This is a genomic window from Nucisporomicrobium flavum (genome assembly GCF_016464385.1).
GTDB lineage: Bacteria > Actinomycetota > Actinomycetes > Mycobacteriales > Micromonosporaceae > Actinoplanes > Actinoplanes flavus_A.
The window spans coordinates 115,344-172,604 of record NZ_JADMLH010000011.1 but is presented as its reverse complement, the minus strand read 5'-3'; the positions used below and the strand labels follow the sequence as shown (position 1 = coordinate 172,604).

At 70.1% G+C, this 57,261-nt stretch carries 52 protein-coding genes and 1 pseudogene (1 of these 53 cut by a window edge); 24 read left to right on the top strand and 29 right to left on the bottom strand.

All coding sequences use genetic code 11. The features are described 5' to 3' along the window. The first annotated feature begins 611 nt into the window (after positions 1-611). Complete coding sequence (locus IT780_RS25575) at positions 612-1,484, top strand: hypothetical protein (protein ID WP_199514211.1); 873 nt, start codon at positions 612-614, stop codon at positions 1,482-1,484. Between the two features lie 97 nt (positions 1,485-1,581). Here the strand turns inward: IT780_RS25575 and yiaA are convergent, their stop codons facing one another. The 4 genes from yiaA to IT780_RS25555 form a co-directional block, all read right to left on the bottom strand. Then, complete coding sequence (yiaA, locus tag IT780_RS25570) at positions 1,582-2,061, bottom strand: inner membrane protein YiaA (RefSeq protein WP_199514210.1); 480 nt, start codon at positions 2,059-2,061, stop codon at positions 1,582-1,584. A gap of 658 nt (positions 2,062-2,719) precedes the next feature. Beyond that, positions 2,720-3,037: a hypothetical protein gene (locus IT780_RS25565; RefSeq protein WP_199514209.1), complete on the bottom strand. Its 318-nt coding sequence runs from the start codon at positions 3,035-3,037 to the stop codon at positions 2,720-2,722. 414 nt (positions 3,038-3,451) lie between these two features. Further along, a complete protein-coding gene (locus IT780_RS25560) occupies positions 3,452-5,065 on the bottom strand; it encodes a cellulose binding domain-containing protein (protein ID WP_199514208.1) in 1,614 nt (537 codons plus the stop codon). Positions 5,066-5,141: 76 nt separating this feature from the next. Beyond that, positions 5,142-5,309 (bottom strand): hypothetical protein, encoded by a 168-nt coding sequence (locus IT780_RS25555; protein WP_199514207.1) that lies wholly within the window; start codon positions 5,307-5,309, stop codon positions 5,142-5,144. 720 nt (positions 5,310-6,029) lie between these two features. Here IT780_RS25555 and IT780_RS25550 point away from each other — a divergent pair. Further along, the gene (locus tag IT780_RS25550; RefSeq protein ID WP_199514206.1) at positions 6,030-7,754 is read left to right on the top strand and encodes a sialidase family protein; all 1,725 of its coding nucleotides are present in this window, start codon (positions 6,030-6,032) and stop codon (positions 7,752-7,754) included. Positions 7,755-7,759: 5 nt separating this feature from the next. Then, positions 7,760-8,551, top strand: coding sequence for a PPC domain-containing protein (locus IT780_RS25545; protein ID WP_199514205.1), 792 nt, complete (start codon positions 7,760-7,762; stop codon positions 8,549-8,551). 367 nt (positions 8,552-8,918) lie between these two features. On the opposite strand, the gene IT780_RS25540 is transcribed toward IT780_RS25545, so the two are convergent. The 14 genes and pseudogenes from IT780_RS25540 to IT780_RS25475 all read right to left on the bottom strand — a co-directional run bounded on the left by IT780_RS25540 (position 8,919) and on the right by IT780_RS25475 (position 23,568). Then, complete coding sequence (locus IT780_RS25540; RefSeq protein ID WP_199514204.1) at positions 8,919-9,548, bottom strand: TetR family transcriptional regulator; 630 nt, start codon at positions 9,546-9,548, stop codon at positions 8,919-8,921. Between the two features lie 146 nt (positions 9,549-9,694). Then, positions 9,695-10,681 (bottom strand): annotated as a pseudogene (locus IT780_RS25535) (branched-chain amino acid ABC transporter permease); the annotation flags it as partial. Further along, positions 10,678-11,550: a branched-chain amino acid ABC transporter permease gene (locus tag IT780_RS25530; RefSeq protein ID WP_199514202.1), complete on the bottom strand. Its 873-nt coding sequence runs from the start codon at positions 11,548-11,550 to the stop codon at positions 10,678-10,680. The gene IT780_RS25530 and the pseudogene IT780_RS25535, both read right to left, overlap by 4 nt. Continuing rightward, a complete protein-coding gene (locus IT780_RS25525; RefSeq protein ID WP_199514201.1) occupies positions 11,547-12,797 on the bottom strand; it encodes an ABC transporter substrate-binding protein in 1,251 nt (416 codons plus the stop codon). Before IT780_RS25525 ends, IT780_RS25530 begins: the two co-directional genes overlap by 4 nt. An 18-nt stretch (positions 12,798-12,815) precedes the next feature. Continuing rightward, on the bottom strand, positions 12,816-13,508 hold the full coding sequence (locus IT780_RS25520) for an ABC transporter ATP-binding protein (protein ID WP_199514200.1): 693 nt from the start codon (positions 13,506-13,508) through the stop codon (positions 12,816-12,818). Beyond that, complete coding sequence (locus IT780_RS25515; RefSeq protein ID WP_372443793.1) at positions 13,501-14,265, bottom strand: ABC transporter ATP-binding protein; 765 nt, start codon at positions 14,263-14,265, stop codon at positions 13,501-13,503. Before IT780_RS25515 ends, IT780_RS25520 begins: the two co-directional genes overlap by 8 nt. Then, positions 14,262-15,893 carry a tannase/feruloyl esterase family alpha/beta hydrolase gene (locus tag IT780_RS25510; protein WP_199514198.1) on the bottom strand — a complete coding sequence of 544 codons (1,632 nt, stop codon included), beginning with the start codon at positions 15,891-15,893 and terminating at the stop codon, positions 14,262-14,264. Before IT780_RS25510 ends, IT780_RS25515 begins: the two co-directional genes overlap by 4 nt. Positions 15,894-16,029: 136 nt before the next feature. Next, on the bottom strand, positions 16,030-16,575 hold the full coding sequence (locus IT780_RS25505; protein WP_199514197.1) for a cupin domain-containing protein: 546 nt from the start codon (positions 16,573-16,575) through the stop codon (positions 16,030-16,032). A gap of 18 nt (positions 16,576-16,593) precedes the next feature. Next, entirely contained in the window at positions 16,594-18,216 is a 1,623-nt protein-coding gene (locus IT780_RS25500; RefSeq protein ID WP_199514196.1) for a long-chain fatty acid--CoA ligase, read from the bottom strand. Further along, positions 18,216-19,049 carry an SMP-30/gluconolactonase/LRE family protein gene (locus tag IT780_RS25495; RefSeq protein WP_199514195.1) on the bottom strand — a complete coding sequence of 278 codons (834 nt, stop codon included), beginning with the start codon at positions 19,047-19,049 and terminating at the stop codon, positions 18,216-18,218. The genes IT780_RS25500 and IT780_RS25495 overlap by 1 nt, the downstream gene beginning before the upstream one ends. After that, positions 19,042-20,049, bottom strand: a complete 1,008-nt coding sequence (locus IT780_RS25490; RefSeq protein ID WP_199514194.1) for an ABC transporter permease — start codon at positions 20,047-20,049, stop codon at positions 19,042-19,044. Before IT780_RS25490 ends, IT780_RS25495 begins: the two co-directional genes overlap by 8 nt. Next, a complete protein-coding gene (locus IT780_RS25485) occupies positions 20,046-21,005 on the bottom strand; it encodes an ABC transporter permease (protein ID WP_233413524.1) in 960 nt (319 codons plus the stop codon). The genes IT780_RS25490 and IT780_RS25485 overlap by 4 nt, the downstream gene beginning before the upstream one ends. Positions 21,006-21,010: 5 nt before the next feature. After that, entirely contained in the window at positions 21,011-22,537 is a 1,527-nt protein-coding gene (locus IT780_RS25480; protein ID WP_199514192.1) for a sugar ABC transporter ATP-binding protein, read from the bottom strand. Continuing rightward, the gene (locus tag IT780_RS25475; RefSeq protein ID WP_199514191.1) at positions 22,534-23,568 is read right to left on the bottom strand and encodes a sugar ABC transporter substrate-binding protein; all 1,035 of its coding nucleotides are present in this window, start codon (positions 23,566-23,568) and stop codon (positions 22,534-22,536) included. The genes IT780_RS25480 and IT780_RS25475 overlap by 4 nt, the downstream gene beginning before the upstream one ends. Positions 23,569-23,722: 154 nt before the next feature. Here IT780_RS25475 and IT780_RS25470 point away from each other — a divergent pair, with 154 nt between their 5' ends. Continuing rightward, on the top strand, positions 23,723-25,510 hold the full coding sequence (locus IT780_RS25470) for a helix-turn-helix domain-containing protein (protein WP_233413487.1): 1,788 nt from the start codon (positions 23,723-23,725) through the stop codon (positions 25,508-25,510). On the opposite strand, the gene IT780_RS25465 is transcribed toward IT780_RS25470, so the two are convergent. After that, positions 25,474-26,268, bottom strand: a complete 795-nt coding sequence (locus IT780_RS25465) for a recombinase family protein (protein ID WP_199514190.1) — start codon at positions 26,266-26,268, stop codon at positions 25,474-25,476. The genes IT780_RS25470 and IT780_RS25465 overlap by 37 nt on opposite strands. A gap of 183 nt (positions 26,269-26,451) precedes the next feature. Here IT780_RS25465 and IT780_RS25460 point away from each other — a divergent pair, with 183 nt between their 5' ends. Next, positions 26,452-26,964 (top strand): putative periplasmic lipoprotein, encoded by a 513-nt coding sequence (locus tag IT780_RS25460; RefSeq protein WP_199514189.1) that lies wholly within the window; start codon positions 26,452-26,454, stop codon positions 26,962-26,964. A gap of 118 nt (positions 26,965-27,082) precedes the next feature. On the opposite strand, the gene IT780_RS25455 is transcribed toward IT780_RS25460, so the two are convergent. Both IT780_RS25455 and IT780_RS25450 read right to left on the bottom strand, forming a co-directional pair. Beyond that, positions 27,083-27,289, bottom strand: a complete 207-nt coding sequence (locus tag IT780_RS25455; RefSeq protein WP_199514188.1) for a hypothetical protein — start codon at positions 27,287-27,289, stop codon at positions 27,083-27,085. A gap of 184 nt (positions 27,290-27,473) precedes the next feature. Further along, positions 27,474-29,042, bottom strand: a complete 1,569-nt coding sequence (locus IT780_RS25450) for a hypothetical protein (RefSeq protein ID WP_199514187.1) — start codon at positions 29,040-29,042, stop codon at positions 27,474-27,476. A gap of 716 nt (positions 29,043-29,758) precedes the next feature. Here IT780_RS25450 and IT780_RS25445 point away from each other — a divergent pair. The 3 genes from IT780_RS25445 (at position 29,759) to IT780_RS25435 (ending at position 34,513) form a co-directional block, all read left to right on the top strand. Continuing rightward, positions 29,759-31,534, top strand: a complete 1,776-nt coding sequence (locus IT780_RS25445) for a glycosyltransferase family 2 protein (RefSeq protein ID WP_307831367.1) — start codon at positions 29,759-29,761, stop codon at positions 31,532-31,534. Positions 31,535-31,733: 199 nt separating this feature from the next. Next, positions 31,734-32,378, top strand: coding sequence for an HlyD family secretion protein (locus IT780_RS25440; protein ID WP_199514186.1), 645 nt, complete (start codon positions 31,734-31,736; stop codon positions 32,376-32,378). A gap of 17 nt (positions 32,379-32,395) precedes the next feature. Further along, a complete protein-coding gene (locus tag IT780_RS25435; RefSeq protein ID WP_199514185.1) occupies positions 32,396-34,513 on the top strand; it encodes a glycosyl hydrolase in 2,118 nt (705 codons plus the stop codon). A 92-nt stretch (positions 34,514-34,605) separates the two neighbouring features. Here the strand turns inward: IT780_RS25435 and IT780_RS25430 are convergent, their stop codons facing one another. Both IT780_RS25430 and IT780_RS25425 read right to left on the bottom strand, forming a co-directional pair. Then, a complete protein-coding gene (locus tag IT780_RS25430; RefSeq protein ID WP_199514184.1) occupies positions 34,606-35,769 on the bottom strand; it encodes a hypothetical protein in 1,164 nt (387 codons plus the stop codon). Next, the gene (locus IT780_RS25425; protein ID WP_199514183.1) at positions 35,762-36,280 is read right to left on the bottom strand and encodes a SigE family RNA polymerase sigma factor; all 519 of its coding nucleotides are present in this window, start codon (positions 36,278-36,280) and stop codon (positions 35,762-35,764) included. Before IT780_RS25425 ends, IT780_RS25430 begins: the two co-directional genes overlap by 8 nt. A gap of 217 nt (positions 36,281-36,497) precedes the next feature. Between IT780_RS25425 and IT780_RS25420 the strand changes: the two genes are divergently transcribed. Further along, entirely contained in the window at positions 36,498-37,862 is a 1,365-nt protein-coding gene (locus IT780_RS25420) for a hypothetical protein (protein WP_199514182.1), read from the top strand. A 20-nt stretch (positions 37,863-37,882) separates the two neighbouring features. Here IT780_RS25420 and IT780_RS25415 read toward each other — a convergent pair whose 3' ends face one another. Both IT780_RS25415 and IT780_RS25410 read right to left on the bottom strand, forming a co-directional pair. Beyond that, entirely contained in the window at positions 37,883-38,263 is a 381-nt protein-coding gene (locus tag IT780_RS25415) for a hypothetical protein (protein WP_199514181.1), read from the bottom strand. Continuing rightward, positions 38,263-38,679, bottom strand: coding sequence for a hypothetical protein (locus tag IT780_RS25410; protein WP_199514180.1), 417 nt, complete (start codon positions 38,677-38,679; stop codon positions 38,263-38,265). The genes IT780_RS25415 and IT780_RS25410 overlap by 1 nt, the downstream gene beginning before the upstream one ends. A 240-nt stretch (positions 38,680-38,919) precedes the next feature. Between IT780_RS25410 and IT780_RS25405 the strand changes: the two genes are divergently transcribed. Next, positions 38,920-39,438: an RICIN domain-containing protein gene (locus IT780_RS25405; RefSeq protein WP_199514179.1), complete on the top strand. Its 519-nt coding sequence runs from the start codon at positions 38,920-38,922 to the stop codon at positions 39,436-39,438. Between the two features lie 101 nt (positions 39,439-39,539). On the opposite strand, the gene IT780_RS25400 is transcribed toward IT780_RS25405, so the two are convergent. Further along, positions 39,540-40,931, bottom strand: coding sequence for an alpha/beta hydrolase (locus IT780_RS25400; protein ID WP_199514178.1), 1,392 nt, complete (start codon positions 40,929-40,931; stop codon positions 39,540-39,542). Positions 40,932-41,065: 134 nt separating this feature from the next. Here IT780_RS25400 and IT780_RS25395 point away from each other — a divergent pair, with 134 nt between their 5' ends. The 5 genes from IT780_RS25395 (at position 41,066) to IT780_RS25375 (ending at position 48,083) form a co-directional block, all read left to right on the top strand. Beyond that, complete coding sequence (locus IT780_RS25395) at positions 41,066-41,977, top strand: ABC transporter ATP-binding protein (protein WP_199514177.1); 912 nt, start codon at positions 41,066-41,068, stop codon at positions 41,975-41,977. Then, positions 41,974-42,744: an ABC transporter permease gene (locus IT780_RS25390; protein WP_199514176.1), complete on the top strand. Its 771-nt coding sequence runs from the start codon at positions 41,974-41,976 to the stop codon at positions 42,742-42,744. The genes IT780_RS25395 and IT780_RS25390 overlap by 4 nt, the downstream gene beginning before the upstream one ends. 2 nt (positions 42,745-42,746) lie before the next feature. Further along, complete coding sequence (locus IT780_RS25385) at positions 42,747-43,928, top strand: sensor histidine kinase (protein WP_199514175.1); 1,182 nt, start codon at positions 42,747-42,749, stop codon at positions 43,926-43,928. After that, a complete protein-coding gene (locus IT780_RS25380; RefSeq protein WP_199514174.1) occupies positions 43,928-44,578 on the top strand; it encodes a response regulator in 651 nt (216 codons plus the stop codon). Before IT780_RS25385 ends, IT780_RS25380 begins: the two co-directional genes overlap by 1 nt. Positions 44,579-44,783: 205 nt before the next feature. Continuing rightward, a complete protein-coding gene (locus IT780_RS25375; protein ID WP_199514173.1) occupies positions 44,784-48,083 on the top strand; it encodes a glycoside hydrolase family 3 C-terminal domain-containing protein in 3,300 nt (1,099 codons plus the stop codon). Here the strand turns inward: IT780_RS25375 and IT780_RS25370 are convergent. Both IT780_RS25370 and IT780_RS25365 read right to left on the bottom strand, forming a co-directional pair. Then, positions 48,076-48,807 (bottom strand): ABC transporter permease, encoded by a 732-nt coding sequence (locus IT780_RS25370; RefSeq protein WP_199514172.1) that lies wholly within the window; start codon positions 48,805-48,807, stop codon positions 48,076-48,078. The genes IT780_RS25375 and IT780_RS25370 overlap by 8 nt on opposite strands. Further along, positions 48,804-49,523: an ABC transporter ATP-binding protein gene (locus IT780_RS25365; RefSeq protein WP_199514171.1), complete on the bottom strand. Its 720-nt coding sequence runs from the start codon at positions 49,521-49,523 to the stop codon at positions 48,804-48,806. The genes IT780_RS25370 and IT780_RS25365 overlap by 4 nt, the downstream gene beginning before the upstream one ends. A gap of 157 nt (positions 49,524-49,680) precedes the next feature. Between IT780_RS25365 and IT780_RS25360 the strand changes: the two genes are divergently transcribed. From IT780_RS25360 to IT780_RS25320, 9 genes are all read left to right on the top strand, one after another. Next, positions 49,681-50,841, top strand: a complete 1,161-nt coding sequence (locus tag IT780_RS25360) for a sensor histidine kinase (RefSeq protein ID WP_199514170.1) — start codon at positions 49,681-49,683, stop codon at positions 50,839-50,841. Beyond that, entirely contained in the window at positions 50,838-51,515 is a 678-nt protein-coding gene (locus IT780_RS25355; RefSeq protein WP_199514169.1) for a response regulator transcription factor, read from the top strand. The genes IT780_RS25360 and IT780_RS25355 overlap by 4 nt, the downstream gene beginning before the upstream one ends. 130 nt (positions 51,516-51,645) lie before the next feature. Beyond that, positions 51,646-52,044: a hypothetical protein gene (locus IT780_RS25350; RefSeq protein WP_199514168.1), complete on the top strand. Its 399-nt coding sequence runs from the start codon at positions 51,646-51,648 to the stop codon at positions 52,042-52,044. After that, positions 52,041-53,012, top strand: a complete 972-nt coding sequence (locus IT780_RS25345) for a DUF6073 family protein (RefSeq protein ID WP_199514167.1) — start codon at positions 52,041-52,043, stop codon at positions 53,010-53,012. The genes IT780_RS25350 and IT780_RS25345 overlap by 4 nt, the downstream gene beginning before the upstream one ends. Further along, positions 53,002-54,126 carry an ester cyclase gene (locus IT780_RS25340; protein WP_199514166.1) on the top strand — a complete coding sequence of 375 codons (1,125 nt, stop codon included), beginning with the start codon at positions 53,002-53,004 and terminating at the stop codon, positions 54,124-54,126. Before IT780_RS25345 ends, IT780_RS25340 begins: the two co-directional genes overlap by 11 nt. Next, positions 54,123-54,860 (top strand): hypothetical protein, encoded by a 738-nt coding sequence (locus IT780_RS25335; protein ID WP_199514165.1) that lies wholly within the window; start codon positions 54,123-54,125, stop codon positions 54,858-54,860. The genes IT780_RS25340 and IT780_RS25335 overlap by 4 nt, the downstream gene beginning before the upstream one ends. A 13-nt stretch (positions 54,861-54,873) precedes the next feature. Continuing rightward, positions 54,874-55,371, top strand: a complete 498-nt coding sequence (locus tag IT780_RS25330; protein ID WP_199514164.1) for an SRPBCC domain-containing protein — start codon at positions 54,874-54,876, stop codon at positions 55,369-55,371. After that, positions 55,371-55,994: a DUF1326 domain-containing protein gene (locus IT780_RS25325; RefSeq protein WP_199514163.1), complete on the top strand. Its 624-nt coding sequence runs from the start codon at positions 55,371-55,373 to the stop codon at positions 55,992-55,994. Before IT780_RS25330 ends, IT780_RS25325 begins: the two co-directional genes overlap by 1 nt. After that, on the top strand, positions 55,991-56,785 hold the full coding sequence (locus IT780_RS25320) for a DUF2182 domain-containing protein (protein ID WP_199514162.1): 795 nt from the start codon (positions 55,991-55,993) through the stop codon (positions 56,783-56,785). Before IT780_RS25325 ends, IT780_RS25320 begins: the two co-directional genes overlap by 4 nt. Here the strand turns inward: IT780_RS25320 and IT780_RS25315 are convergent. Continuing rightward, on the bottom strand, positions 56,769-57,261 hold the 3' portion of the coding sequence (locus IT780_RS25315; protein ID WP_199514161.1) for a CHAT domain-containing protein. The gene runs 212 nt beyond the window's last position; the window shows 493 of its 705 coding nt (coding positions 213-705); the start codon falls outside the window, past its right edge; its stop codon occupies positions 56,769-56,771. The two genes, IT780_RS25320 and IT780_RS25315, sit on opposite strands and share 17 nt — an antisense overlap.

Sequence of the window (57,261 nt, the reverse complement as noted above, 5' to 3'; positions counted from 1 at the left end):
TGGCGTCACCCCGCAGGAGCGATTGACGATGGCGCCAGGAATCGGTGAGGTCACCCCCCCCCGGGCGCTCTCGAACGTTGGCGCCGGGTCGGATGCTCCGATGGACGTCAAGCGGTGATCCGTCGCCCGGGATGAAGACGGTAGGCGCTGGAACCTCGGCTTGCTGAGTCTGGCGATCGCGGAGATGACTCTCGGCGCGGCTGTGCCCAGTGCCCCTCCGCTTGGCGCCCGCGCAACCCGCAAATGAACAGTCCGGTGAGCCGGTAGCGGTGGAGCCCGGTGAGCATCGGGACCCGCAGCGGGACCGCTGAGCCAGCGCAAGCCGTAGGCCGGCCTGCTCGTGCGGAGCAGCAGATCAATGAAGTGCTGCTCCGCACGGGACGCACTGGTGGCCGACGACTACCGGGTCTCAGATGCGGACTTTGCAGAAGATTCGTTCTTGTCTGTCCCGGTCGGTGACGATCTTGCTGGTGGCGTCGATCCACATGTTGGCGGGCCTCCGGTTTGTAGGCGGGCCACCTCGGCACGTCTCGCGCCGTGGTGTGGCTGTAACGGGCGAAGCCGGCCCTATGCAACTCTCTCAGTCACCACCCGGCCTGCCAGCGGTCCAGGTGACCCGTGACAGCACCTCCTGCACCGGCACGGTGGGTCCGTCCCGGCGAATCGATGCTGGTCCGACTGCGATAACGTCCCGGGCCTGCCGACCGGAAACGGGGGACATGGGAATGAAGATCGAGACGATCAAGCACGCCGGAGTCACGCTCGCGGCCACGGCCGCATTGCTGCTGACCGGCTGCCAGAGCAGCAACAACAACGGCGGCGTCTCGACGGCGCCGTCGCCGTCGGTGACGCCCTCGACGGCGACGGACAACGGCGTCGCGGCGCTGCCCGCAGACCAGATTCTGCGGCGCGCCCACACCGCCGTCAAAGGTGCAACCTCTTACCGCATCAACGGCGACATGAAAAGCGCAGGCCAGCGGGCGACGATCGAATTCCAGATCCGCGGTTCGGACCTGAGCGGGTCACTGGCGATGGGTGCCGCGAAGGCGGAACTGCTCGAGGTCGGTGGCCAGCAATACGTCCGGCCGAACGAGCAGTTCTGGTCGATGATCGGCGATCCGCGGAAGGCGAAGGAGCTCACCCGGTCGGTGGGTGGGAAATGGGCCAAGGTGCCCCCCGGCGACAAGAACCTCTCCGGGCTGTTCGGTGCCGCCAGCATTGCGGAGCTGCTGGACAACGAGGGCAAGGTCACGAAGGGACCGGCCAAGGAGATCGACGGTGTTCCCGCCATCGGTCTGGTCGACAACGGGCCGGAGGGCGGCACGCTCTACGTCGCGACGGTCGGCGAGCCGTACCCGCTGCGGATCGAGGCGCAGGTTCTTACCGACGGCCACATCAGTTTCACCGACTTTGGGGCGAGCATCCCCGCGTTCAAAGCTCCGGCGGACGCCGAGGTCGTCGACTACGGGCAGCTGACGAGGTAATCCGTCACCGTCGCTCGCGCGGCGACCGCGGTGACGCGGAGGCACGGCGCGAGTGGCGGCGCCGTGCTATTCCACGGCTAACCGAGCCGGTCCGGGGTCAGGCCGCGGACCCATCGCGCCGGCCGGCCCACTGCTGGACGTCCGGTAGCACGGCAACGGCGTGCGACGGCGCCCGGTCCCGCAGGGCGTCCCGGACATTCTTCTGCACGGCGACCGCGGCAAACAGCGCTAGGCCGAAGGCGAGACCGTAGAAGCCTTTCTCACTGAGGGTCATCCCGCTGTTCCACAGGCCGACGACCAGCATCAGGACCGCCAGGGCCAACACCGACCACGACAACCCGAGGTAGAGCGCCGAGACCGGCAGACCCTCGGCCCGGTCCCGCACCGCCTTCTGCAACGAGACAGCGGCGAACAGGCCGAGCACTAGAACGGCGGCGTAAAAGCCCTTTTCGCTCTTGATCATGGACGCGTTCCACAGCCCGACGGCAAACGTCACCACCCCAAGCAGAAGCGCGGCCCAGGAGGCGCCGACGAAGGCAGCAGTGGGTTTGATCGGGACGGAGGACTGACTGGTCACGGCGTGCTCCTGGCTCAAGGTTCGGCGGGGAGCATCAGCCTGCGGCACCCGCGGGCCCGGGCGCCTGAGTCGAGGTACTCAGCTCCCGGGTGCCTCAGGCAGTCGTGGCCGCGGCCTCCGGCGGCGACTGATGAGGGTGACGACCACCACCAGCCCGCCGACGATCAGCCCTGAGCAGAGCGCTGAAGGCCGTGTGACGAGCCAGCCGAGCGCGCCCGCAGCGTCGTGGGCGGCCTCCTCCGCGTGGTACGCCGCCCTGGATCTCACGCATCGCGTCGACGTCGCGCTGTAAAGCCGCTTCGTCACGTAGCCTGGCCCGGCCAACCGGCATCGCGCTGAAGGTGGCCGCGGTGATCCAGCCGGCGGCCGGTCGCGTGCTCGACGTCGACCGGGCGCGCGTCGAAGTACCCGGGCCCGCCTGTTCCAGGCCGAGCAGTCGGCGGGCAGCGAACTCGGCATCACCGGCGAGCCGCTCAATGTCCGGCGTTCAGGGTGCGGGCGATGGCCGCGGCGCTCCACCCGTCGAGGCGGCGGGCGAAGATCCACCGCACCTGGTCGGCCGTGGCGGGATCAGGCGGTGCAGTCGGTGCCCCTATGGGGGGTGCGCGGCGTTCGGGTGCGCCCGGCGTCGACAAGCTGGTAACCGCAGGGTGGACGGTCACCAAGGTGCCGGCACTGTGCCCTGGCCTGAACACGCATCGCGGCCGTGGTGGACCGGCAGCACATGAACTCGCACTCGGCCTGTGGTGGTCCAGCAGCATGGCAACGCCTGATGTGCCGGATCGCCTGGGTCGATCAGAACGCCGGCCTCCGGCAACCACACCTGCACATGATGCGCAAGCAGCAACGGCAGGAGGCGCTCGAGTTGGTTGCCGCAGAAGGCTCGCTCGTCCTCACCGTTCGCGATCGCATCGGACGCCCGATCCGGCCGCATGATGGCCGCCAGCAGCGCCGTTGCCGGCGGTCGGACGATCACCCATCACCATGCACTCGCCAGAGCCTTCGCGGCGAGCACCGTGGGCGTATCTCGAGTGTTAGGCCTCGGACACCACTTATCTCCACGGAGATCATCCTTAGGCCGGGGTCGCGTGTTGGGCTCCGGACACGACCATTGCCCCGTGCGCAGCAAGTCAGCGCATGGGGCTTTCGTTTGTGTCGATCCGGGCAGGTGAACCCGAACCGCGCCCGCGCCGCCGATGGCCACTTCGGTGTCAGGCTGATGTTCCCTCCGACCACCTGTGGGTCCGTATCGGCGAGAAGTTGCATGGGTACGCCGTAGCCCGCGCGTCAGCAGGCCACACCGACGGCGCCACGAGCGGCGCCACCGCTTGCTCGACTCTGGGCGGCGCGGCCTGAAACCGCTGGTTCCAGGCCGCGCTCGGTCCGGCGATCAGGCGACTGTGCAGCTGGCGCCGTTCAAGGTGAACGAGGTCGGGGCGGCGGCGTTGCCGGTGTGGTCGGCTTGGAAACCGATCGTCAGGGACGCGTTCGGTGCGAGGTCGCCGTTGTAGGAGACGTTCCTGGCCGTCACTTGGCCCGCGCTGGGTGAATAGGTGGCGTTCCAGCCGGAGGTGATGGTTTGGCCACTCGGCAGCGTGAACGCCAGGGACCAGCCGCTGATGGCGGTCGTGCCGGTGTTGGTGATGGTGAGGTTGGAGGTCAGGCCGGTGTTCCAGGCGCTGATCGTGTCACTGACCCGGCAGCTGCCGGCGGCCGGCGGCGGCTCCGAGGCCGGCGGAGGTGAACTGGGCGTGTCGGTCCTGCTGACGCGGTAGACGATGGTGCCGTGGGACGGGACGCTGGCCGAGATCGCGCCGGTCGTGGTGCTGGTGGCGTTGCTCCACGCGTCGCGCAGGGTGAACGAGCTGCCCGACATGCCGATCGCCGCGGCCGTGGTGCTGATCGTGGTGGCACTGCCGCTCTGGTTGAACAACGCCACCGCGACGTCTCCGTTGGCCAGCTTCTTGGCCAGCACCCGCCGGGAACCGTCGTTGGACACCTGTGTCGCCTGCACCGCCAGACTGTCCTGATTGATCGCAACCAGGTTCGCATTCTTGAGAATCGTCTGCGTCGCCGAGGACATCGACCGTATGTCGTTGCCCGCGATCAACGGCGAGGCCATCATCGCCCACAACGCGAAATGACTACGCTGCTCGGTGTCGGTCAGCCCGCCTCGGCCGACCTCCATCATGTCCGGGTCGTTGAACGCTCCCGGCCGGGCGTTACCGGCCAGCGGCACCGTGACGTTGACGATGTTCTGGATGCCCATCGGATACCCGTTGGTATTCCCGGTGTCCCACTTGTTGGTGATGTCCTCCGTGGTGCGCCACAGGTTGGCCACATCGCCCCAGTTCCGCTGCGGACCGGTACAGCAGTGGAAACTGTTCGGATTGATGCTGTACACGATCGGCCGGCCGGTCGCCGCCAACGCATCCCGCATCTTCGCGAACGTGGCTACCTGATCGTTGATCGTGCCGCTGCCCGAGCAGTAGTCGTACTTGAGATAGTCCACCCCCCACGAGGCGAACTGCCGGGCGTCCTGCGCCTCGTGACCCTGGCTGCCGGTCGCCCCCGGATAACCACCCGTCCCCTGCGCACAGGTTTTGGTGCCCGGCACCTCGTACAGGCCGAACTTCAACCCCTTGGCATGCAAATAGTCCCCCAGCGACTTCATTCCACTCGGGAACCGCGACGGATCACCCTGCAGATTACCGGACGAATCCCGATTGGGATTGAACCAGCAGTCGTCCACCACCACGTACTTATATCCAAGATCACTCATGCCGGACGAAACAATGGCGTCCGCCATCTGCCGGATCAGCGTCTCATTGATGTTGCATCCGAACGTGTTCCAGCTGTTCCAGCCCATCGGCGGCGTCCGGGCGACGCCGTTCTCCAGCGCCTGCGCGGAGGGTACGGACAGGGCGAAGACAGCCCCGGCGGCCACCAGCGAGCCGATCGTCAACCCGGCGGCCAGAAGCCGGCGACGCGTCCAAGAAGTCATGTGGGTTCCTCCGTGTGAAAGCGGGAGTCTGCGCGCATACAGTGGAGAGACCGCATGCGTACGCTCAGCGTTGAATTCACCGAGGCCGGTGGCTCACGTTCGCGATGAAGCCGCCGGGCCGCTGATTGTTGACGGCATAGGTACGGCATGGGAGGTGGGTGGCCGCGACGCCGGCGACGGCTGTGACCACATCAGCCGTGGCGGCGGCCACCGGCAGCCGGCGCCCGGACACGGATTGGCGCATGACACCTCGCACACGGACTAGCTGGGAGCGCTCCCATCGAGATGGGCAAATATTGTCAGAAGATTTCCGGCGTATCAACCATCGATCGAGGCTGACGTACGTAACACATTTTCAGCGAGCCGAATTGCCGCTATGTGGACGCCTTGCTTCCTCACTTGCCGCACGCCCGCGAAGCACGTCGACAGCCTCTACTGAAACTGCGGCCGCGCACGGCGTTCTTCACCTCTGCAACGGGGTGGCCCAGCCGCCGGAGGACCGCCGGCGCACCGGTCGAGGCGGTCGGCACGCGGGCGAGCGCCGAAGAGAGCGCCCCGGAAACCATGTGACCCGCAACGGCGTGGTGATCAACGTGTACGACAACGTGCCCGGCCTGCCGTTCCGGGGCCGCCCCGACAACCCCGACTCGAGCTCCCGTGGGCTACATCGACGTCCAGGCTCACGGCGCCCCACAGGACGTGGTCTCGTTCCGCGACATCGTGATCCTCGACCGTCCGACCAGGACTGGCGTCCGCGGGCGCCCGGTGTCGGCTGCTGGACAGCCGAGCCGGGCGCCCGCGTGCAAGCATCGATCGCCACCGAAACGTTGCAGCGCAGTGCCGACCGGTTCCCGGGGCAGCGCGCACCGCCTGGGAAGCCGGATCCCTTCCGATGCCTCTGCCCCGTCGTCGCGGGTCGCACGACGCAGGCTGGAGGACGCACGTGAGACGATCATGGAATCGGGTGGGCGGTGCCCTGGCGGCCACCGTACTGATAGCGGCGATGACCCCCGCCGGCTCCGGGCAGGCCGCACCACCCACGATGTCGCTGGGTGAGCACCTGGCGATCCTGACGAAGTACGGCGAGAACTACCTCGAACGGCTGCGACCGGAGGTGGTGCAACGCCTCTCCGCCGGCGGGCAGACGCTGCTCAAACTCGCCGAGGACAGCGACGACCTGCGGGACTTGGCCGCCGCCCGGCAGCGGCAGGGCGTCCGGGTGCAGGGTCCGCGCGCCGCTCGCCCCGGATTCGCCAACGACACGTACGCGGCGGAAGACTTCTACAGCCGGCTCACCGGTATGACGCAGAGCGAGACCACGGCGGGCTGGTGCGGGTCGAACGCGCTGATCGGCTGGAACGACTCGGGCAGCTTCGTGTCGACCGCCTTCCTCGCGGAGAGCCCCAGCGGCAGCCTCAGCTTCAACGGCTGGGCCCGCTCCACCGACGCCGGCCGCCACTACACCGACCGGGGGGCGCTGGTCGCCGACCCGATCCCCGGCACCCTGATGTTCCGCGACCTGCTCGGTGACCCGGTCATCGGGTGCACCAGCCCGCAGAACTTCTACTTCGCCTCGCTCGCCGTGGACACCGCGCCCGGCGGCACATCCGGCACCAGCGACATAACCGTCTCGGCCTCCACGGACGGCGGCACCACCTTCGCGCCGGCCGTGGCCGCCTCCGCCAAGGACGCCGAGCTGCACTTCCTCGACAAACCGTGGATGGCGGTCGAACCGGGACCCACCTCGGCGGCGTCCGACGACGTACTCCACGTCGCGTACCTCGACATCGATCTCACCGGCCTCGCCGGCGCCGGCGGTCCCTGCCCGGACCAGGCGCACTTCGCCCTGGAGTATGTCCGGTCCACCGACGGCGGCCGGACCTGGACCACTCCGGCGATCCTCGACGAGGCCTGCGAACTCGACGCCTCGCTGCAGGCCGCCCAGGTCGAGACCGGCCCCGGCGACACCGTGTACGTGGGCTGGGAACGCTTCGCCGCCGACGGCGCCGCCCGCGAGATCCGGATCCGCCGGTCGGCCGACCTCGGCGCCACCTTCGCCCCCGCCGCGACGGTCGCCCCCGTCACCGGCATCGGCGACGGCAACGTCCTGCAAGGACAGTTCCGCACCGGGCTGGACCTGCAGGGCCTCGCGGTCGACCAGAGCCGCGGGCCGCGACGCGGCACGGTCTACGTGACCTACCACGACGGGAGCGCCCGGCAGAAACCCGACCCGGCCGGCTTCTGCAACGCATCGGCCACCTACTGCTTCGGCGACATCCAGGTCGTCCGGTCCACCGACGGCGGAACGACCTGGTCGGCACCCGTACGCGTCAACAACGACGACCCCGCCCTCGGCATCGACCAATGGTTCCCCGCGGTGGACGTCGACAGCACCGGCGCCGTCTGGACCACCTACTACGACCGCCGGCGCGACGACCGCAACTTCCTGATCGACACGTTCGTCGCCCGCTCGGGCGACGGCGGCGCGACCTGGTCGAACAGGCGCGCCACGGCGACCCAGTTCCCACCGGTCACCGGTTGGCAGGACGTGGTCGTGAACCCCGCCTACATGGGCGACTACATCGCCATCGCCACGGACGCCACAGGCCGCAACCCCGGCGCCATCGCGGCCTGGGGCGACAACGCGCTCGGTGACGCGAACGTCGGCCAGCGCAAGTTCGAGAGGTGACAGCCATGAGACAGGTGAAGACAACCCTGGCCGCGGCACTGGCGCTCGGCCTGGTGCTCCTCGCGCCGTCGCCGGCCGTCGCGGCGCCCCCGGCCAACGACGACTTCGACAACGCCGTCGCATTCACCGCTGTGCCGTTCGAGACGACACAGGACACGTCGGAAGCCACCGAGGCTGCCGACGACCCGGAATGCATCGCCCCGCCGGCCCACACGGTCTGGTACTCGGTGACGCTTTCCGCCACGACGGAGATCGGCGTGGACACCTCCGGCAGCGACTACGACACGGTGCTGTCCGCCTGGACCGGCCCGCGAGGCTCGCTCGAACAGGTCGCCTGCAACGACGACTCGGGCAGCCTGCAGTCACGCATCGCCTTCACCGCGCAGGCCGGCGTCACGTACCACATCATGGTCGGCGCGTTCCCGGAATCCCCGGCCGGCACGCTGGTCCTGCACGGCTACGCCCTGCCGCCGCGGGTGACCCTGGCCATCACGATCGACGCGACCGGCTCCGTCACCAGCGGCGCGGCCGTCCTGCACGGCACGGTCACTTGCTCACGCCCGGTGAACCTGACGGTCAACGGAACCCTGCACCAGCAACAAGGACGGCGGGCGGCCGTCGGCTCGTACCGCAGCGAGGTGTCCTGCTCAGGAACAACACCCTGGCAGGCAACGGTACGCGGTGAGACAGCCGCTTTCCAGCACGGGCAGGCGGACGCGGTGGCGGTCGCGGAGTACGTCGACGTGCAGCGGGCGGAAACAATCCGGGCCCGAGCGAGCCGGACGGTACAACTCTGATCGACCGGAAGTGCACCGGCGAGTCACGTTGACGGCGTCCGTGCCGCCCAGCGTGGTTCGCCGGCCAGCCCGCCCACTCCCCCTGGCACGCTGTCGACGGCGCTCCCCGCACTGGCCCTGGCGCTGACCAGCTCGAATGAGCCTGCCGCCCGCTACGTCAGTGCGGGGTCGGGCGGAGACGGCTTGGAGTCATGTCCGTTGGCCCGGGCTCAGCTAGTACGAGTCTTGCTGAGGGCGCAACGGCTCTTGTGCGGCAACCGGGAAGGCGAGCGCAGCACCTTCGTGAAACAGGTCGACGGCCTGACTCGCCGCTGACGACCGTAGCCGATGACATGGGGCCCCTTCTCTGGGCAGGCGACCCACGCGGTCAGGGTAGTTCCTGCCCGGCGGCCTTCAGCGACGTCAACACCTGGCGGGTCTGCGGCGTGTCGGGAAGGACCGCGAGAAGCAGCGGAGCGGACGAGAACGCCGACTGGTGCATCATCATGCGGCGCACCCATTCCATGCCCGCTGCCAGTTCCGCTTCGGGATCGGTGGCGCCGCCCTCACGTACCCAGTTGCCGAGCGCCGACCGGTGGATCGCGTCGATGAGGGCGGCTAGGGCCATCGGCTGGAACGGGGGCGCGTCGGGCGGGAGATGATCGCGCAAGTATGACCGGGTCAGCGCCACGTACCGTTCGTGTTCGACGACCTCCCGCCTGCGCAACTCGGGCACGATGCGCGTCAGTTTGTATCGCCGCAGGACGAGTTCGGGGCGGCTGAGGAATTCACGGAGCGACTCCTCGGTGGCCATGATGACGGCATCTACCGGATCGGTACCTTCCGGGGCGGCCGCGAGACACCGTTCGACCAGCCCGAGGCGTTCGGTGTGGTCGGGGAACACCAGTTCGTCCTTGCTCGCGAAATACCGGAAAACGGTACGGCGGGACACGCTGGAGGCATCGGCGACGGCTTCGACCGTGACGTTCGCGTACCCCTCCTTCAGGAACAAGGCCATCGCCGTTTCCGAGATCCGATACTTGGTGTCCAGTATTTTCCGCGAAGTCACCGACCGGTGCCCTCTCCTGACGCTGGGTGGCGCGAACTGCGATCCGGCGAACTGTAACTCGGCGCGGCGCGGCGCGCCGCCGCACGTCGCAGCCGCCGGACATTCCACTGGTGGCGGACGGTTCCCCAGACCCCGCGGCGGAACAGCAGCACCACGAGGACGAAGACCGAACCGGTGATCAGGTCGATGCCGCCGAAGCCGGAGGACGCGAGGTAATCGGCGAGCGTCACGTTCAGGAAGGCGCCCACGATGCCGCCCCACAGCGTGCCGATACCGCCGAGAACCGTCATCAGCACGACGTCGCCCGAGGTGGTCCAGTGCAGTTCGGTCAGCGCGACGAATCGGTGGCTGATCGCGAACACCCCACCCGCCAGGCCGGTCAACCCCGCGGAGAGGACGAAGGCGAGGGCCTTGTACTTGTCGACGTCGTAGCCGAGCGCTCGGGCGCGCGGCGTGTTGTCGCGGATCGACACCAGGACTCGCCCGAACGGCGAGTGCACGATCCGCCACGCCGCCCACATGCCGAACAGCAGGATCGGCAGGGCCGCGTAATAGAAGTAGAACGAATCGGTCTCCACCAGTTCGAGGCCGAAGAACGACCGGGGTACGCCCTGCAACCCGTTCTCGCCGCCGGTCAGGTCGCTCCACTGGTAGCCGACGAAGTAGACCATTTGCGCGAAGGCGAGGGTGACCATCGCGAAATAGATGCCGGAGCGGCGCACCGACACGTACCCGATGGGAAGCGCGAGAATCATCGCGAAGACCGCGCCACCGACGACCGCCACCGGGAACGGTACGCCGTAGTGCGTGGCGATCAGGCCGCTCACGTACGCCGAACTGCCCCAGAACGCCGCGTGTCCGAACGAGAGCAGGCCGGTGTAGCCGAGCAGGATGTCCAGGGCGATCGCGAACAGCGCGAGCGCCACGATGTCCATCGCCACCGGCGGGTAGAGGAACCAGGGCAGCGCCAGCGCTGCCACCAGGCCGGCGGCCAGCAGGATCCACCGCACCCTCGGGTGGCTCGCGGTCACCGGGACGTCGGCCCCGTCGGCCGGGGCCTCGATGATCACGGACTGGGTCATGTGGTCGCCTCCTGACGTCCGAACAGCCCGGCCGGCCTGATCAGAATGACCAGGGCCATCAGGACGAAGATGAGGATCTGCGCGAACGTCGGGGCGTACGCCTGGCCGAAGGCCTCGACCAGGCCGACCAGGAAGCCCGCGACCACCGCGCCGACGATCGACCCGAGGCCCCCGATGACCACGACCGCGAACAGGATGATGGCGAAGTTGTTGCCCATGTCGGCGGTGATCGCCCGGAACGGCGCGGCGAGCACCCCGGCCAGGCCGGCGAGCGCGACGCCGAAGCCGAAGACCGGCGCCACCCAGCGTCCCACGTTGATGCCCAGCGCCCGGGCGAGCTCCGGGTTCTCGGTCGCCGCCCGGAGGATCATGCCGATCCGCGTGCGCGTCATCGTCAGCCAGACGAGCGCACACACCGCGACCGAGAACAGCAGGACGAACAGTTGGTAGCGCGGCAGCACCACGCCGGCCACGTCGAACCGTCCCTGCAGCCCGCCCGGCAGCTGGTACGGCAGGCCGGAGACGCCGTACCGCTGCTTGACCAGCTCCACCAGGATCAGGGTGAGGCCGAAGGTGAGCAGAAGGTTGTAGAGCGGGTCGAGCCGGAGCAGCCACTGCACGAGCAGCCGCTCGACCACGAGGCCGAACCCGAACATCAGCACCGGTACGACAAGCAGCGACCACCACAGCGTGAGATCGAGGGTGTCGAGCAGCACCGCCGCGGCGACCGCGCCGAGCATGTAGAACGCGCCGTGCGCGAAGTTCACCACGCCCAGGACCCCGAAGATGACCGCCAGCCCCAGCGCCGCCAGCGCGTAGAAGCTGCCGGCCGCCAACCCTTGTACGGCGTACTGAAGGACCGCGCTCATGATGTCATCGAGCAGCCGGACGCTTCGGCCGGCGGGAACCCTTCGGCGGCCGGAATCTTGGTCACGATCTCCTCGTAGTCCCAGTCCTCCTTCACGTCGGCCGGTTTCTTGACGCGGGCGAGGTTGGCGTCGTGGACGACCGAGTGATCCTGGGCGCGGATCTCGCCGTTGCGCAGGAACACGTCGTTGACCTTCTTGCCCTCGAGTTTCGCGACCACCGCGTCGGCGTCGTCGGTGCCGGCGGCCTGGACCGCCTCCAGGTATTGCAGTGCGGCGGAGTAGTTGCCGGCGTGCTCGAAGCTCGGGCGGGCCCCGGTCTCGGCCAGGAACCGGTCGGCCCAGGCGCGTGCCTCGGCGTCCATGTTCCAGTACCAGGGGTCGGTGAACAGTGTGCCGGCGAACTGCTCCACGCCCAGCGAGTGGATGTCGTTGATGAGCATGAGCCCGACGGCCAGCTCGACGCCCTTGTCCTTCAGCCCCGACTCGTTGAACTGCTTGACCAGGTTGATCAGGTCACCGCCCGCCTGCATCGTGCCGATCACGTCGGGATTGCCGCTGCCGGCCTTGGTCAGGAAGGTCGCGAAGTTCTCGTTGGGGAACGGCGTGGGAATGGTCTCCTGAACCGTGCCGCCCGCCTTCTCGACCGCCGCGGTGAAGGACTTGGTCATGTTCTGACCGAACTCGTAGTCGGGGTAGATGATCGTCCATTTCTTGCCACCGTTGCGGGTGACGGTCGCGCCGGTGCCGGTGGCGAGCAGGTGGGTGTTGTACGCCCATTGAAAGGTGTATTTGTTGCACTGCGCCCCGGTCAGTGCCGTGGTCGCCGCGCTGACGTCGAGGAACAGCTTCTTGTGGTTCTTCGCCTGGTTGGCGACGGCCAGGGCGGCGGACGAGGTCGGCACGTCCAGGATGACGTCCGCGCCACCGCGTTCGTACAGCTCGCCGGCCTTGGTGTTGGCGATGTCCGGCTTGTTCTGGTGGTCGGTCGAGGTCACCTCGATCTTCTTGACGACGGCCTTGTCGCCGTACTTCTTCTGGTAGTCGGCTACGGCCATCTTGACCGCCTTGACGGAGTTCGGCCCCGACGCGTCCTTGTAGACCCCGGACTGATCGTTGAGGACCGCCAGCACCAGCTTGCCGCCGGTGAAGTCACCGCCGGAACTCCCGGGGCCTCCGCCGCCGCAGGCGCTCAGCAGCAGCGTCACCGTCAAGGCCGAGGCGCCGGCCCACTTCCGCTTGCTCTCCATGGTGTCTCCCCCAGTCGGTCAGATGCCGAGGTATTTGAGCAGGTCACCCTCGCGGCGCCGGAACTCGTCGTTGTCGAGGGTCTCGACGATGCGGCCCTGGCTGAGCAGGTAGTGCCGGTCGGCCACGGTGGCCGCGAACTTGACGTTCTGCTCGATCAGCAGCACGCCCGCACCGGTGGCCTTGATGTCGCGGATGATCGCTGCGATCCGGGACACGATCACCGGGGCCAGGCCCTCGGAGGGCTCGTCCATGAGCAGCAGACGGGCGCCGGTCCGCAGCACCCGGGCGATGGCCAGCATCTGCTGTTCTCCGCCGGAGAGTGTGCTGCCGGGCGCCTTGCGGCGCTCGGCGAGCACGGGGAAGGTCTCGTAGACCCGTGCCAGCGTCCAGGCCCGGTCGGAAACCGTGGGCGGCAGCAGGAGGTTCTCCTCCACGGTGAGGCTGGCGTAGATGCCGCGGTCGTCCTGGACCCAGCCCATGCCGGCGCGGGCTCGGCTGTGCGCCGGTAGGCCGGTGATGTCGCGGCCGTGCAGGCGTACGGTGCCGGAAGCCTGTTGGTGCAGGCCGATCAAGCACCGGACCAGGGTGGTCTTGCCGGCGCCGTTGCGGCCGGCGAGCGAGACGACCTCGCCCTCGTCCACGCGGACGTCCACCTCGTGCAGCGCCCGCGCCTGGCCGTACCACGCGGACAGGCCGGTGACCTCAAGCATGGTCGGCCTCACCGAGGTACGCGGTGATCACGCGTTCGTCGTTGCGGACCTCGTCGTAGCCGCCCTCGGCCAGGATCTTGCCCTGCTGCAGCACCGTCACGCGGTCGGCCAGGCTGCCGACGACGTGCATGTTGTGGTCGACGAACACCACGGTGCGACCGGCCGCGAGGCGGCGGACCAGCTCGATGGTGCGGTCGACGTCCTCGATCCCCATCCCGGCCGTCGGCTCGTCGAGGAGCATCACCGGTGGGTCCAGCGCCAGGACCAGGGCCAGCTCCAGCGCGCGCTTCTGCCCGTACGCGAGAAGCCCGGCCTGCCTGTCCGCCAGCGGCATCAGTCCCACCTGCACGAGCAGCTCGTCCACGCGGGCCCGATGCCGGCCGAGCAGTTTCTCCGACCGCCAGAACCGGAACCCCTGCCGGCCGTGCCCCTGCAGAGCGAGTTCCACGTGCTCGCGGCTCGTCAGGGTGTCGAAGAGGCTGGTGATCTGGAACGACCGGGCCACGCCCCGGCGGGCGACCCGCTCGGGCGGCAGACCGGTGACGTCCTCGTCGAACAACGTGATCGTGCCTGACGTGGGCGCCAGGAAGCCGGTCAACAGGTTGAACAGCGTGGTCTTGCCGGCGCCGTTGGGACCGACCAGCGCGTGCACGCTGCCCTCGCGAACCTCCAGGTCGACCGCATTCACAGCTCGGAAACCCCGGAAAACCTTGGTCAACGCTCGCGTACGGATCGCCACCCGCCCACCCGCCGTCACGCGGTCCCCCGGGCACACGTGAAGCTCTCTGCGCGGGCGGGATCACCCGAGCGGTATCTCGGCCAGCCCGGGTACTCGCAGAGCGGGCGTGTCCGGCCGTCCCGGGGGTTCTGCACCACCGGCCGGGCCGGCGGCTGTCCGTCCCGCACCCAGCGTTCCAGGGCGGAGAGCGAGTCCCAGGTGGCGGCGAACGCGGGCGCACCGAAGTTGGCGTGGTTCGCTCCCGGTGCCACGTAGTACCGCATGAACGCGTCGGTCTGCCGGGCGCCGACCGTTGCCCGTACGCGCCGGTAGTAGTCGTTGGTGGACCGGTGCGAGACGAGTTCGTCGGCGGAGCCGTGCATCAGGATCAGTCGTCCGCCGGACCGCGCGAAGGGGCGAAGGTCCACGTCGTTGCGGTCCTGGATGGTGGAGAGGTAGCTGATCCGTGGGAGCCATTTCCCGGGCCGCCGCGGGTCCACAGCCAGGGAGTTGTGGCCGGGGTCCCGGGTCAGGAAGTACTTCACCCACTGATCCCAGTATTGGAACCCGTACGCGCTGGTGGCCGGCATGGGGTTGGCGGGCGCGGTGGTGCCGAAGCCGAGATACGGCGTCCTCATGTCGGCGCCCGACAGGAACGGGAACCCGGGGTAGTAGCGCTCGCCGCTGGCAATGCGGTACGGCCAGCGGAACGGTGTGGAGGCAGCCGTCACGGAGGCGATCTGCGGGTCGGAGAGGCAGGCCGGCCCGGTGTCGGCGCCGTGCGGGCAGCGCAGCGCCCGGGGATCGAAATGGCAGCCGCCGACGTTCGAGATGATCCGGTCCGCGACACCGTCGAGCCCGTCGCAGGCCGCCATGACGCTGTTGTAGAGCAGGCCCTGCTTGGCCGGGTCGGGGAACGCGCCGGGCCGGGACATCACCTGCGCCAGGTATCCGAGATCGAGGATCTCGGCCATGTTGTTCCAGGCGGGGTAGGCGGAGATGATGCCGTCGAACGCGTCCGGCCAGCGCTGCGCGACGACCAGAGCCTCGCGGCCGCCGGTCGAGCCGCCGGTGAAGTACGTCCGGCCGGGTCCGGCGCCATAGCCACGACGGACGAGGTACTGGACGGCGTCGTGGGTCTTCCTGAGCGCGTCGCCGGCGGCGAAGTTCCGGAGGGCCTCGTCGTTGAGGCCGAAGGACCCGTCCAGAGAGGCAGCGGGCCCGGCCTGGTGGCCGGAGTCGCTGGCGTACGTCGCATATCCCCGGGCCAGCGGAGTGGGTGAATCGGGGCGGCCGAACGGCACGTTGCCGGTGATGTCGGGGATCGTTCCGTTGTAGCCACCGCCGCCGAACATCATCGTGTCGCGGTTCCAGCCGACCGGCATCCCGGCCCGCAGCCTGATGTCCGGAGCGGACGGGTCCTTCGGGAAGATGGACGCGAGGACGTTGCAGTACTCCACGGTCCGGCCGCTCACGACCTGAGTCACCAAGGACGCGGAGTCGACGCGGCCACCGCGGGTCGGCAGGCTGATCACCGAGGCCGGAATCGGGGTTGCCGCCAGCTCCGCGCATCTCGGGGCGGTTCCCACCGTGGCTGTGGCCGGGCTTGCCCCGAAGACCACCGCCCCCGTCGCCAATGCGGTCGCGAACGCCATCATTCGACTCATGTGCGAACCTCCAGACGAGCACGCTGTGCCGCAAGAGCATTGATGAGCGGCACTGAGTGTCACTTACTGTGGCATGGGTCACATCGAACTCACAAGAGAAACATGCGGGAAATATCCACAATGGACGAACACCGGCCTAGCCGGGGACTCGTACGGCTCCGATCTGCACGTAGCACATCAGCGCCGCTCGATCAGACCGGTTCTTCCACTTGTGCCGGGTGCCGAGCTGGACCACGCACGTGCCCGGCGTCAGGGTCACCTCGGCTCCGTTGTCGAGCTCGAGGCACAGCTCACCCTCCAGGCAGATGGCGTAGTCGACCGTGTCCGTCGTGTGCATGCCGTCGCCGTTCTCCTCGAACGGGTCGGTCAGGCCGGGCAGCTTCAGCGCGACCTCCTCGGCGTCGCCGACCGGGTCCGGCACCGGCTGAGGCTCCGACGAGTGCGCTGCCCACCGCAGGAAGAGCGCCCGGCTGCCGCCGAGTCCGGGAAAGTAGGGCCGCAGGACCGGCTTCGCGTCCCGCTCGCCGACCTTCGCCTCCCCGTCCGGGGTGCCCCACAGGAGATAGAAGTCGGCTCCGGGAAGAGCCTGGACGCTGACCGGTTCCGGGTGGCGGTCCTCGACGAAGACGGCATCGCCGTCGCGGTCGTGGCCCGTCACGATCAGACGCGGTTCGATGGGCATCGTGGATCCTTCGCTGGTTCAGTGGGTTTCGGTCGCCGAGTCGGCGAACCGTTGACGGAGCGTCTGTTTCGACCACTTGCCGGTGGCGGTCTTGGGTATCTCGGTCAGGATCTCGACGCGTTCGGGGATCCACCACGACGCGACACGACCGCGCAGATGGGCCCGTACGTCGTCGGGGGTGAGATCCACTCCTTCGGACGGCACGACGCAAGCCACCGGCCGCTCGCCCCAGCGTGGGTGGGTCACGCCGATCACGGCCGCCTCCCTGACCCGCGGGTCGGACATGACCGCGTTCTCGAGCGCGACCGAGGAGATCCACTCACCGCCGGACTTCACCAGGTCCTTGGAGCGGTCCACGATCCGCAGATACCCCCAGGGGTCGATCGTCGCCACGTCTCCGGTACGCAGCCAGCCGTCCGCGGTGAACGCGTCCGCCCCGGTGTCCGAGCCGAAGTAGGCACTGGCGATCGTCGCGCCGGCGACCTGGAGCTCGCCCTGGCTCTGCCCGTCCCATGGCTGGTGCACGCCGTCGTCGCCGACGACGCGGATCTCGGTCAACGGCACGGCCGGGCCGGGGCTGCCGAGCAGCAGACGGCGCGCGTCGCCGTCGAGCTCGTCGTGGTGGGTCGCCAGGCGGGAGGTGGTGACGACCGGACTCGTCTCGGTCATCCCCCACGCGTTGATCAGCGGTCTCCCGACCGCTCGCTCGTAGGCGCTGGACAGCGCGTCGTCGACCGCGCCGCCCCCGCAAGCGACGTGCCGGAGGCTGCTGAGGTCGTGGCGGCCGAGCACCGGGACGAGATCGCGCCACACGGTCGCGACGCCCGCGCTGAAGGTGACCCGGTGCCGGGCGAGGAGCGAGACCAACTCCTCCGGAGCCCGGAGCGGTCCGGGCAGCACCAGATCGGAACCGCTCTGCATGGCGGCGTACGGAAGTCCCCACGCGTTCACGTGGAACATGGGCACGACCGGCGCCACGACGTCTCGTTCGCTCAGCGCGAAGACGTCCGCGCCGAGCAGAAGCAGGCTGTGCAACACGATCGAACGATGGCTGTAGAGGACGCCCTTGGGATTGCCCGTCGTTCCGGAGGTGTAGCAGAGCGAGGCGGCGAGATTCTCATCCTCGATCACGGTCTCGAGCGGGCCGTCGGTCTGCCCGGCGAGAAGTTCCTCGTAGTCGAGCACGCGCGGGTCGTCCGGCAGCGGCATGTCGCCGCCGTCGTCCATCACGATGACGTGCCGCACCGACGCGAACGACGCGACCAACGGCCAGATCACCGGCAGGATCGTCCGGTCGACGAACAGGACGTCGTCGTCGGCGTCGTTGACGATGAACGTGACCTGCTCGCGGTAGAGCCGATGGTTGACCGTGTGCAGGATCCGTCCCGAGCTCGGGATCGCCAGATAGAGCTCGACGTGCCGCTGGCTGTTCCAGGCGAACGTGCCGACGCACGCCCCGGCGGGCACGTGCAGGCTTTCCAGGGCTCGCGCCAGTTTCCGTACGCGAGGTGCCACCTCCCGCCACGTCGCCACGGTCTCGGTCGTCCCGCCGGTGATGATCCGCTTGTGCCCGAAGTTCGTCTCGACCCGCGCCAGCAGAGTCGGAATGGTCAGCGGCCGGTCCTGCATCAGTCCGTGCATCAGTCGCCCGCCTCGACCATCTCGATCCGTCCCGCCCGTCCAGTGGTCTCGGATGGTTGCCAGCTGTTCGAGGTGAGGAGGAACAGCGTCGTTCCGGTCGGGCCGCCGAGCACGCAGTCGGTGGCGCAGCGTCCCTCGACGTCGATCGTCCGGGTGATGCGGCCGCCCGCCTCGACGCGCAGGAACTGGGAGGTCGCGATGGAGGAGACCCAGACCGATCCGGTCGCGTCCACACAGATGCCGTCGGGTGTCGACCCGGGCGGCAGCTCGGCCCACGTGCGTTTGCCGGTCAGGTCGCCGTGCTCACCGATGTCGAACGCGGTCAGCCGGGCCGCCCAGGTCTCCGCCACCACCAGGGTCGAGGTGCCCGGCAGGACGACCATGCCGTTCGGGAACACCATGTCGTTCTCGACCAGGGTCACCCGGCCGCGGGCGTCGATCCGGAAGATCGGACCGGGTCGCTGCGGAGCATCGGCGTAGAGGTCGTACCCGAAGCCGCCCAGGAAGGTCCGGCCCCGGTCGTCGGTGACCAGATCGTTGACGGGCGCATCGGTGAGATCCGAGAGGTCCGCGAAGACGCTCAGCTTCCCGTCCGGGTCCAGCCGCCGGACCTTACGGTCGATCATGCAGCTCACCAGCAGGGAGCCGTCCGGTAGCCAGCCGAGCCCGGACGGCTGGTCCTCGACGACCGCGACCTCCTCGAGCGTCCGCGCCGCCGGGTCGGCCCGGAACACCTGTCCGGTGTGCATGTCGGAGAACCAGAGGCGGCCGTCGTGCCAGCGGGCGCCCTCGGGGAACCGGAGGTCGGAGTAGAGCAGGGTGAGTTCAGACATCGGCGCTCTCCTGGATCGAGGTGCGGGGATGGTGGGACGACCGGAGGCGGGTCCGTAGCCGGACGAGCGCGCTGTGCAGATCGGGAGCGTCGATGACGACGATGATTCCGAGGAGGCCCGCGAAGAAGAGCTGCGACACGTACTGCGGCACGGCGGCGACCGCCACGATCTCGGCGAGCAGCGCGACGGCCAGGCTGCCGGCGAGCAACCCCAGCGGATGGCCGCGGCCACCGGCGAGGGAGACGCCGCCCAGCAGAGCCGCGGCGGCCGCCACGATCAGCGGCTGGACGCCGGGATCGGGATTGGCCGAACCGAGGCTGAAGCTCAGCAGCGACCCACCGAGCGCGGACAACACGCCGGAGGCCACGAAGGTGCCCACGATCAGCCGGTCGACCCCGACCCCGGCGACGCGGGCGGCGCGCCGGTCGCCCCCGATCGCGCGAAGTTCGCGGCCCCAGCGGCTCAGCGACAGGACGACCGCCGCCACGACGAACAGGCCCAGCGTGATCAGGCTGCGCGGCGAGAAGTACGTGAGGAGGCTCTGGTCGACCCAGAGTGTCACGGTCGCGTTGGAGTAGGTCTTGGTGAGTCCGCCGGACAGGGCGCTGGTGAGCCCCAGCAGCGCGATGTAGGTCGCCAGGGTCACCGGCATCGACGGGATCTTCAGGCGTGCGATCAGCCCGCCTTGGAGCAGCCCGATCGCCGCGCCGGCGCCCAGCGCGGCCAGGAGGCCCCACGCCCAGTGCTGCTGGCCGGCCTGAACGGTCAGCATCCCGCCGACCGCGTACGTTCCCACCACCGACAGATCGAACTCGCCGGCGATCATCGTCAGTCCCAGCGCAAGGGTGAGCAGGCCCAGCCGGGCCAGGATCTGGAACATGTTGTAGACGTCGAACGAGGTGAGGGCGGAGCCGGTGTACGTCGGAACAAGCACGAACGCGATGACCGTGACGGCGAGAGCCGCCACCGGCAGCGAGGCCTCGGGCCGCCTGGCTCTCATGCGCGGCTCCCTCGGGTACGCAGGTGCACGGTGACGACGACGACCAGCACGATGACTCCCTTGACCATGATCTGGACCCCGGTCGAATAGCCGCGCAGCAGCAGGATGTCGGACGCGGCGGCGATGAGCACCGCGCCCGCGAGCGTGCGTAACGCCGAGCCACGCCCGCCGGAGATCGGGGTACCGCCGGCCAGCACCGCCGCGATGGCGTCGAAGGTGAGCGTTCCGCCGAGGTTCACGTTGGCCGAGGTGTTGAAGGCGGCGGTGAACGCGGCGGTGACCGCGAACAACGCACCCGCACCCAGCCAGGCCACGGCGGTCATCCGGCCGACCGGCAGGCCGGCGGCCCGGGCCGCGCGGCGGTTCTCGCCGATGAGGTAGAGCGAGCGCCCGAACCCGGTCCGCCGCAGCGTCCATTCCACGATCAGGGCCAGCCCGATCAGGACGTACACGCTGAGAGCCACGCCGCCCGGCGTCGCGTTCAGACGGTCGTACCCGCCGGCGGTGGGCGAGACCGTCGACCCGCCGCTGACGCCGGTCGCGATGCCGGTGATGGCGAAACTGGCCGCGATGGTCAGGACCACCGGGTTCGCCGCGGCGTAGCCGACCACCGCGCCCTGCAGGCCGGTGATCAGGGTTCCGCACAGCACGGCGAGCACCAGAGCCGCAATCAGGCCGAGCGACTGCGCCGACAAGAAGATCATCCCGACGGCGGCCACGCTGGGCGAGATGGCGAGCGAGACCGCGGATCCGCCGATGGTGATCAGGGTCAGCCCGAGCGCCGCGATGCCGACGAGGCTGGCCGAGGTCAGGATGGCCTTGGCGTTGGCCACGGTCAGGAACCGGTCGGTCGTCAGGGCCAGCACGATCGCCGCCAGCACGGCAAGCAGCAGGACCCCGTCGACGACGAGGCCGGGCCGGCGGATCGGCGCGGCGGAACGGGGCCGGGCGGACATGACGTTCACCGGCGTTCCTCCGCCGGGGCCGCGGCGCCGTGCGTCATCTCCCGGAGCAGCACGGAGCCGGCCACGTCGCCGTCGTGACGCTGGACGACCACGCCCTTGTGCATGGTGACCACGACGTCGGCGAGGTCCAGCAGCTCCTCGAGATCGGTCGAGCTGAACAGCACGGCCATGCCCCGGTCGGCGGCGTCGCGGAGCAGCCGGTGGATCGCGGCGCGACCTCCCACATCGACGCCGCGGGTGGGATCGTCGAGAAGCAGCACGCGGGCGTCCGAGCGGCCGAGACCACGACCGACGAAGACCTTCTGCTGGTTGCCGCCGCTCAGCGAGCGCACGCTGTCGCCGGTCCGCCCGCCGTCGAGACCGCACAGGCCCACGAGATCGGTCAGCACGGCCGACCATCGTTGCCGGTCGAGCACGGCCCACCGGGTCACGCTGGGCAGGCGGGTGGCGAGCAGGTTCCAGCTGATCGGTTTGTCGAGGAACAGCCCTTCGGACTTGCGGTCGTTGGAGACGAACGCGATGCCGGCCCGGGCCGCGGCGATCGGATGGCCGGGACGAACCACGACCCCGTCGACCCTGATGTCGCCGGCCGCCGCCGGGACGAGGCCGGCGGTCGCGCGCAGCACGTCGGAGGCTCCGGACCCGAGTTGGCCGGCCAGGGCGTACACCCGGCCCGGCCGGAGCCCGAGGCTGAAGTCCTCGACCCGGCCGGGAACCGACAATCCGCCGACGGACAGCACCTCGCCGGACTTCCCCGCCTCACCTCCGGTTCGCTTGCGCGACCGGTGCGGCGCTTCGCCGAGCATCTGGACGATGAGAGAGTCGATGGTCAGGTCGGCCACCTCGGTGGTCGCCACCACCGCGCCGTCGCGCATGACGGTGACCCGGTCGCAGAGCCCGAGCACCTCGCCGAGCCGGTGCGAGACGAAGAGGATGGCGCAGCCGGCGGCCGCTACGGCGCGGACCGCCGCATAGACGTACTCGCTCTCGACGTCGCTGAGCGTGGCCGTCGGTTCGTCGAGGATGAGCAACCGGGCGTCCTGGCCGAGGGCCCGCGCGATCTCGATGAGCTGACGCTCGCCGATGCCGAGCTCGGACAGCGGCTGATCGAGATCGACGTGACCAAGCCCGACGTTGTCGAGCAGGCTGCGCAACCGGGGCCCGGAGGCACGCCGCCGGTTGAGCCAGCGCGCCCGCTGGTCGCCCAGCATGAGGTTCTCGGCGACCGTGAGCGAGGGCACGACGCTCAGTTCCTGGTCGACGAGCGCGATGCCGCTGCGCTGCGCCACCTGCCGGCTGCGCAGGTCGAGCACGCCGCCGCCGATACGGATCGCGCCCGAGTCCGGCGTCTCCTGCCCGGACAGCATCTTGACGACAGTGCTCTTACCGGCGCCGTTGTGCCCGCACAACGCGTGGATCTCGCCGGCGGCGATGCCGAAGGACGCCCCGCGCACGGCGCGGGTGCTGCCGAAGCTCTTGGTGAGCTGGTCGACGCGGACCAGCTCCTCGGCGGCCGGACTCATGCCTTGCTGCACTGTTCCGCGAACTGCGCGACGTTCTTGGCGGTCACCCGCTCTTCCTTGACGAGTTCCTTCGCGGGCGGGTTCTGCTGGTTGAAGTACCGGATCACGTAGTCGGCGGTCTGCTCGGCGATCGTGCCGGGATCCTCGGTCGCGGTGCCGTAGAGCGTGCCGCCCTTGATGGCGTCGATACCGGCCTTGAAGCAGTTGCTGCCGGTGACGATGAGGCCGTTCTTGCCGCCCACCGGGCAGCCGGCCTGCTTGGCCGCCGCGACGATCGGAAGCGCCTGGTAGTCCGCCATGCCGTAGGCACCCTGGATGCCCGAGCAGCCGTACTTGGCGAAGAGCTGCGTGGCGATCTTGCCGGAGAGCGTGGGATCCCAGTTGCCGTCCTGGATGTCCACCACCTTGTATTCCGGCGTCTTCGCCAGCTCGGCGTCGAAGCCCTTCATCCTGTCCTGGGCGGCGAAGCCGGACTTGGTGCCGGTGATCGCGATGATGCTGCCGGAGGTGCGGCCCTGCGCCTTCAGGCCCTCGACCAGGTTCTGCGCGGCCGCGGTGCCGAGCGCCTCACTGTCGGAGAGCACCTGCATCACGTCACCGTCGACCGAGGGGTCAGGACGCCCGTCGAAGACGAGCACCGGAATGCCGGCCTGCTTGGCCTTCTTGATCGGTACCACCGTCGACGACGTGTCGAGGAGGGCGGCGACGATCAGGTCGGGCTTGTTGGAGATGGCCTGGTTGAAGTTGGTCACCGCGGTGCCGGGATCCATCGTCGTGAGATCGACGACCTTCACGCCCTGGGACTCGAGCTTGGGGACGAAGACGCCGTTGAAGGAGGCACCCCAGGGGTTGTCCTTGCCGTACCCGACGAAGGTGACGGTCTTGCCCTTGAGTCCCGCCGTGCCGGAGGCGTCGCCGCCGCCGGAGGAGCCGCCGCCACAGGCGGCTGTGGCGAGCAGGACACCGGCAAGTGCCGCGGCGACCTTCACGGCCGCCTTTCCGAGCGGAGGTGACGAAAGTGAGTGGATCATGAGCAGCTCCCGGTTCCCGCCTCGTTTGTGAGGCCTGTCACACCCCGCTGCGACGAACTCTAGGTGGGTCGGGACCCGCCGGTGAGAGAAGATCACCACACTGTTCGGTGCTTTACGGTGGGCACGATGCACACCGCGAGAGGAGCGGTCGACGATGAACGACGCCCCCGAAGGCCGCCCGTCACGCCTCGAACTCGCGTCCTACCGGATGCGCCGGGACCGCGAGCTCAGCTCCCTGTACGCGACCGCCCGGTCGCTGACCGCCCTCGGGGAACTGGACGCGGTCCTGGAATCGATCGTTCACCAGGCCCACGAACTGATCGGCACCGACTTCACGTACCTCTCGCTGCTCGACACGGACGGCGAGCTGACGCTGAAGGCGTCGGAGGGCACCATCTCCCCGGCGTTCAACCACGCCCGGGTCCCCTCCGGAACCGGCGTCGGCGGCCTGGTCATCGCGACCGGCGCGCCGGCCTGGGTCAGCAACTACCTCAAGGCCGGCGACGTCCCGCACGATCGGACGTTCGACGGCCTCGTCGTTCCGGAAGGCATGGTCGCGCTGCTCGGTGTGCCTCTGCTGGTCGGCGAAAAGGTCATCGGCGTCCTGTTCGCCGCCGACCGCACCGAACGGCCTTTCGAACCGGACGAGGTCGCGCTTCTCAGCGCTTTCGCCGACCACGCGGCCATCGCGTTGAACAACGCCAGGCTGTACGACGAAAGCCGGGCCGCGTATCGCACCATCGAGCGGCAGGTGGCGATGATGGAACGGGCCCAGGCCGTACACGAATCGCTCGCCCGGGTGGTGCTCACCGGGGGCGGCGCCGACGACATCGCCCGGTTGCTGGTCGACCACCTGCAAGGGGCGGTCGCGGTCTTCGACCGGGCCGGTGCCGTCACCGCCCAATGCTCGCCTGACCCGGACAATGAGCCAACCGCGCAGCGGCGGTCGCCGGACGCGGTCGAGCAGGCCCGGCAGTCCGGCCGATGGGCGACGACCACCGACAGCACCGGCCTCTGGCACAGCGCGGCTGCGATCCAAGCCGGTGACACCCACCTCGGCGCGCTCCTGCTCACCCGGCGCCAGGAGCCCAGCCCGGTCGACATACGCACCCTCGAGCGCGCAGCTCAGATCATGGGCCTGCTCATTCTCAAGGAGACCGCCGTCGCGGAAGCCGAGGAACGGGTCAGCGGCGAACTGCTCACCGAACTGCTCGTCTCGGCGCCACCGCTGACCCCCGCCCAGCGTGCCCGGGCGCACGCACGCGGCATCGACCTCACCGCGCTGAACGTCATCGTCGTCGCGCAGTCCGAGACGAAGAGTGTGCCGGAGGTCAGCCGCCACCTCTACGCACTCTCCTCGGAATGGAAAGGGCTCGCCGGCGAACATCTCGGCCGCGCCGCACTGCTCGCCACGACATCGGATCCCGCCCGGCTCGCCGCGACAGTGCACGGTCGCCTTCGCCAGGACCTCGGATCGCCGGTACGAGTCGTCGCCGAGGCGGTCACCGGCCACCGCTGGGGACCGGCGTTCGACATCGCCGGCAAATGCTGCGATCTCATGCGAATCCTGGGCGTGACCGATCAGGGGTCCACCACCGAGCCGTACGCGATGTTCGCCCTGCTGTTCGACACCGATCGCGCGACGGACCTCCACCGGTTCCTCGACAATGTGCTGACACCGCTCCTGGCCCACGACGCACGACGGTCGACGCAACTGGTGGCCACCTTGTCGGCCTACTTCGGCAACGCCGGCAACGTCACCCGAACCGCCGCCGCGCTCCACGTGCACGTGAACACCCTGCTGAAAAGACTCGATCGGGTCGACGGCGTTCTCGGAGCGGGCTGGCGCGCTCCCGACCGGGCCCTGCAACTGCAGGTGGCAATCCGGCTCCATGACCTGGGCGCTCAATTGGACCAATCCCGTACGGTCGACGGCGGTTGATCGCACGCATTCACCAGCACCGCGAGCAGTCGGTCAATGATGCGGCGTTCGGCCCAGTAGACGCTTCGCGGCAGCCGGCAGGCCGGGTGAGCGCTGCTGCGGCCGCGACGGCAGCGGTAGCCGGCCCGGCCGTGGATCCAGTGGGCCTCCAGACGGCGCCCGCACAACAGGCAGATCAGCAGCCCGGTCAGCAGGTACGTGTGCACCATGCCGGTGCCCGGCACAGCAATCGAATTGACCCGTTGCGCAGTCAGGAATTCACTGTCACTGACGAGAGCGGGATGCGTCGACTCACGTGAGATCACCCATGCGCTGCGCGGGTTGCGGGTTCGGGTGCGACCGAGGCTGGTGCGCTTGTCCCCGGGAACGGTCTCGTGGTGCTCGGTGCGCTGCCGGTTCCACACCTGCCGGCCGGTGTAGCGCGGGTTCGCGAGGATCTCCGCGACCGTACGCAACGGGTCGAGAGCCGCCTCGTAGTTCTTCGGAGTGATCTCTTCGAGCCGCAAGCCGATGTCGAAGAACTCGACCGCGATGCAGCCGCGCTGCTCGGTCAGCTGGGCGGCGGCGTCGAGCTGCCGCCGCCGCGACGAGACCGGATCCTGGTAGCCGTCGGTGGAGATCCGCCCGTAGAAGGCGAAGCGAATGCCGCCGTCCCGCCACGCACGGCGCCGGCCACGGGACCTTTCTGGTGACCGGTCTATCCAGAGTGTGAACAGATTTTCGGATGCCACGCCCGCGGTCGTCAGCAGCGTGAGCATTGGCATCACCAAGCCTTTGAAGCAGACACCTTCAGTACCCGCCCCGCCTGCGCCACCACCTGCAGTCCGCAACTACCACCCGTACGAGTGAGAAGGGCACCCGTGGCCGACTTCCGTGGTGCCCAGGCCGGCCGGTGCACCTTCGCTTGACCACGCCGGGAGACGCGCCGATAGGGTGGGGCCATGAAGAAGCCCCTTGGCGTCGCGCTCGTGGTCATCGGCCTGGCGGCTGCCGCGTCGCTCAACTCCATCGGGGTCGCTTCGGCGGGCCAGCAGCCCGTGCCGACCGTGGTGGCCTCCACCCCGATGGCGAGCGTGACCGTGCCGGCACCTCCGGCGATCAAGGACAGCGACCCGTCGCTCACGTTCGCGCAGAACGGCCGCATCGTCACCGTCACCCGCAGGTCTACTCCGGTCGCCACCGTGACGCTCACCTCGGCCACCTGGTCGGCTCACTCCGCCACGGCCGTCCTCGAGGTCACCGCCAACCGTCCGATCATCGTCGACCCGGCGATGTTCATCCTCTACGACGCCGAGGGCTGGGAGAATGAGGCGGAGCAGAGCAAGCCGGTACGGTTCGGGGCCGGCACCGCCACGCTCACCCTGACGTTCACCGGCACCCCTGCACGACCCGAGGCCTTCGGCTGGGTGGCGCAATCCGACGGGGATGCCGTCGCCGTGTGGGAACGCGGCTGAGCACGACCGCTGTCGGACCAGTCAACTGCGCGGCCGCCCGGACACGGTGGCCCCCACCACGATCATTCACTTCGTTACCCGCGTGTTGACCGTTAGCAACGGCCTCATACGCGTCCCCCTATCGCGTCCAGCATGAACCGCGGGCAACGTTGCTGGGGTGGCGAACGAGCCGGAAGCGAGCCGGGCGGGCGTTGGCCGGTTGGCACGTCGGCCCCAGGCCCATGCGGCTGTATAGCTCGACCTTGTCGCGCGGGTCAGCGTCGCGGAGCAGCTTGAACAGGTCGTTGAAGGCGTCCGCGATGGCTTCGAGCTCCTCGCTGGTCATCCCTTGACGCGGCGCCTCCGTTTGGCCGAGCCGGGCTTGAGCCGCCTTCTTGACCGCTGTGGCTTAGATGATCCAACCGGCGATGAGCGCGGGGTCTCCCCCGGCGTCGAGGCCCGCCACCTCTGTCTCGCGACAGACGTGAAGCGCCGCCACCGTTCCGCAACTAACCGGCATTGGTTCCAGCCTAGGCGGCCAGCGCCGCTCCGAATCGGGCCGCGCCGCTCGGCACGCCGTCGACACCAGGGGCGATCACGGTGTCCGCGCCACCGCCGAACACCGCGTCCCAACCGATGACATGCACCACGCCGGTCGAGTAGGTCACGTCGTCGGGTGCCGCGACGAACAGCGCCTGGTAGCGCGCGGCAAGCGCAGCGCCGAATTGGTCACCGGCCTGCGCCGGGTCGCCTAGATCGGACTGCGCCACACCGACGTCTCCGTTGCCCGGCGCGGTGGTCCCGTCACCGAAGACCTGGATGAAGCCCGCGTCGGTGGACGAGTCGACGTCCTCACCCGGTACGCCCACCACGACCGGTTCACCAAGGCCGTCCCGCCACGGGCCGCCGAGCGCGAGGGTCGTGCCGAACCGGTCGCCGGCCTCGGCCGCACCGGCCACGGATGCCGTTTCCTGGTTGACGCTCCACCGTTGCGGCAGCGGCAACTCGTCGTCGTCGGTCGCGAACAGATGCACCGCCCCGGCATCGGCCGCTGCGCCGATGTCCTCATGGGGTACACCGACCACCAACTTCACATGCGACGGTCCGTCATGCTCACAGAACGACGTCAACGCGAGACTCGCGCCGAACTGGTCACCGGTTTCGGCGACGCCGTCCACCCCGGCCGTGTCCTGTGACAGAGGTGTATCGGTGGCGAGCCCGCGAGCGATGTGCACCATGCCGCCATCCTGGACGCCGTCCAAGTCCTCGCCGGGCACGCCGACCACGATCGTGTAGCCCTGCGCGGTGCTCGCGCTGCAGCCGAACCCGCCGGGCCCCTGGAACACCTCCACGGCCGCGCCGAAACGGTCACCCCGCTCGGCCTTCCCGCTGATGCCGGGCGAATCCTGCGTGAGGTCGCGCGCCAGCGTCACGTCACCGGTGCTGACGTCGAACGCCACCAGACCCGCTGCCCCAGCGTCCGGCACACTGCCGAGGTCCTCGCCCGGCGCGCCGTACGCGATCGCCGGCGCCGGCAACCCTGCGCCGTCGAGGTCGGTGGTGTTCACCGCGATCGACGCACCGAACCGGTCACCCGCCTCCGGCACCCCTGGTACGCCGAACGCGCCCTGCCGGAGAACGATGCCGCTCTTGCCGCCGCCCAGCCCCGCGACGGAACCGAAGATCACGTGGACCACCCCGGCGTCGTCGGCGCTGCCGACCGACTCTGACGGCACAGCGACCACCAGGTCGGCGTACGCGTCGTCGTTGATCTGGGCGGCGCGCACGACGGCGCCGAACCGGTCGTCGGTCTCGGCGGTGTCACCGACGCCAGTCATGCCCTGGGTGAGAAGCGCCCGGGCCGCGTTCTCACCGCCGTACACCACGTTGACCCGGCCGGCCCGAGCCTTGCCGTCGACGGTCGCGTCGGGATCCGCAACGATCAGATCGCCGCAACCGTCCCCATTGAAGTCCGATCCCGGCGCACATGCCTGCGCCCGGGCTGGTCCGCTCAATGGCACCACTGTGGCGACCAGTACAGCCGCGACCAGCGCCGTTCGTCCTAAACCTCGCATGTCTGTCCCCCGTCCAACATGCACGTGTCACACAAACACCTGCGGAATTTCACCGTGGGTTCAGACGTACTGTAACAACGGAAATAAAGGCCGCGGTCTTGTGAAGCCGCTGTACGAGATCCGTACGTCAGGGTGTCAACTCGCGGACTGTCAGCCCGCAAACTGGTGGATCGGCGCGTCGGTTGGTTCACCATCCACGCGGGACCCGTCGGCGCCTTGCCGTGCTTCTTTCTGAGCAAGCCGAGCAGACCGCCGAACGCCTCCGCGATCGCGCCGGTCTGATCATCGGCCATGCGCTGGGGCGGCGCGTCGGTGAGGCCGAACCGTGCCTGGGTGGCCTTGATCGTCGTCGTCTCGCCGATCCACCCGGCCAGGAGCACCGGCGGGTGGGCGATGCCGTGCTGACGGACGAAGTCGCGCGACGTACGCGACCCGGCGCACGTCCTCGATGGCCCGTACGGTCCCACGGCGTAGCTCGGCGACAAGGCTGATGGCCCGGTCCGGGTCGCGGCGGAACAGGTTGCGCGCCAGGTCGGCCGTGGGTGACGTCAGGCTCATTTGAGTTGCCTTGTGTCACCAAGGTTTCCATTGCATTGACAGAACTCGCCACTCCGCCGGCGACCCATGTGACCTCACCCACTGGCGCCTTCTCAGGGTGGAATTCGAGAGGTCGAAAAGGTCATCAGGATTTAACGCGCCAACCCGCTTAGCCGCAGCTCACGGACTATGCGGCACAATATGTGAAGATCGTTCAGCCGCGCACGCGGCACCCATTTCACTACCCCGTAACCCGTGCTGAATATAAATGTTCGGCGCGATGTCTCGCGCGTCAGCGAATGTTCCTGTTCCCTGGTCCGTGGCACCGGATTCACGGCGCTACATATCGAAGGCTTTCGGGAGCATCCATGACGGCACCGTCAGTTCCGCCGGCCCGAGCAGCTCGCCTGGCATGGCGGCCGCTGCAACGTTCGACGCGCGTGGCCATCATCGCGGCGCTTGCCGCCACTCTGTTCTATCAGCTCTTCCTGCTCAACCCGGCGTACCGTGGCCCCGGCTGGCTCTGGTTGGCCATGCTGGCTGCCGAAGGCCTGACCGCGGTGCACCTGATCGGCACGTGGTGGACCATCCTGGCGCACGACGACCGGCCCGAATCGGTGGACGCCACGGTGTGGCGCAACCGGCTACGGGCCGGCTCGGAGGCGCCGTCCATCGACGTCTTCATCACCGCGTACGGCGAGGAGCCGGCGCTGGTCCGGCGCACCATGATCGCGGCCCGCGACATGCAGCTGCCACACCGGACTTTCCTGCTCGACGACGGCGACAGCGATGAACTGCGCGAGATCGCGGACCAGGTGGGCATCGGCTATCTGCGCCGGCCGGGCGGCGCGCATGCGAAAGCCGGCAACGTCAATGCCGGCCTGGCCCGTACCAACGGTGAGTTCGTGGTCATCTTCGACGCCGACCATGTGCCGGAGCCGGGCTTCCTGCTCAGCATCCTGCCGCACTTCCACGACCCGGACGTGGCGTTCGTCCAGTCCCCGCAGTTCTACACGAACAACGTGAATCTGGTCGCCACGGGCTCCAGCGAAGCTCAGCGCATCTTCTACGAGCTCGTCTGCCCGGGCAAGAACCACTTCAACGCCGCCTTCTGCGTCGGTACGAACGTCATGTTCCGGCGGGCCGCGCTGGACACCATCGGCGGCATCTGGACGGGCAGCAACTCGGAGGACATCTGGACGTCGATCGAGCTGCACAAGCGTGGCTGGAAGTCCATCTACGTCCCGCAGGTGCTGGCTCGCGGGCTCGCCCCCCAGGACGTCCCGTCGTACCTGAAACAGCAGCTGCGCTGGGCGAGCGGCGGTTTCGAGGTGCTGCTGCGCGGACGGCTGTTCAAGCGGGGCATCGGCCTGACGATCGACCAGCGACTGCAGTACCTGTTCTGCGGTACGCATTACCTGCTGTCCGTGGCCATGCTGACCTTCATGCTCTTCCCGGCGCTCTACCTGCTCTTCGCGCTGAGTCCCATTCGCGCCGACGGCCTCGCATGGGCGACCCACTACCTGCCGTTCCAGGCGGCCGTGCTGCTGGTCACCTGGCTGCAGTCGGGCGGGTTCAAGCTTTCGGCGATCGTGGCCAGCATCGGTGCGGCGCCGGTACATCTGCGAGCGCTCGGTGGTGTGCTGCTCGGGCGACCGGCGAAATGGAAGGCCACCAACGCCGGCGGCGACGGCACCCGGTCACTGTGGGCGGTCATGCCCCTGTTCGCGCTGTTGGTGCTGAACGTCACGGCCATTGTGGTCGGTGTGTTCGTGATGGCCGATCCCGCGCCGACCTGGCTGTCCGTCGGCTGGGCCTCCATGATCGTTCTGATCCTGGGCCGGATGATCCTCGAATCGGTCACCGGCGGCCGGCTCCGGCACGGCGCGAAGCCGTCGGCCGAAGCGTCGGACGCCCCGCTCCCGCCCGCCGGCGAACAGGCCACCATCCGTCCGCAGCACGCCGAGACAACCGCCTGACCTCGGCTCTGCCAGCCCCATCCGCCGCCCGAACCGGTCCACACCGCCGAGAGGTACGACCATGAGCGCCACGATCGACAATGTCAGAACGTACGACAACGACGCGACCAGAGTCATTCAACCCCCCGCACCGGCGGCCCCGCCGCCGCCGAAGCGCCGCAGACGTAGCGCACTGCGCGTCGCGCGTACCAGCTTGGTAGTGCTGATCTTGCTGGCAGCGGCCGGCGCGGGCGGCAACCACGTCGTGCGGCAGCGCCTTGCCGAACGAAACATGGTGGATGCCGGCACGGCCGTACTCATCGCGGAGCCGATCGCGGTCGGGTCGGCCGACGCCGCGGTCGTCACCGACATGCTGGCCACCGAGCGGAGCAGCGTCTCCGCCGGCGCGGTCCTGGCCACCATCACCCTGACCGCGGACGGGGACGGGAACACGCGACGAGTGCAGAAGCTGCAGGCTCCGGCCGCGGGCATCGTCACCAAGATCAACGTCCCGCCCGGTCAGATCGCCCGCGCCGGTGAGCCGATCGTCACCCTGTACGACCCTGCCGAAGTCGCCTTCGCGGTCGACGTGCCGTTGGAGAAGCTGCGCAAATTCCGCCTCGGGATGACCGCCTACGTGACGGGCCCCGGCCTCTCCAGCCGGATGATTTCGACGCTGGAGAAGGTCGAGCCGAAGGTGGATGCCGGCCAGCAGGCGAGCACTGCGGACAAGCTGACCGTCGTGCTGCGGCCGGACCCGGCGGCCCGTGCGACAGTGCGGACACTGGTGCCGGGGCTGCAGTTCGCCGTGGTCGTCGACACCACCACGGCCGTCGGGAGCACCCCCGCCGTCAACAGCGCATGAACCGCCGTATCCGGACCATGACCGCGATCGCGGCTCTCACCGCGCTGACGGCGTGCACCTCCACGCCCGACGCGACGCCGCCGGACCGGGTTCCGGCAGCGCCGCCGCACAATGCCGGAACGGTCATGGAGGACGCCGCCGCGTCGCCACTCACGATGCCCGTGGTAGCCGGCAGCGCAAGCATCGCCGGGAAGCTGCCGGCCGGCTCCGCCCCGGCCAAGTCCCCCACGCAGGCCGGTGACCTCAAGGGCCAGGCGGTGCCGACGAACCAGTGGTGGAGCTCCGCACTGACCGGGCCCCGCACCCAGCCGATCTGGACGCACCCGCTGGCCGTGCGGGCCGCCGCCGACGGCCTGCAGATCAGCGGCGCGTCCCTCACCGCCTCGGCGAACGCCGTCACCACCCCATTTCTGCCCGCCCTCACCGTCGGCACGGCCACCGGCGCAGTGACTGTCGTGAGCTACGGCGCTTTCCACGTCGTCCTGCGGGTCGGGCTCGCCGGCGGCGGCCGGGTCGATGTCACCCTCGCGCAGGGCAGTCCGGTGGTGTGGCTGCGCTTCGACGGGGCGGCGCCAAGCGTGAACGGCGCCTTCCGCGACGTCGGTAGCTCGCCCACCCGGGCCCGGCTCGACATCGCGGGTGGGCGCTGGGATGTTCTCGGCACGGATCTGGTGCAGACCGGGACCACCATCACCGGGTCGGGCCGGCAACTCGCCGTCGCCCGGGTCCCGGCCGGCGCCGATCGGACGAGCTGGGAGAAGGCCAGCACCGGCGATCCGATCGTGCAGACCACGGCCACCGCGGCGTACGACGCCGCGGCCGGGACTGTCACGCAGACGCTCACTGCACGCCGGGCCGCCGGCGGAGGCGGAGCGTGGGCCCTGCTGCCGCACCACCAAGCCGGCCTGGCCGCCGGGCCGGTACCACTGGCGGGCTCCTATCCGGACGCACGGGGGACGATGTCCCTGGTGACGGCCGGCGCGGTGCAGGTCAGGGTCCCGATGCCCGGCCTGCTCACCGCCATGCCGAAGGTGTCGCTGAGCGAGCCGGCGAACAAAGCCGTGCGGGCCGATCTGCATCGTGACCTGGCTGATCCACCCGGCGCGGGCGGCAGCTACTTCGGGCTCAAGGAACTCGGCCGGCTGGCCACCGTCGCCGAGGTCGCGGCCGCCTCCGGGGCGGACACGCAGCGCACGGCGGCGCTTGATCGGTTGCGGCCGCAACTCATCGACTGGCTGACCTGGACGGGACCGCCCGACGGACGCTACTTCGGCTACGACCCGACCTGGGGTGGGCTGATAGCCGTCCCGGCCGAGTTCGGCGCACAGGATTACAACGACCATCACTTCCAGTACGGCTACCTGGTCCGCGCCGCAGCCGTGCTCGGAACGGCCGATCCCGCATTCGCCCGCGAGTACGGCGACGTGGTCGACCTGATCGTCCGCGACTACGCCGGTTCACTGGCGATCGGCCCCGCGAGCGGGCTGCCGCCGTTCCGGGCCTTCAACGCCTATCTGGGCAGTTCGGCCGCCTCCGGGTTCGCGCCCTTCGCGGACGGCAACAACCAGGAGTCGTCCAGCGAAGCGGTGGCGGCCTGGGAGGCCGTGGTCCGCTGGGGAGTCGTCCGTGACAACGCGGAGATGACCGGGTACGGCATCGCGCACTACGCTCTGGAGGCGGCGACAGCACGGATGTACTGGCTCGGCGAAGGGGCGACGCGCGAGGCCGGATACGCCCACACCACCGCGGGCATTGTCTGGGACGCCAAGATCGACTATGCGACCTGGTTCGACCCGAAGCCCGAGTCAGTCCTCGGCATCCAACTGCTGCCCTTGACGGCTGGCGCGTTCTACCGCGGCCCGTCGGCCGCCCGCCAGAAGGAACTGGGAGACAAGCCCCGGGTCTGGGGCGACCTCTTCGCCGCAGACCTCGCCCTGTCCGACCCGGAGGCTGCCCGCCGCCGGCTCGACGCGGCGGTTTCCCGGGAGGAGAGCACCAGCCGGGCGATGGTCCGCTACTGGGTCGAGGCTCTGGCCGTACTGGGACCCCCACAACCGAAAGCCGCCGCGCCGGTAGGGTCCCTGGCGTTCGGGCCCGCAGACGCTCCGCGGATCCTCCGGGCGCCCGGAGGGTGAACTACGGCTTGCCCGAGCCGGCTCGGGCAAGCCGCATCCGGAACACCGCGGCGGTGAGAAGAGGCCTCGACCTTGCACCAGGTGCTGCGGCCTCAGTGGCAGCGCCAGATCGCCGGACGGCTGCGGTCGCCGTCCAGAACGGTGCCGGCGATGGTGTTGCCGTCGGCGCTGATCGCTACGGCGATCGCCATCTCGCCGTGGGGGCCCGGCAACTCGTCGACGGGAACCGGACCCTTGTCGTCGAGGCCGATCCGGCCGGCCGGCTTCTGGAGACCGTCCCCGGCCAGCAGGGCAGTACCGTCGGCGGTGCCGGCGCGCGCACCGAGCTCACCAGCATCGGGCAGCGTGGCCACGCTGAACAACGAACGCTCGTTCAATACCCAGCGGGTCTCGAAGCCATCGGCTACGCCGTAGACGTACCGGCCCGCGATCGCCCACGCGATCCCGCGTGTGCCCTCGTTCTCCCACGCCGCTCCGAGCCCTTCCGGACTGCCGTCGGGCCACCACAGCATGGGAAGCCCGGCCGCCTCGCCGACGATCGTGCCGTCGTCGGCGATGTCGCGCGCAGCTGACGAGTGATCGTCCGGCCGCCGAGTCGACGGCCGCGGCAACTGGTGCACCGTGCCGTCGGGCGACCACGTGACGGCGACCGTGTCGTCCGGGGCGGTGCCCTGCACCCACCCGGCGATGACCCCCTTCGCGTTGACCGCCTGCGGGTGGGTCCCTGGGTAGCCCTTGACCTTCGCCAGGGTGGTCACCTTGCCGTCGCGCCACACCCAACCGCTGCTCCCACCCTCCTCATTCGTCGAATATCCGACGACGGTGTCGCCGACCACGTCCGCAATCGTCCCGGTCGCGGCCGCCGGCAGGTCGACGACCTTGCCGTCCTTCCACAGGATCGCCGTCGGCGGATTGCCGTTCAGCTGGCCGCCGGCCATGGTGCCGCCCGGGTCGAGGGCCGTGACTCTCCCGGTCGCGCCGCCGGGCGTCTCCAGCAACGTCGGCACGCACCTGCCCTTCGCCTGCGGGGTGACGACGGTGTCCGGCTGACCGGCGGTGTGCTGTGGACCCGCCCGCATCGGCGCGGTCGCCACGAACGCGCCGACCGCGGCGACCACCGCCACGCCGGCGCCCGCGGCGAGCAGAGCCCGCCCGCGGTTACGCCGCCGCCCCGTGTCCATCGCCTGCTGTACGTCCGCGCCGCCCGGCGGCACCTCCACGGCCAGCATCAGCCCTTTCAGCTCGGCCTCATCCATTCCGGTGCTCCTCCATCGTCGCCAGCATCGACCGCAGCGCCTCCAGCCCACGCGAGCTCTGGCTCTTCACCGTGCCCACGGAGCACTTCAACGCCTCAGCCACCTCCTCGATCGGCCGGTCCAGCAGGAACCGCATGACCAGCACAGCCCGCTGCCGCGGCGGCAGCCGGCGCAGCGCCGCCACCAGGCTGCCCCGCTCGTCCACCCCGGAGTGCGGGTCACCCCCGGCGGCCTCCATCGGCCGCCCGCCCAGCTGCACCCGCGACCGCGAGTGCCGCCGCTCGTCGACGAACGCGTGCACCAGCATCCGATGCACGTACGCGTCGACGTTGTCGCTGCGCGACACGCGCTTCCAGTGCTGGTACAGCCGGGTGATCGTGGCCTGCACCACGTCATCCGCCCGGTGGACGTCCCCACCGCACAGCAGAAACGCCGCGCGCTGCAACGCCGGTAGCCGTGCCGTCACGTAGCTGACGTAGGCTTCGTCGCCGGGCCGGGGGTTCTCCCGCATCCTCGTCCTTCCGGTAGCCGTTCACTCAACCGACGGTGCCGGCCTCCGGAAAGGTTGAGCTGACGCATCCGCCGAACCCCGGCGCTCCCGCGGTCATGACTCAGCCAAAAAGCTCTCCGTCGTGATCCGATACCCGGTCCGCCGTCGTCTGACCGGGTGTCAGAGAGACCGACGGGACAATGAGAGACACGATGCGTGACCACCATCGGAGCCGGTTGTGATCCGGCTCTTCCTGGTCGAACTGCGGCGCTCCAACGCGCCGGCCATGGGCGTGCTGATCGCCGCGGTGAGCATGGCGGCGCTGGCCACCGACCAGCAAGCCTGGAAGCTGCAGTGGATCCGGCTGGCGATCGAGCAGGCCGGCGCCCTGCCCATCGTGGTCCCGCTCGCCATGGGCGGCGGCGCCATGCTCGGGCGCCGGGAACGGCGTACCGGCGCCGATGAGGTGATGGCCAGCACCGCCCGGCCCCGCTGGCAGCGCATCACGCTGCCGGCGGCCGCCCTGGCGGTCACCCTGATCGTCGCGTACCTGCTCCCGTTCGTCCTCGGCGGAGTGGTGGTGTCGCGGTTCACCGACTATGCGAGCGTACGCACGTTGCTGGTTCCGCTCACCGACGCGCCGCTCCTGTTCGGCAGCGCCTGGCTCGGGTACGCCGCGGGACGGTCATGGTCGTCCCGCCTGGTGCCCCCGGTGCTGGCTGCGGCCTCCATGGCCGGACAGCTCAGACTCTCCCTCCTGAAGCCGGCGGAGGGAAGGCTGACCTGGCTTGACAGCCTGCTGCTGGTCGTCGCGCCACCCAGCTACGACTGGGAAACAGTCACCGGGAATGCCATGCTGGGGCGCTTGGCGCTGGGTGTGGGGCTGGTGGCCGCCGGCTTCCTGCTGGCCGCCGCCACGCGGTGGTCGACGCGGGCGACGGCCGTCGCGGTGCTGGCCGTGGCGCTCTCGGCCGCCGCGTACCTGCCCGGCGCCGGGCAGGACGGCGCGTACGGCCGGTACAGCGTGGATCGAGCCGCCCAGCGGCTGGTGTGCAGCGACGGAACGCCGCAGGTGTGCGTGACGGCCGTACACTCGCGCGCGCTGGGCGAGGCCACGACGCAGGCCCGCCGGGCGCTCGAGCTGCTCGCGAGGCTGCCCGGGGCGCCGCAGCGGGCCGTCGAATGGCGGGCGGCGACCACCAACGACTACTACGGGGCCGTCTTCTTCCCCGAACCCGACTCCGTCCCCGTCCCCGCCGGGACCGTGACCTTCGACATCGACGAGGTGACCGGCCGGCCCGAACCGCATCTGGTCGAGAACCTGATCTGGGGCGCCGGGGCGCCGCGTCACCACTGCCCGCCGGAGAACGACGACGACGCGGTCGCCAAGGCAGCGGCAGGGGCGTGGCTGATGGGCACCGACCACATCCCTGCCGACAGCTGGCCGCTCGTCCAGGCCCTCGACACCCGCGTTCACGACACGGTGCAGAAGCTGCGCACGGTACCGGCCGGCGAACAGGTCCGGCGGGTGGCCGCGCTGCGCGACGCGGCCACCGCCTGCCGGCCCGGCCTGCTCCCGGTCCTCACAGGGACACACGGGTGACAGCGGCGACATCTCGCCCTTCAGCTCCGGCGGCCTGCGATCATCGCGACGATTCCGGTGACCGCCGCGAACACCAGCCCGGCCGTCATCACCGCGTTGCCGACGACCGTCCCGGCATTGTCCGACCGGAGATTCGGGACAAGCACACCGGCAGCCCACCCGCCGAGCACAATCCAGAGCGAAATCAGAACCGAGAAGATCGGCGCCCACCAACGGCCGGCGGCCACCACCACCAGCGCAGCGCACACCGCGATGAAGCCGATGCCCGGCGGGAAACCGGGAAACTTGGCGGGGTCGGCAATCCATTGGACGACCAGACCGGCTACGCCGACGGCCAGGCCGGACAGGGACATCTTCGTGGCGCTCGGCGTCGCCGTGAAGCGCTCCGCGATAGTGGTCATCACCGTCGTCCCCTCAGTTGTCGCGGCCGTCGCCGCTTCGCGTGCCACCGGACAGCGGCCAGCCCGCACACGAATGCCGCCGCGAAGCCGAGCATTTGCAGCCAGCCGCCGGCAAAGCCGGCTCCGACCGGTCCGGTGAGCCGATTCCTGAACTCCGCATCGGCGAGTCCTCCGACGAGGAAGAGCGCGGACATCGCCACCGCCACCAGCGGCACGAAACGCCACCGCACCGCCGCAACCAACACCGCGACACCGAGGCAGATCAGCGGCCCTGGACCGTCATAACCGGCCACCAGGCTGCGCGACTCGACGATCTCCGGCCCCGCGTCGCCGACCGCCGCGAGGACCAGGGCAATGCACGACGAGACGACCCACATCCGCCTCTGACCGGTCCGGCTCCCCCGCTCATCCGTCATGGACCAATCCTGACGGCAGAGCCGGCCGGGACCGTACGCCCGGAAGCGGCCTGACCCGTACGCAAATCCGCGCAGGCAGGGCAGCTACGAGACCGTCCTTGAACGCGACGGCAACCAGGTGGCACGGAATGGCACGCCTACTGGGTGCGCTTGCTGCGGGCCCGTTCCGGGTGCGCGACAGAGACGGCAGGCGGGCGGAAGCACCCACAGACTAGGAGAAACGATCCCATGAAGACTCTCATGAGGCTGTTCGTCACGACGGCGGCGTTGCTGCTGGCCGGGACCGGCTTGCTCGCCGACGCCGCCGGCGCCAGCGCTGCTACCTCGTCTCGGGGCCCCGAGGCTCACTCCGCTGCTCAGAGTTTCAACCAGATCCGGAACGCCGCCTTCTCGCAGTGCATCGACGCTCCGGGCGGGGCGCTCAACGTCCAGCTCAGGCTCGCCCCTTGTTCGCGTTCGACCGGTACCCGGCTGTGGACGTTCGTGCCGACAGGGGCGGCGAACACGTTCTTCGTGGTGAACAGGGCGAGCGGGTTCTGTATGGAGGTCAACAACGGCACCAGCACTCCCGGTGAGACGGTCGACGAGTTCACCTGTAACGGATCGGCTGCTGAGCAGTGGGTGGCGGAAGGGCTCACCTTGAGGCACGCGGGAACCAACCAGTGCCTGGACACGGTCGGCGGTCGCGGGAGCAACCTCATGCAGTTCACCTGCGGCCAGGCCGTTCCCGCAGGTGCCCAGTCCTGGATCATCGAGTAGCCGGCCCGGCCCAGCTCATCTCCCTGCCCCGGCGGACACGCAAGTCTTGCGTCTCCGCCGGGGCAGGCGACCACCCCTGCGGCTCGATCCCGCCTCGCGGGCTACTTGTCGCACACCGCGCCCGCCCGGGGCGGCGGCACTCCGTCGAGGAGGTAGCGGTCCACCTCGGGGCGGCAGGCGCCGTACACGTACGAGCCGTGGCCGTTGCCTTCGCGGGTCAGGAGCCGGCCGTTCTCCAGGTGGGCCGCCGCGGACTGTCCCCACTCGTAGAGCGCCGCGGGGTCGCCCGTGCCCGCCAGCAGCACGATCGGTACCGAGCCGTGAGCGGTGACCGGGTGCGGGTCGGACACTCCCCCGTTCGGCCACTGTGGGCACGGCGTACCCGACTGGACCTCCGGCCCGAACACCGGCCGTTCCCGGGTCAGCGCCGCGGTGTCTCGCATGATCTGAGCTGCGGTGCGGTGGTCCGGGAGGTCCAGGCATTGGATCGCGTTGAAGGCCACGTCGGTGTCGGGATCCGGCTCAATGGCACTGTGGTCGCCGGAGCGGACGGCCGTGAACAGGATGTCCAGGTCGGGAGCACCGGACGGATCCGACAGGTGCTCCTCCGTGAGGTTGACCAGCTGCAGTTGCTCGCCCGGATGCCGGTCCGCCGCCTGGAACAGGCCCGCCACCTCCGTCCGGCTCTGAGCCGGAGTCAAGCCGCGGAACGGGCAGCCGGGGCGGTCGTCGCAGCCGCTCAGATAAGCGTCGAGACCTCGCTCCTCACCCTTGGCGACGTCGGTGAGGAACGCCTTGTTGTCCTGCGCCGGATCGACGACCGCGTCCAGCACCATGCGTTTGATGCGGGTGGGGAACAGGTCCGCGTACCGCAGGCCGAGGCGGGTGCCGTACGAGCCGCCGTAGTAGGAGAGCTTGTCGTCGCCGAGCACGGCTCGCAGCACGTCGAGGTCCCGGGCGGCGCTGACCGTGTCGACGTGGTCGAAGATGGGGCCCGACTTCGCCCGGCAGGCCCGTACCCATGTCCTGCTCGCATTCTCGCGGGCGATCCGCTCGCGAAGGCTGTCCGGCGAGGGGTCCGACTTCCGGAATGCCGCGTCAGCCTCCGGCGGGCAGCTCAGGGGCGCGGACTCGCCGACCCCTCGGGGATCGAAGCTGACCAGGTCGAACCCGTCGATCACCGGCTTGCTGAACCTGCGCGCCGCGTACTCCAGGAACGGCTTCCCGGGTGCGCCCGGCCCACCCGGGTTCAGCAGCAGCGACCCCCGGCTGGTGCCGGAGGCCCGGTGCCGGTGCACCCGCAGCGAGATCGTCGCGCCCCGCGGACGGGACCAGTCCACCGGGACCGTCACGTCGGTACAGTCCAGCACCAGCTCACGGTCGTTGCAGGGAGTCCAGGTCAGGGTCTGTCCGGCGGTCGCGGGAGGCGCACCCACCGCCACCAGTCCTGCCGCCAGCACCGCCACGGCGGTCTTCCTCCTGATTTCGATCATGATTTTGACCGTACGGAGACGAGCAGGCGCGGCCATCCACCGCCGGTGCCCTCCGGCCGTGGTACCGCGGTACCACAGCCGGAGGAGACCGCGGGTGGATGGCGGCGCGCTGCCGTCCTCATAGCGTCGATGCCATGATCGAAGTCCACGAACTGACGAAGCGGTTCGGCGACACCACCGCGGTCGCGGGAGTCTCCTTCCGCCTCGATCCCGGGTCCGTCGCCGGTTTCATCGGCCCCAACGGCGCCGGGAAGTCCACCACGATGCGCATGATGGTCGGCCTTGACCGGCCCACGTCGGGCCGGTGCCTCGTCGGCGGGCAGCCGTACGCGAAACTGCCGGCGCCGCTGCGGACGGTCGGGACCCACATCGACCCGCAGGCGCAGCATCCAGGCCGCAGTGCCCGCAATCACCTCCGGGTCCTCGCGCGCACGCATCGCATCCCCGACCGCCGGGCCGACCAGCTCCTGGAGATGGTGGGGCTGGCGACCGCGGCGGACCAGCGGATCGGCGGCTTCTCGCTGGGGATGCGGCAGCGGCTGGGGCTCGCCTCCGCCCTGCTCGGGGATCCCGCGGTGCTGGTGCTCGACGAACCGGCGAACGGCCTCGACCCCGATGGCATCATCTGGATCCGGACGCTGCTCCGGTCGCTGGCCGCCGAGGGCCGTACGGTCTTCGTCTCCAGCCACCTCATGGGTGAGCTCGCGCAGACCGCCGACCGCCTGATCGTGCTGGGCCGCGGCCGGGTGCTGGCGGACGGCCCGGTCGGCGCGCTGACCGCCCGGTACGGCACCCGGGTGAGCCGCGTGCGGCCCGAGGATCCGGCCGGCCTGGAGCCCCTCCTGCGCGACCGGGGCGCCGGGGTGACCCTGCTGCCCGACGGGATGCTCGAAGTCACCGGCCTGGAGCCGGCCGACATCGCCGTGCTCGCCCAGCGGCACGGCTTCCTGCTGTTCGAGAACAGCACCGTCGCCGCCTCGCTGGAGGACGCCTACCTGGCGCTCACCCGCGACGAGGCGCCGCACGCTGCGCAGGCGATCCGGTGACGGCCGGCGAGAAGCAGCGGCTGAGCCTGCCGCACCTTGTCTCCTCGGAGTGGCTGAAGCTGAGGTCCCTGCGTTCGTTCTGGCTGGGCGCCGCCGGGACGGTCCTGCTGGCTGCCGCCGGCGCGCTCCTGCCGGCGCTCTTCTTCACCGCCGACAACCCACCCACGCAGCGGGAAGCTCCCTTCGTGGTGTTCCAGTTCGGGTCGATGGGCGCGCAGATCGCGCTGCTCGTGCTGGCGGTGCTCTCGTTGACGTCGGAGTACGCCAGCGGTTCGATCCGGCTGACCTTCGTCGCCGCGCCCCGGCGCCTCCAGGTGATCGTGGCCAAGGCCGTGGTCGTCACAGCCGTCTCGGCACCCCTGGCGTTCGGGTCGCTGGCGGTTGCGTACGCCGAGTGCATCCCGACGTTGCGCTCGCTCGGACTGCGACCCACCCCGGCGAGCATCCTCGGAGCGCTCCTCCAGCACGTCGGGTACCTCGTCCTGGTGGCGCTGTCCGCCTTCGCTGTCGCCCTCGCCGTACGCCGCACGGCCGCCGGTGTCGGGATCGGGCTGGCGGTCGTCTTCGTCCTTCCGACCGTTCTGAGCCTGCTCGGCGACGCCCTGCACCTGAAGCTGGCGCAGGTGGACTTCAGCACCGCCGCCCACAGCCTCCTGTCCGGCTCCTCGTCCACCCGCACGCTGCTCACGAGCGCTGTCGCCGTCACCGCCTGGTTGGCCGCTCCGCTCCTCGTGGGCGGGCTGGCGCTCGTACGCAACGATGCGTGACCATGGACCACCCGCATGAGCCGCCGCGCCTGCCGAGACCGGCGGGCGCGGTGCGCGCGTTCTGGACCCGCCATCCACGGCTGGTGGACCTCGTCGTCGCCGGCTCGTGCTGGGTCTGGGTCTTCGACGACGGCGCGGGTGGGCTGCGGATACCCCAACCGGCCGAGGGGGCATGGTGGACGGTCACCACGATCGTGGCGGCCACGATGCTGTTCCGGCGCTCACGGCCGTGGTGGGCGGTGCTGGCGGTGACCGCCGGCGGCGCATTGATGACCCACCACTTCGTCGGCGTCGGGCTCGCCTGCGCGCTCTACGCCCTCGCCGCCTACCGGTCCACCCGCGCGGCCCTGCTCGGCTCGGCGCTGGCGGTGGCCGTCCTGGTCGCCTCGGCCCGTCTCCAGGACCCCGGCGGGAACTGGCAGGACCTGGCCATCGGGTACACGCTGATCGCCGTAGTCTCCATCCTGCCGGGGGTGAACGTCCGGATCCGGCGCCGGTATCTGGAGGCGCTGCTCGACCGTACGGTGCAACTGGCCCGGGAAAAGGAGCAGGAGGCTCGGCTGGCGGCGGCGCGGGAGCGGACGAGGATCGCCCACGACCTGCACGACATCGTGGCGCACAGCCTGACTGTGATGGTGCGGCTCGCGGACGGCGCGGCGGCCGTGGCGCAGAGTGATCCGCAACGCGCCGGATCGGCCTCGGAACGGATCGCCGGCATCGGCCGTACCGCGATGGTGGACATGCGCCGGCTGCTCGGGGTGTTGCGCGACGGCCCGGACGGCGGCCAGGAGTTGCCGGCCCAGGACCTGGAGACCGTGGTCGCCACCTTCCGGACCGCCGGGTTGCCGGTGTCCGTCGGCCGGCAGGGCGCGGAGCCGGAGTCGGCGAGCCTGCGGAACGCGGTCTTCCGTACCGTTCAGGAGGCCCTGACCAACGCGCTGCGCTACGCCGAGAACCCGCAGGAGGTGCGGGTCGCCCTCGATTACCGGGGCGACCCGATCGTCGTCGAGGTCGTGGACGACGGGCGTGGCGCCGGTACGGCGCCGTCGGTGGGCACGCGGCAGGGCCTGCTCGCGCTGCGGGAGAGGATCTCGCTGTACGGCGGCACCGTCGAAGCAGGCCCCCGGCCGGGGTACGGATGGGCCGTCCGCGTGACCCTGCCACAGCCGGAAGGAGCCCGCTGATGGATGCGACGACGGTGCTCCTCGTCGACGACCAGGCGCTGGTGCGCGAGGGCATGGCCATGGTGCTCGGCCAGGAGCCGGGGCTGCGGATCGTGGGGGAAGCCGACGACGGCCGCGCGGGCGTCCAGCTCGCCCGCCTGCACCGGCCCGACGTCGTCCTGATGGACGTGCGGATGCCGGTGCTCGACGGCATCGGCGCGACCCGGGAGATCGTGACCCACTGCCCGCAGACCCGGGTGCTCATCCTGACGACCTTCGACCTCGACGAGTACGCCTTCGACGGCCTGCGTGCCGGGGCGAGCGGCTTCCTGCTCAAGGACGCGAGCTCCGCCGAGCTGGTGCGGGCGGTGCGCACGGTGGCGGCCGGCGAGGCGGTGGTCTCCCCCCGGATCACCCGTACGCTGCTGGACCGCTACCGGCAGGCCCCGGTGAACCCGCCGGAGAGCGTCCGCCTGCTGGAGGAGCTGACCGCCCGGGAACGCGAGGTTCTCGTCGCCATCGCCCGCGGCCTGTCCAACGCCGAGATCGCCGCCGAGCTCTTCCTGTCCGAGTCGACGGTGAAGACCCACGTGGGACGGGTCCTCGCCAAGCTGCAGGCCCGCGACCGGATCCACGTCGTGATCTGGGCGCACCGGCACGGCCTCGGCTGACCGGGGCCCGGTTTCGCGCGGACACCCTGACCGCCGCTGCTGCCGGCGCGATGTTAGATTGACGTCTGTCAATCGCTGGCCGACCTTGGACAGGGAGACCCTTCACATGGTGAAGACCAGTTCTGCGCCCTCGCGGGGGACGAGGCACGGCAGAGACGCCAGGGGTTCAGGGCGCAGGTTCCTGGCGTTCGGGCTGGCGTGTGCCGTGGCGGTGGGCACTCTCGGCTCGTTCGTGCGGCCGGCTTCGGCGGCCGCCGAGGGCACGCCGGCGTACCGGAACACCTCGCTGCCCTTCAGCGTCCGTGCGGCGGACCTGGTCTCGCGGATGACGCTGGAGGAGAAGTACGACCAGCTCATCGCGATGCAGCCGCATGCGACCTGGCGTCCGAAGCCGAAGGCGATCGACCGGCTCGGGGTGAAGTCGTACGGATACTGGGGCGAGGCGAACCACGGGATCTATTTCCCGACCATCCCCGGCAACGGGAACTACACGCAGTATCCGCAGAGCACGTCGATCGCCTCGACGTGGAACCCAGCAATCACCCAGGAGATCGCCGGCGGTATCGCTGACGAGGCCCGCGTCACCTACAACACGTCCTGTCCGCCCGGGACAGCTGATCCCAACCCCGTCGGTGGCGCCTGTCATGGCTTGACCTATTGGTCTCCCAACCAGAACCTCAACCGCGATCCACGGTGGGGGCGGGCGGACGAGTCCTACACCGAGGATCCCTTCCTGGCAGGCCAGGTCGCCGGTGCCTTCGTGACAGGTCTGCAGGGCAACACCTCGTCGCGTCCCGACACGATTCCCGCCGGGGCGCACGACTACGTTCAGGCGGTCGCCACCCCGAAGCACTACCTGGCGAACAACTCGGAGGCGAACCGCGACTTCGGCACGTCGAACTTCACCGAGCGTTCGATGCACGAGTATTTCCTGCCGGCCTTCGGGGCCTCGGCCGGCGGTGCGGGCGCGCGCTCGCTGATGGTCGCCTACAACGCCTTGTCCGAGGTGGAGAACTACACGACGGACTACCCGTCGGCCTCGAGCTACCCGACCCTGTGGAGCCCCCGCGACAATGCCACCCCCGGCGGAACTCCCGGGACGCCGGCTGCGGCGAGCCGGTACGCCATCGAGACCATGCTGCGCAGGTCGTACGGCTTCGACGGTTACGTCGTCTCCGACTGCGACGCGATCACCCGCGTGTACGGAACGGGGACGTCAGGACACTCCTGGCAGCCCGTGCAGCTCGGCGGTCAGACGCAGATCAGCAAGACCCTCGGCAACGCCTGGGCGCTCAAGGCCGGCACCGATCTCGACTGCTCGGGCGGTGACTACCCCACCGCGACCGGACTCCCGGCGGCTCAGAGCCAAGGCTTCATCAGCGAGGCCGACGTCGACATCGCGCTCGTCCGCGCCTTCACCGCGCGGTTCCAGCTGGGCGAGTTCGATCCCGTCGCCTCCGTCCCGTGGAACAGTGAGTCCTACTCGCTGTCGGCGGCCGGCGATCCTGATGTCAAGCTGGCTTCGCCCGCGCACCGTGCGGTCGCGCACGAATCCGCCCTCGAGGCGCCCGTACTGCTGAAGAACGCCGGCAGAGCGCTCCCGTTCGCGGGCGCAACGACCGGCAAGACAGTCGCCCTGGGGCACGTGGACTCCCTCAACGGGTTCCAGTCGGGCTCCTACTCCGGGCCCACCGCCGTCAACACCACCTTCGCCCAGGCGTTGGCTGAGCGGACGGGGTCATCCGCCTCGGCGGTGACCGCGGGCTCCAGCACGCCGTTCCTGTCCAGCCACCTCGCGGTGTTCCCCGACGCCCTTGACGCCGACGGCACCGCGATCACCACCTCTGTGTGCGCCAGCAGCCCCTGCGATCCCGTCGCGGACGCGGCGACCGCCGAATACCAGATCTCCCAGGCCGACAATGTCGTGGTGGTCGTCGGCCACAGGAACAACGACGGCGGCGAGGGCGCGGACCGCTCCACGGTCGTCATGCCACGCAAGCAGGCCGAGCTGATCCGGGACTCGATCGCCCCGCTCGCCCAGAAGTACGGCAAGAAGATCGTGGTGTGGATCCAGGCCAAGACCATGGTCGACGTCAGCGCGTTCAAGGACCTGCCGAGCGTAGGGGGAATCGTCTGGTCGTCCTTCAACGGCATGTACCAGGGCCAGGCGATGGCCGAGCTGCTGTTCAACGACGCGGTGACGCTCGAGGACGGGCGTACCGCGGTCGCCAACTTCTCGGGCAAGCTGCCGCTGACCTGGTACTCCGACGTCGACGCACAACTCGGGGCGGCGGCCGCTCCGGACCGCGCGATCGAGGACTACCGGATGACCAAGGCGGAAGGCGCCAAGTGCGGCCGGACCTACCTCTACTACCAGGTCGGTCCGACCTGCACGGCTCCCCACTATGTGTTCGGTCAAGGTCTGTCGTACTCGCCGTTCGTCTACGGCACCCCGAGACTGTCCTCCTCGAGGATCACTCCGGACGAGCCGGTGACGGTCTCGGTGCGCGTGTCCAACCGGGCCGCCGACAAGCCGGGCAAGGCTGTCGTGGAGGTCTACGCCAGAGCGCCGAAGGGAGCCGATGGGAGCCGGCGCCCGCTCAAGCAGCTGAAGGGTTTCGTCAAGAGCGGCCCGATCGCCGGGACCTCCCGGACGGTGAAGGTCACCATCGGCGCCGGTGACCTGTGGTTCTGGGACGACGTGAAACACAAGAAGGTGTTCCCCACGGGCGACTGGACCATCCTGGCTGGTCCCAGCTCGGCCGACGCGGACCTGAAGTCGGTGCGCCTGCGGGTGACCGGACACCGCACGGCCGGCGTCGAGGTGGTCTCGGCCCAGCCGGACGCCACCGAGCTGAGCCTGGACACCCCCGACAACCGGATCAACGCCCAACTGTCCGTCACCAAGCACGACATGACCTTCTGGGACCTTTCCGCTCGGGCGCTCAGGGTGAAGTACACCTCCTCCAACCCGGCGGTCGCGACGGTCGACGCCGGCGGCTCGGTCAAACCCGTGTCCACCGGCGCCGTCCTGATCACGGCCAAGGCCACCGCCGGCGGGGAAAGCGAGTCGACGACCTTCCCGGTCGTGGTGACCTCCGGCGCCCCGGACGCCACCGGCTCGGCATTCCCGAACGCTTACACGTCACGGGTCGACTTCGGTGACCGGCAAGTCACGGTCGACCAGGCATCCTCGGGGACAAAGTTGTCCGCGAGGGTGTACCCGGCCCACCCGGCAACGACGTACAGCTACCAGATCGCCCCGATGGACACCAACACCGCCGGAGCGAGCGTCACCTCGGCGGGAGTCCTGACCGCGGCCAGGACCGGGCACGTACGGGTCACCGTCACAGCGACAAGTGAAGGCGTGCAAACGTCGGAATCCGCGCTGGTGACGATCACCCCGAAGTGTCGCTTCGGCAGGGTGGGGCCGCCGCTTGCCGGGGACGGCTCGCCCCGGGTGGCAACGGCTCCCTTCCGGCCGACAACGGCCTCCGTCAGGTGATGTCGCGGCGCAGGGTGGTGGCGACGCCGGCCAGGACGAACGCGGCGGCATAGCCGATGAGGGCGAGGCCGGCCTGCCACTGCGGGGGTCCGTCCACCGCGGTCGGCAGCCGGTCCAGGGCCGATCCGAGCGCGAAGGGCAGCCACCGGCCGGCGTCGCCGACGAGCGGCGCGACGAGGCCCTCGACCAGGGCCAGCCACGCGAGCGCGGCGGCGATGGCGGCGATCTGGTTGGTGACGAGCGCGCCGACCCCCACGCCGATCGCCGCGAACGCGGCGATCCACGCGACTCCGCCGGCGACCGTCAGCCACAGGTCGGCGGAGCCGAGATCGAGCGAGAAGCCGCGTACGGCAAGCCATACCGCGCTGGCGGCGAGCGCTGTCGAGGCCGTGACCACACCGAAGACCAGGCCGGCAGCGGCGTGGACGGCAAGTTTCGCGGCCACGATGCGCCCGCGCCGGGGAACCGCCAGGTACGTGTCGGTGATGGTGCGGTGCCGGTACTCCCCCGCCACCGCCATGATCCCCAGCACCAGGCTGAGCAGCGAGATGAGGCCGATGTGGGCGACGGCGGTCTGTTGCACGGACGGCGAGCCGATGTCGTCCCGATCGAGCATCACCCCGCTGACCCCCACCACGATCAGGACCTGCCCGGCGACGAGCAGCAGCCACACACTGCGAGTGGTACGAAGCCGCAGCAGCTCGGCTGAGAACAGCGCGGTCACGGCCGGCTCCCTTCCCGGGCGATGTCCGAGGTGAGCTGCAGGAACGCGCCCTCCAGCCCGGCCGAGCCGGCGAGCTCGTCGAGGGCGCCGGTGAAACGCACCGTACCCGCGTGCATGACGATCACCCGGTCCACCGTCTGCGCCACCTCGGCCAGCACGTGGCTCGAGACGATCACCGTGCGCCCCTGGGCGGCCAGGTCGCGCAGCAGCCCGCGCAGCCACGCCATCCCGGCCGGATCCAGGCCGTTGCCCGGCTCATCGAGGATCAACACCTGCGGATCACCCAGCAGTGCCGAGGCCAGGCCGAGACGCTGGCGCATGCCCAGCGAGTACCCGCCCACCCGGCGCCGGGCCTCCGCGGTCAGGCCGACCTCGTCGAGAACCTGATCGACCCGGCGCGCCGCCACCCCGGCCAGCCGGGCGGTGATCGCCAGATGCTCGCGAGCCGTGCGACCCGGGTAGAACCCCGAGGCCTCCAGGCAGGCGCCGACGATCCGGCGTGGCTGCTCCCATCGGGCGTACGGGCGGCCGTCGATCAGCGCGACTCCCGAGGTCGGGCGGACCAGGCCGAGCAGCATGCGCAGGGTCGTCGTCTTTCCGGCGCCGTTCGGGCCGAGGAAGCCCGTCACCCCCGGTGTCACGATGAAGCCGGCGTCGCGGACGGCGGTCACCGCGCCGAAGCGTTTCGTCAGCCCGGCGACGGATACGTCGGTCATTTTCTCCCCTCCTTCAGATCGCCACCACTGTCGTCCCGGGACCGCTGGGATGTCGTCGCCCGTACGCGGCATCCTGCGCATACCGCCACCGCGGTACGTCGCAGATGCGCCGCGCGGACGACGCGCGCGCCGACGCTGCGGCCGTACGGTGAGCAACGTGCGCGTCATCGGCCATCTGCACCACGCAATCCAGCACCGTCCGCACCTGGCGGACCTCAGCGTCGCGGCCGTCGTCCTGCTGGTCACCCTGCTCACCACCGCCGCGCCGGGGCCGCTGCCCGAGGGCGCCCCGCTCGCCTGCGCTGCGCTCGCCTGCGCGGTTCTCCTGGTGCGGCGCCGCTGGCCGTACGCCACGCTCGTGGTGTCGACGATCGCGGCGGAGGTCTACCTCGCCGGCTACCACGGCCGCGGCGGCATCCTCATCCTGGCCGCTCCGCTGGTCGCTCTTTACACCGTGGCCGAGCACTCCGACCGCCGCCGGGCCCTGATCGTCAGCGGCCTGGTCATCGTCGCGGTCGGGGTCACGCACACCGTCGGCGTGCCATCACGGCGCCTCGGCCCGGAGAACCTCGCGCTCGCTGCCCTCGGTGGCCTCGCCGTCGCCGCCGGCACCGCGGCACGACACCGCCGCGCCTACCTCGCCGAGGCGCTGCGCCGCGCGGAGGAGGCCGAACGCAACCGGGACGCCGACACCCGCCGCAGGCTCACCGAGGAACGCCTGCGGATCGCGCGCGACCTGCACGACAGCGTCGGCCACCACCTCGCGCTGATCAACGTCCAGGCCGGGGTCACCGCTCATCTGCTGACCGGCGAATCGCATCAGGTCCGCGACACCCTCGCGCAGATCCGCCAGAGCAGTCGCGCCGCCCTCGACGAGCTGCGCGACTCCGTCGGACTACTGCGCCGACCCGACGACGCCGCACCCCTGCAGCCGACCGCCGGACTGGCCGAGCTCGACGACCTGCTCGGCACCTTCCGGCGTACCGGTCTGCAGATCACCGCCCGCATCGACGGCAGCCGGGCCGACCTTCCCTGGGCCACAGACCACACCGCCTACCGGATCATTCAGGAAGCGCTCACGAACGTCCGCAAACACGCCGGATCGGCCGACGTCGCCGTGACACTGCGTCACGACCGCGACGCCGTCACCGTCGTGGTCGACAACGACGGCCCGCCCGTCGCCCCGGTCGACGACGCGCACGCGCACGGCATCGTCGGCATGCGCGAAAGGGTCAGCGCCCTCGGCGGTACGCTGCTCGCCGGTCCCCGCCCGACCGGTGGGTTCCGCGTCACCGCCGTCATCCCGGCGGCGTCATGAGCACGCCGATCGGCGTACTCATCGCCGACGACCAGGCTCTGCTGCGCGCAAGTTTCACCACCCTGGTGCACTCCACACCCGACCTGCGCGTCGTCGGCGAGGCCGGCACCGGCGAGGAGGCGGTCCGGCGAGCCCGCACCACCGGCGCCGACGTCGTCCTGATGGACATCCGCATGCCGGGCCTCGACGGACTCACCGCGACCCGGCAGATCACGGCGGACGTGAACCTCGCGCACGTCAAGGTCCTGATCCTCACCACCTTTGAAATCGACGAGTACGTCTTCGAGGCCTTGCGCAGCGGCGCCAGCGGGTTCCTCGGCAAGAGCGCCGAACCCGGCGACCTGCTCGACGCCATCCGCATCGTGCACCGCGGCGACGCGCTTCTCAGCCCCGCGGCGACGCGCAGCCTCATCAGCCGCTACCTGGCCCGCCCCGACCATGGCCTGGACACCACCCCGGCCCGGCTCGACTGCCTCACCCAACGCGAGCGAGAAATCCTCACCCTGGTCGGCAGCGGCCTGTCGAACGACGACATCGCCGCGCATCTGACCGTCAGCCCGCACACCGTCAAGACGCACGTGAATCGCACCATGACGAAACTCGGTGCCCACGATCGCGCTCAGCTCGTCGTCATCGCGTACGAGACGGGCCTGGTCCGGTCGGCGCACCGATAACGAGCGGTACGGGCCTGTCACCGCAAGCCGCGAGAAGCCACGGTCCGCGGCGTGCGGGCAGGCTGAGGGCTGCGCCCGCCGCGTGGGGCGGCGGGGCACCATTGCCGCCGGTCCTTTCCTGGAGGTCGTCGTGGCGGGTGACGACATTGCCCTGGCTCTGCGCTCGTGCGCCGACTCGTACGCGAACGTCACCGCGACGCTGCGCGCCGATGATCCGGACGAGACCTCGCTGTCCGAGCTGCGCGCGGCCTGGAACGCGCACTACCGCGACGCGTTCGCCCGGTTCGACGCGCGGCTGCGGGCCGACGTCGAGGCGGACGACGCGAGGGCCCTCGGCCGCCTGCCGGTGAGCGTCAGCTCGCACAACCTCGACCGGCTGTTCCAGGTGCTCGACGGCGACGGCCGGCTCGGCGACGTGCGCAACCGGGAACGGGCCGGGGACCTGGTCGCGATGCTCCGGAAGCTGGAGAGCCTGCTGGCCGCGACGACCCGCGAGCCGCCGGCACCTACCACGGGAGGTACGGCATGAGCCAGTCCGAACAGAGCGGTCCGCGGTCCGTGGTGGGTCACCCCGTGGCGTGGGGTGCCGCCCGGCCCGAGGGCGGGATCCGCCCGTACCAGCTGACGCCCGGTTCGATCGACACGATGAGCGTGCGGGTACGCGAGAAGATCGACATCCACGGCGTCGGGATGGACGTGGTGGAGATGGCCGGCGTCTTCACCGTACGGCGCGACCACCCGTGCACGCCGAGCGGGCAGAGCGAGCCGGTCTGGGGCGAGTCCTGCATCAAGACCGAGTTCCGCGGCCTGGAGCTGGTCGGGCAGAGCCGGCTGTTCGGCACGGTCCGGGTGCACCTCAGCGGCGAGCGGGCGTCGCACGGCGAGGTCGGCCCCGCCGACCAGGGCAGCATCGCGGCCAACTGCGTCGCGCACTGCTATCCCGTCGTGGAGTTGCCGCAGCTGCAGATGCGGCTGAACACCGGCGAGCAGCCGGTGCTGCTGGCGTCCAAGGTCGTTCAGGTGCCGCCGGTCGGCGACGTGGCCCGCAGCGACAACTCGGCGCCTCTGATCGACGAGACCGGGACCGCGGTGGGCGAGATCGTCAGCTCCGACATCGAGGTGGGCGAGGTGCTCGCGTCGTTCCCACTGGGAAGTACGGGCGCCGACGACGGCTGGCAGCGCAGCAAGGAGTCCGGCCGGCACGTCGACCCGTCCGGGCCGGCCTTCTATGCGAAGACCCCGGGCGGTACGGTCCTGGCCGGCCACGAGGGGCACCACCAGCACCCGCCGGCCGACACCACGATCCCCGCGCCCGGGCGCGGCCCGGCCACCTCCGCGCCCGAGAGCCCGATGACGGTGGCGCTCGGGGAGGTCCTCGACCGGTTGCAGCGGGAGCTGCAGAACCTCGTGTCGATCGTCCGGCAGATCGAGGAGTCCGGAGATGCCGGCCGGCACGGGCAGCCCGGCGGGGGCGGGGGGCACGGGCATGGCCACTGAACGGGGGGACTGGGCGGCGGTCGCCGAGCAACTGCAGGCGATGATCCGTACGCTCGAGGAGTTGCGTACCCACCTCGGCGCCGGTCCGGCCCCGGCCAAGGACGCCGCGGCGAACCTCAACCTCGTGCACGACACGTTCGTCGGCTACCTCCTGGGAACACCGGCCCGTTTCACCGACGAGGTGCGCCGCCCGCTCGCCCCGAACAGCGCCTTGAACGACATGCCGTCCAAGACGACGTACGCGATGGCGAAGGGCGACGCGGCCGCCGCGAAGCGGTGGTTGACCGCCTTCCCCGACTACGCGGAAAAGACGATCAACATCATCGGGAACGAGGAGTACCTGGTGCTGGAGCGCAACGGCACCGGAACGCACAAGGGACCGCTGGTGCTCGGCGCCCAGCGGCTGGCGCCGACCGGGCGGACGCTGGAGACCGAGGTGCTCGACGTCGTCCGGATCACCGACGGGATGATCAGCCACGTCGACGTCTACTACGACACCGCCGGCGTCATGCGCAGCCTCGGCCTGCTGCCTGACATGCCGATGGGACACGACGAGAAGACCGCCACCCCGGCGCCGATGGCGCACGCCTCCGGATTCGTGCCGCTCAGCGCCGATCTGCGCGCGGCCGCCGACTGGCCGGTGACGCAGGGCACGGCGACGAGCCTCGGCAGCTCGCAGAGCGCGGCGGCGCAGCTCAACATGAAGAACTGCGTCGGGATCCACGAGGCCTTCGTCAACCATCAGCCGGATCGTTTCGGGGAGCTGATCGCGGACGACGCGATCTGGATCGACGTGCCGACCGGCGAGGTCCTGCGCGCCGGGGCCGCGGCGGCGCATCACGACCACGGCAACTGGCAGACCGCGTTCCCGGACTCCTCGGCCGAGGTCACCAACATGGTGGCGAACGAGGACTGGGTCGTCGTGCAGCACCGCGGTTTCGGCACCCACAGCGGGCCGCTGGTGCTCGGCGGTACGACGTACGAGCCGACCAAGCGCCCGATCGACATCCGGGTGGCGGACATCGTGCAGTACCGGACGGGGCAGGCGCAGCTGATCCGCAACTACTACGACGTCGGCATGATGATGCTCCAGCTCGGGGTTCTTCCCGGATGAGCTCCCCGACCACGCCCCGGAACGCGCTGGACGGCCTGGAGTGGATCCGCCGGGCGAACGACCGCGACATCGGCGCCGGCGAGTTGCGCGAGGTCGACATGCAGATCGCCGACGGCGGCCGGGTGTTGCGCACCCTGCGGATCACCACCGTACGGGAGACCGACGGTGACCGGTCGCGGACGTTGTTCTGCCTGACCGACCCGGCGCCCCTGAGCAACATCAACTATGTGCTCACCGAGCGGCGGGGCGACCCCGGATCGCTGGCTGTCTCGCTTCATCTGCCGTACGGCGCCGGTACGTTCCTCGATCTGGCGGTGACCCAGCAGCGCCAGGGCGTCCTCGGCTCCACCTTCACCTATGAGGACCTGCGCACCTGGCTGTACGAGCGCGGGCAGGAATGCGGCCCGGCAATCGTCGACGGCCCCGCGGTCCGGGTCCGTTGCCGGGACGGGGAACGGGCCTGCGAGGTCCTGCTGGATCCCGGCGACGGGTTCGTTCTCGGCGTAGACCACCTGCCGGCCGGACCGGCCGGCGGCGCCCCGGAACGCCGTTACCGCGCCACCGAGATCAGAACCGTCGACGGCGTCCGCGTCGCCGGCGTGATGACGATGCGTCGCGGCGACCGATGCACGACGATTCACCTGCGCCGCGCCCGGTACGGCCCTGCGTTCGACCCGCGGCTCTTCGAGCTGGAGTGGCGCCGCAACTGCCGGCAGCGGCTGGGCGAGTGGTGAGCGGGAGGCGCGCATGGCCACGCAGCGGTTCTCGACGGATATGGACGCGGAACCTCCCGCGGTGTGGGCGGCCCTCACCGCCGAGATTCAACCCTGGTACTTCAACAGCGCCTTCGTCGCGGACCTGCGGTCGCAGGGGGACCTCAAATACACCAGCCGGGACGCGTCGGTCACCTTCATCGAGGGCACCGTCGAGGACGTCGAGGCGCCGCGGCGCCTGGTACACCGGTTCCGCTTCGTCGACCTGCCGGATCCGCCGAGCCGGGTCACGTGGCTGGTCGAGGCCGCCGGGGCGGGCGCCAGGGTGACGGTCGTCCACGAGGATCTCGACGAGAAGTGGGCCACCTATCGCCGGACCGCGCGAGGCTGGCCGTCGCTGTTGCAGAGCCTCAAGAGCTTCGTGGAGCACGGCCGGCTGCCGTTGATGGCCCGGATCCAGAATTCCGTCTTTCGCGTCCTGCTGCCGGTGCTCCGGCGCCGGAACGCCCGACCGGGGCAGGAGGATTCCTGATGGTGGCCACGCCGTACCGGATGACCGGCGAGTTCCTGGAGCTGTGTGACTGCTACACGGTCTGCCCGTGCTGGCTGGGGCTCTCCCCCGACGAGGACGCGTGCAGCGGCGCCTTCGCCTGGAGCGTGGAGAAGGGAGTCATCGGCGACGTCGACGTCTCCGGCCGTCGCGCGGTCAGTGTCTCGTTCTTCACCGATCACCGCGACACCGGCGGGCAGGAGGTCTTCCTCTTCGTCGACGACGGCGCCGACGACCGGCAGTTGGAGCTGCTGGCCGCGGCGTTCACCGGCGAGCTCGGCGGTCCCCTCGGCGAGCTCAGCACGCTGCTGGGGACCCTGTACACCCGCGAGCGGACCACCATCGAGATCCAGCGGGTCGGCCGGATCACCTCGCTGCGCGCCGGCCGGCAGGTGAGCGGGGTGTCCACCACCCTGCTCGGCGGCGACGGCCAGGTGATGCGGCTGGCGAGCGGCCGGCTCAGCGAGGTGCTGGGCGACCCGGCCGAGGTCGGCCAGAGCGCGACGTTCCGAGCCGATCTGGGCCCGGAGCGGCCGAGCGTCGAGGTGTCGGCGCGGTCGGCCATGCGCGGGCGGTTCCACTACGTGCACGAGGGCTCGGTGTGACGACGCTGCTCATGCGGCGGCGGCCCTCGGCGGAGACGCTGCTGCTCACGGGCGTGGCCGTCGTCGCGGCCGCGGCCCTGTGGTGGTGGGGCGCGTCTCCGGGTGCCCGCTACCTCGACCACCAGCGCCATACCGCTTCCGGCGGTACGGCGCTGGGCGTGGCGCTGTTCGCCCTGGCCTGGCTGCTGATGGTCGTCGTGACCATGCTGCCGGGCGCGGCGCCGCTGCTCCGGGTGTTCCGGACGACGACTCGGCAGCGCCCCCGCGGCCGGCTCCTGACGCTCGCGGTGGTCGGCGGGTTCCTCGGCGTCTGGATGGCCGCCGGCCTGGCCGCGGCCGGGGCCGATCACCTGGTCCGCGCTCTTGCCGCCCCTGCCCCCGGCCACGCGCACCCGGCCGGCGCCGGCGGCCGGCTGCTGCTCGCCGCGGGCCTCTGGGCGGCCGGCATCTACCAGCTCTCCGGGCTGGCCGACCGCTGCCTGCGGGGCTGCCGCTCGCCCCGCAGCTTCGTCGCCGGGCACTGGACCGGCCGGCCGGACGTGGTCCGCCAGTCGCTGGCGGTGGGCGTGCACTACGGCCTGTCCTGCCTCGGCTGCTGCGCGGCCCTGATGGCGGTCATGCTGATCGTCGGCATGGGCAATCCGCTGTGGATGTACCTGCTCGCCGGCCTGGCGATCCTGCAGCGCCGCCTGCCGTTCGGCCGCGAGCTGATGCGGGTCACCGGCGTCGCGCTCATCGCCGCCGCGGCCGCCGCCCTCTTCCTCGGCTTCCCATCTATGCCGGGTCGATGAGCGGACGGTCGGCGGCGCCGGGCCGGGCGAGGAGTCGCGGCACGTCGCGATCCGGCACGCCGTGGAGGTCCAGGCCGTTGCGGGCGAGCTCGAACGAGGTACGGATGGTCCGGTCGTGTGCGAGGGCGCGGTAGAACCCGGTCGCGAACAGCACAGCGGTTTCGTCCAGCACCTGCCGCCGCATCCCCACCACGCAGGGTACGTGCGCCGCGATCGCCGCGGCCTGATCGTCGGTGTGGCAAGCGTTCAGCACGACGCAGCGCAGACCGTCGCGCAGGATCTCGAACATTCCACTCAATGCCCGCGGCGGAACCGGCTGAGGCAGCCCGGACGCGTCGAGGACCTGGATGCCGTCGCGCGGGTGACCGTGCCCGCTGAAATGAGCCACTGCAGGCGTGAACCGAAGCATCACCCGCTGCAGGTCGTCGAGCCGCAGCGCGTCGGCCGTCCGCACGTCCAGCCGGCCGGACGCCGGA

Bases quoted from the DNA above. Each gene is read 5' to 3' on its own strand.
- IT780_RS25560 (WP_199514208.1), bottom strand. From the start codon at position 5,065: ATGACTTCTTGGACGCGTCGCCGGCTTCTGGCCGCCGGGTTGACGATC.
- IT780_RS25555 (WP_199514207.1), bottom strand. From the start codon at position 5,309: ATGCGCCAATCCGTGTCCGGGCGCCGGCTGCCGGTGGCCGCCGCCACG.
- IT780_RS25545 (WP_199514205.1), top strand. From the start codon at position 7,760: ATGAGACAGGTGAAGACAACCCTGGCCGCGGCACTGGCGCTCGGCCTG.
- IT780_RS25540 (WP_199514204.1), bottom strand. From the start codon at position 9,548: ATGGCCTTGTTCCTGAAGGAGGGGTACGCGAACGTCACGGTCGAAGCC.
- IT780_RS25530 (WP_199514202.1), bottom strand. From the start codon at position 11,550: ATGAGCGCGGTCCTTCAGTACGCCGTACAAGGGTTGGCGGCCGGCAGC.
- IT780_RS25525 (WP_199514201.1), bottom strand. From the start codon at position 12,797: ATGGAGAGCAAGCGGAAGTGGGCCGGCGCCTCGGCCTTGACGGTGACG.
- IT780_RS25520 (WP_199514200.1), bottom strand. From the start codon at position 13,508: ATGCTTGAGGTCACCGGCCTGTCCGCGTGGTACGGCCAGGCGCGGGCG.
- IT780_RS25510 (WP_199514198.1), bottom strand. From the start codon at position 15,893: ATGAGTCGAATGATGGCGTTCGCGACCGCATTGGCGACGGGGGCGGTG.
- IT780_RS25505 (WP_199514197.1), bottom strand. From the start codon at position 16,575: ATGCCCATCGAACCGCGTCTGATCGTGACGGGCCACGACCGCGACGGC.
- IT780_RS25500 (WP_199514196.1), bottom strand. From the start codon at position 18,216: ATGCACGGACTGATGCAGGACCGGCCGCTGACCATTCCGACTCTGCTG.
- IT780_RS25495 (WP_199514195.1), bottom strand. From the start codon at position 19,049: ATGTCTGAACTCACCCTGCTCTACTCCGACCTCCGGTTCCCCGAGGGC.
- IT780_RS25490 (WP_199514194.1), bottom strand. From the start codon at position 20,049: ATGAGAGCCAGGCGGCCCGAGGCCTCGCTGCCGGTGGCGGCTCTCGCC.
- IT780_RS25485 (WP_233413524.1), bottom strand. From the start codon at position 21,005: ATGTCCGCCCGGCCCCGTTCCGCCGCGCCGATCCGCCGGCCCGGCCTC.
- IT780_RS25480 (WP_199514192.1), bottom strand. From the start codon at position 22,537: ATGAGTCCGGCCGCCGAGGAGCTGGTCCGCGTCGACCAGCTCACCAAG.
- IT780_RS25475 (WP_199514191.1), bottom strand. From the start codon at position 23,568: ATGATCCACTCACTTTCGTCACCTCCGCTCGGAAAGGCGGCCGTGAAG.
- IT780_RS25470 (WP_233413487.1), top strand. From the start codon at position 23,723: ATGAACGACGCCCCCGAAGGCCGCCCGTCACGCCTCGAACTCGCGTCC.
- IT780_RS25465 (WP_199514190.1), bottom strand. From the start codon at position 26,268: ATGCTCACGCTGCTGACGACCGCGGGCGTGGCATCCGAAAATCTGTTC.
- IT780_RS25460 (WP_199514189.1), top strand. From the start codon at position 26,452: ATGAAGAAGCCCCTTGGCGTCGCGCTCGTGGTCATCGGCCTGGCGGCT.
- IT780_RS25455 (WP_199514188.1), bottom strand. From the start codon at position 27,289: ATGACCAGCGAGGAGCTCGAAGCCATCGCGGACGCCTTCAACGACCTG.
- IT780_RS25435 (WP_199514185.1), top strand. From the start codon at position 32,396: ATGACCGCGATCGCGGCTCTCACCGCGCTGACGGCGTGCACCTCCACG.
- IT780_RS25430 (WP_199514184.1), bottom strand. From the start codon at position 35,769: ATGGATGAGGCCGAGCTGAAAGGGCTGATGCTGGCCGTGGAGGTGCCG.
- IT780_RS25425 (WP_199514183.1), bottom strand. From the start codon at position 36,280: ATGCGGGAGAACCCCCGGCCCGGCGACGAAGCCTACGTCAGCTACGTG.
- IT780_RS25415 (WP_199514181.1), bottom strand. From the start codon at position 38,263: ATGACCACTATCGCGGAGCGCTTCACGGCGACGCCGAGCGCCACGAAG.
- IT780_RS25410 (WP_199514180.1), bottom strand. From the start codon at position 38,679: ATGACGGATGAGCGGGGGAGCCGGACCGGTCAGAGGCGGATGTGGGTC.
- IT780_RS25405 (WP_199514179.1), top strand. From the start codon at position 38,920: ATGAGGCTGTTCGTCACGACGGCGGCGTTGCTGCTGGCCGGGACCGGC.
- IT780_RS25400 (WP_199514178.1), bottom strand. From the start codon at position 40,931: ATGATCGAAATCAGGAGGAAGACCGCCGTGGCGGTGCTGGCGGCAGGA.
- IT780_RS25395 (WP_199514177.1), top strand. From the start codon at position 41,066: ATGATCGAAGTCCACGAACTGACGAAGCGGTTCGGCGACACCACCGCG.
- IT780_RS25385 (WP_199514175.1), top strand. From the start codon at position 42,747: ATGGACCACCCGCATGAGCCGCCGCGCCTGCCGAGACCGGCGGGCGCG.
- IT780_RS25380 (WP_199514174.1), top strand. From the start codon at position 43,928: ATGGATGCGACGACGGTGCTCCTCGTCGACGACCAGGCGCTGGTGCGC.
- IT780_RS25365 (WP_199514171.1), bottom strand. From the start codon at position 49,523: ATGACCGACGTATCCGTCGCCGGGCTGACGAAACGCTTCGGCGCGGTG.
- IT780_RS25355 (WP_199514169.1), top strand. From the start codon at position 50,838: ATGAGCACGCCGATCGGCGTACTCATCGCCGACGACCAGGCTCTGCTG.
- IT780_RS25345 (WP_199514167.1), top strand. From the start codon at position 52,041: ATGAGCCAGTCCGAACAGAGCGGTCCGCGGTCCGTGGTGGGTCACCCC.
- IT780_RS25340 (WP_199514166.1), top strand. From the start codon at position 53,002: ATGGCCACTGAACGGGGGGACTGGGCGGCGGTCGCCGAGCAACTGCAG.
- IT780_RS25335 (WP_199514165.1), top strand. From the start codon at position 54,123: ATGAGCTCCCCGACCACGCCCCGGAACGCGCTGGACGGCCTGGAGTGG.
- IT780_RS25330 (WP_199514164.1), top strand. From the start codon at position 54,874: ATGGCCACGCAGCGGTTCTCGACGGATATGGACGCGGAACCTCCCGCG.
- IT780_RS25325 (WP_199514163.1), top strand. From the start codon at position 55,371: ATGGTGGCCACGCCGTACCGGATGACCGGCGAGTTCCTGGAGCTGTGT.